Source organism: Nonomuraea sp. NPDC003804 (assembly GCF_040610675.1).
In the GTDB taxonomy this organism is placed as follows: domain Bacteria; phylum Actinomycetota; class Actinomycetes; order Streptosporangiales; family Streptosporangiaceae; genus Nonomuraea.
This window is the reverse complement of the sequence record NZ_JBEXMT010000017.1, coordinates 156,409-201,220: the sequence shown is the minus strand read 5'-3', so window position 1 is coordinate 201,220 and position 44,812 is coordinate 156,409. Positions and strand designations below refer to the sequence as shown.

Below are 44,812 nucleotides of genomic sequence, written 5' to 3'. Positions count from 1 at the left end.
GAGATGCGGGTCGCCTTCCCCGCGCTGGTCAACCGCTTCCCCACGCTGCGCCTGGCCGTACCGGCCGACGAGGTCGCCCTGCGCCCGGAGACCGCCGACATCTACGGGGTCAAGAGCCTCCCTGTCACCTGGGACGCGTGACCACGAACTGACGACAGGCGAGGGTTCGTACGGGCCGGACGCTTCACCGCCTCCATCGCTCGCGGCTGACCAGCCCCTCTCCCATGTCGTGCCGCGCTCGAACAGTCGGTTACGCGGACCGGCCCGGTCGATCAGAGCGCCCGTCTTCTCCAGCTCTCTGAGTTTCAGCTCTCCAGAAAGGAATCCGAGCATGGCAGACACAACAAGCGGGACACCCGAACAGGGACACGTCGGGCGTCGGACCGTGTTGCGGGGCGTGCTGGGCGCCGGCGCGCTCGCCGGCGCACATGCCGCCCTCCCCGGCCGCGCCTACGCCTCCGTGAGCGGTGGTGGTGGCGATGGCGAGCGCGGTGTCGAGCACGGCTGGGGAAAGGTCGCCGACGCGTTCCGCGCGAACTTCAGAAACCCTGGCGAGGTCGGTGCGGCGTGCAGCGTCTACGTGGGCGGCCGCCCCGTGGTCAACCTGTGGGGCGGCCTCGCCGATCGCGAGGCGAATCGGCCGTGGCGCAGGAACACCATCGTCCAGGTGGCCTCCACGACGAAAGGCGCCACCGCCATCTGCGCCCACATGCTCGTCCAGCGCGGTGAGCTGGATCTGGACGCCCCGGTGGCCCGGTACTGGCCGGAGTTCGGCGCCGCCGGCAAGGAGCAGATCCCGGTGCGCTGGTTACTGTCGCACCAGGCCGGCCTGCCGATCGTCGACGGGCCGCTGACGTTCGAGCAGGCGTGCGCCTGGCACCCGGTCATCCGCGCGCTCGAGGCGCAGAAGCCGCTGTGGCAGCCGGGCACCGAGCACGTGTATCACAGCGTCACGTACGGGTTCCTGGTCGGGGAGGTCGTACGCCGGATCACCGGCAAGTCGCTCGGCACGTTCTTCGCCGAGGAGGTGGCCGCACCTCTCGGGCTGAGCGCCTGGATCGGGCTGCCCGAGAAGGAAGAGAAGCGGGTGGCCCGGCTCCACGATGCCGCGCCGTTCAGCGTGGAGGAACTGCTGGCCGGGCTGATCGCGACGACCGGGCTCGATGCGGAGACGGTCACCGCCTGGGTGAACGCCGTGTGGGCTGCGGGTTCGGTCCAGGCCCGCGCCGGCGAGCTCGGCGGCGCCTTGACCAACCCCGAGGTCTACGGCACGCGTGCCTGGCGCGCGGCCGAGTTCCCAGCCGCGAACATGCTCGCGGATGCCCGATCGGTGGCGCGGATGTATGCCGCCACGGTCAGCGACGTCGATGGGGTGCGGCTGCTCGAACCGTCGACGGTCGAGAGGATGACCGTCGTCCAGACCGACAGGACGCCGATGCACGGACTGCCGCCGGGGCTGAACCTCCCGGCCGACCGCTCCTTCTACATGTCGCTCGGGTTCTGGCGGGCCTGCCCGCCGATGCCGCTGACCGGGCCGGGGGCGTTCGGTCACCCGGGCTCCGGCGGATCGATCGGCTTCGCCGACCCCGACGCCGGTGTCGGTTTCGCCTACGTGACGAACCTCTGGAACTATCGGCCCGACGACCCGCGGGCAGCGAACCTGGCCAAGGCCGTCCGCTCCTGCCTCGGATGACGACAGCCCTCGTAGGGGTGGGCATCGGCACCGCTGCCCGGTCCCGTGACCCGGGCGCGAACCGGCCGCCGCAGGCCATCCGGCTCACGCATCTCCAGGATTGTCAGCGGCTTGCGAGCGGTGGCGACGGAGCACGACCTCACAAGCGCTGCTGCGATGGGCGACCGGCGAGTCGGCCTGGACTGAGGTCGGCTCAGCCTGGCAGGCGGGTGTGTTCGGCTCGGCTGGCGGCGATGCGCTGGGCGGCGAGCCCGCGGGCCCGCTCGGTGTCGTGGTCGGTGAGCCGGCCGAGGATCGTCGCGAGCGGCCTGACCTGCCCGTACCCGCCCCAGTGGCCCTCAGGGATCTCGGTGGGGAACACCCAGATCCGGCCTGCATCGCGCGGCCAGGCACCGTTCTCGGCGTCCAGGATCGCCTCGGTGACGTCCGCGATGACGCCCGCCCGCGTCTTCTCGTCGAGCTGCCCCTCAGGGACAGACGGGACGACCTTGTAGTGCGGCGCGTCCGCGGGCGATCCGCCGACGTAGACGGCGACCGCATGGCGAGCAACCTGCTGGCCACCCGGCTCGACACCCTCGTGGCGGCAGGAGTGATGCGACGCGTCCCCTACCAGGAACCCGGCGACCGGCAGCGCTTCGAATACCACCTCACCGAGCAGGGCCAGGACCTGCGGCCCACGCTGGTTGCCCTCCTGGAGTGGGGCGACAAGTATCTCGCCGACCCGCAGGGGCCGTCGGTCATCGTCCGGCACCGACCCGCCGACGATGACACCGCCTGCGAGGAGCCGGTGAGGGTCGTTCTCGAATGCGCCGCGGGGCACACCCGTCTGGCACCGGAAGCCGTCTACCGCGCCCCCGGACCGGGCGCCCGCTTCCTGGACACCGGAAAGCCGAAACCGGCCACGCCAGGGGCAGGAACGTGATCGCCGTGAGGTCCTGACGCGGACCCGGGCACCCACATCCGGCCGCCGGGCCAATACGATGACGCACTCGCAGGTCAAGCGGCGGCTGACGGAGTGGGCATGGAACTGATCAGGGTGCTGGTGGCCGAGGACATGCGCATCCTGCGGGAGGCGCTGGCCGGGCTGCTCGCGATGGAGGCCGACATCGAGGTCGTGGCCGAGCTCGGTTCCGGCGACGGCATCGTCGGCGCGGCGCTCGAGCACCGGCCGCACGTGGCCGTCCTCGACATCGAACTCCCCGGGCTGGACGGGATCGCCGCGGCGGCCCAACTGCACGAGCGGCTGCCCGGCTGCCGGTCGCTGGTGCTGACCGGGGTGGGGCGGCCGGGCAACCTGCGCAGGGCGGTCAACGCCGGCGTGGCCGGGTTCATGCTGAAGGACTCCAGGCCGCAGGACCTCGTCGCCGCCGTGCGCACCGTCGCGGCGGGCGGGCGGGTCATCGACCCGCAGCTGGCGTACGCGGCACTGGACGTCCCGGCCGGCCCGCTGACCGACCGTGAGCTGGACGTGCTCAGGCTGACCGCGTCCGGCTCCGAGCCGCGCGACGTGGCCCGGCTGCTCAACCTGTCGTACGGCACGGTGCGCAACTACCTCGCCTCAGCGGTGACCAAGCTCAACGCGCGTAACCGGGTGGACGCCATCCGCATCGCCACCGAGGCCGGCTGGCTCTGAGCAGGGCACCTCGGCGGTCAGCGTGAACCGGCCTCCGTCCCGCTCCACCGACAGCCGCCCGCCCGCCTCCTCCAGGCGCCGGGTCAGGTTGGCCAGGCCCGTGCCCTCCCGCGGGGCGGAAGCGGTCGCGCCGTCGTTGGAGACGGTCAGGCGTACGGCGTCGCGCACGGTGATCGCGCACCGGGTGGCCTGCGCATGCCGTACCACGTTGGTCACCGCCTCGCGGAGGACGACGGCCAGGAGGGAGTCGGTCTCGGGCGGCAGCCGTACCGGTGGCAGATCCACCGTGACCTCGACCCCCGAGGCCGCGAGCATCGAGCGGGCCGTCGCCGCCTCCTCCCGCAGGGAGAGCGGCGCGGGGCCGCCGGTGATGGAGCGGACGTCCACCAGCGCCTGCTCGGCGAGTTCGCGCAGCTCGGAGGGGTCGGCCGAGTCCGGGCCCGCGATGAGCAGCTCGCCCTTGAGCACGATCGCGGAGAGCCGGAAACCGAGCAGGTCGTGCAGGTCGCGGGCGACCCGCAGGCGTTCCTGGAGCACGGCCATCCTGGCCAGGTCGCGGCGGGCCTCCTCCAGCTGGAAGGCGGCGAGGGGGAGCGTGCTCAGCCCGTAGGCCATGGCGGTGAAGCCGATCATGACCATGGCGTATTCGGCGCCCCACAGGGGAACGCCGGTCTGGGCTATCCAGAGGGCCACACCACCCAGGAGCGGACCGAAGCCCAGCGCCCAGGCCCAGGCGGAGCGGACCAGGAACAAGGTGGTGCCCGCGGTCAGGCCGACATAGGAACCGGCGCGCTGCCCGATGATCGCCATGGCCGTGACCATGAGCACGATCTGCGCGCCCAGCGTCCAGCGCCAGGCGCGCGGCCGGGCGCCACGGCGGGGCAGGCCGTTGTAGAGCTGCAGGCCGCTCACCACGGGCAGGAACACGGCCACCGTCACGACCTGGAACGCCGAGGACGACCCGAGCCTGATCATGTTGACCACGGTGCTGCCCAGGGTGTCCACCTCGAGGATCACCAGAGTGAACCAGGCCAGCCACGGCGCGCCCGCCAGCGGGCCGGACGCCGCGGCCTTGACCGGCGTCACGGGCAGGCGAACCTCCGTCCACCCGGCGCCGGAGGTGAGGCAGCCGCCCAGCTCGGCCGCTTCCTCGCCGAGCTCACCGAGTTCGTTGGGTTCATTGGGTTCGTTGGGTTCGTTGGGTTCGCTGGGTTCGCTGGGTTCGGCGAGCTCGGCGGCCCGCCCTCCCGTACGGCCGGCGCGCAGCACGACGAACCGTGTGTCGGCCTCGAGCTCCACCAGGACCCGCTCCGGCGGATCGGTGCTCAGCCAGGCGAGCATGGTCCTGCGCAGCACCCTGGCCAGCAGGCCGTCGACCGGCAGGGGCAGCCGTGGCCGGTGCGTGGTGACCTGCGCGTCCACCCCGGCCGCCGTGAGCACGGAGCGCGTCGCCTCCAGCTCGGCGGCCAGCGTCCGGTCCCGGTGGTCGTCGGCGATGGATCGCACGTCGGTCAGCGCCTGACGGGCGGCGCCCACGACCTCGACGAGGTCGGCGCGGTCGGAGCGGTGGACGAGCGCCGACAGCTTGTCGTCCAGCGCGTCGCACAGGTCGCGGGCCACGCGCAGCCGTTCGCGGGCCGCCTCCAACTGGCCGATCTCGGCGCGGGCCGCGTCCGTCTGCCTGATCAGGTCATGGAGCCAGCAGACGGCGTACAGCCCGACGCCGGGCCCGAGGGTCGCCAGCGCCGACCAGTAGCTGAGCGAGCCCAGCTCGGGATAGAAGGCGGCCCTGACCGAGATCTCGCCCGCGAGGATCAGGACCACCAGCGGCCAGGCCGTTCTCGCCTTGAAGGTGAGCAGGAGCGAGGCGACGAGCATGGCCATCACCGGCGTCCACGGTGACTGGACCAAGTAGAAGGAGGAGGCCAGCAGCGCCTGAGCCACCAGGTTCCAGCGGGCCGTGGCGGGCGACGCCCGGCGGAACGCGATCGGGACGAACAGCGCTTCCAGCGCGACGACGATGAGCAGGCCAGGGACCAGGGCGACCTGCTCCTTCAGGAGCGACGCCTGGACCAGCTGGCTGACCTTGACGGCCAACTGGACGGCCAGGCAGATCAGGATGAGCGTCCTGGCGAGCCTCAGCTGAGGGGTCACAGGCCGTCCTTCCGTCTCATCCAAATAAATGTGCATTTTGCACGATTCATCAGGGTGAGTTGTAGGTGGGCCGGTGCCCCCTTTCGCGATTCCCCCCGCGGCTTGGCCGGACGTGAACACGCGGCGGCCGTCCGCGCCAACGCCGCGCGTGACCCTGAGGAGTACGCCAACCTCGCCATCATGGCGGGCACCCGCATGGGGCACGAGCACAAGCGAAGTGCAGGCCGCTCGTTCGGGCCTGTGACCGCGTCGCTCGTCCGCACCGAGAACGCGATGGTCGCCGGCGACCCCGGCAAGGCCGTCGAGCTGTTCGGCACGCTACCGCGCGGTGTCGGCAAGATTGACAGCTCCACCTGGAATGGGGCGTTGCCGGACGCCCCGCGAGCGAATGCCCGCATCGGTGACATGGCACGGGCGACGGAGAGAGACGGCTGTCACCGGGGACTGATCATGGTGGTCGCGGGAACGCCCCATCAGCTGTGGCCGGCCAGGTCGAGGAAGGCCCGTACGGCAGGCCCGCAGTCGCTCGGTGACAGGACGGCCAGGGCCAGCGTCCGGGTGAGGCGTGGTTCGAGCGGCCTGGTCACGACTGCTGCGAGCTCGGCGGGCAGGCCGAGCGTGGGCACGATGCTGACGCCCAGGCCCGCGGCCACCATTTCGAGGATGGCCGACTGGCCGCCGGCCTCGTAGGCGACGTCGAGCTGGGCATCGGCCTGGCGTGCCGCTTCGGTGATGAGTGGGCGGCAGCCTGCCGTGGTGAGGATGAACGGCTGTCCGGTCAGGTCGGCGATGTGGATGGTCTCCTGCCCGGCCAGGCGATGGCCGGCCGGTACCACGGCAACCATCTCGTGGGTGCTGAGCGGGATCGTGTGCAGGCCGGGGGCCGGGAGCGTGACCACGCCGACCTCGGCCGCGCCCCCCTGCAGCCAGCCGCGGACGTCGTGGTCCGCTCCCTCGAACAGGCGCACCTGGACCTGGGGGTAGCGATCGGTGAAGGCCCGCAGCAGGTGGGCGATGAGGGTGCCGGTGGCGCTCGGCAGGCTGGCCAGGCGTAGCGGCCCGGTGACCTCGCCGGCGGCGGCCGCCACCTCCGCGCGGATCAGGTCGAAGTGGCGCAGCGCCTCGCGGGCGCGGAGGTGGGCCCGCCGTCCGGCTTCGGTGAGCGCGATGCCGTCCGCGTGGCGGACGAACAGCGGGGCGCCGAGCTCGCGTTCGAGGCTGGCGATCGCGCGGCTGACAGCGGGCTGGGACATGCCGATCAGGTCCGCCGCCGCGGTGAATCCGCCGTGCTCGGCCACCGCGATCAGCACGCGGAGCTGCGTCAATGTCATGAGGTTATACCCTAAGTGGTATTTGACCAGGGTTGGCCCATTCCCTGATGGTTATGGCCATGTCCACACGCATGATGATCGAAGTTGACGGCCGCATGGCCAGCTATCTGACGGCGGGCGAGCACGGACCGCAGGTGTTGCTGCTCCACGGCACGTATTGGAGCCGGGTCTGGCTGCCGGTGCTCGACGACCTGGCCGCGGCCGGGTTGCGGCCGGTCGCCGTCGACCTCCCCGGTCTGGGCCGCTCGGAAGGGGAGCTGACGCTGGAGACGGCCACCGTGCCCGCGCTGGCCGCCTGGGTGACGCGGTTCGCTGCGACGCTGGGCATGGGCGCGCCGGCGGGGGTGGCCGGGCATGACATCGGCGGTGCGATCGCCCAGCAGCTGCTGGCCGGCGGCGAGCTGGCCGTTCCCCGGCTGGCGTTGGTCAATTCGGTGAGCTACGACTCGTGGCCGGTGCCCGGGGTGGCGCGTTACCGCGATCCTGCCGTGGTCGCCGCCACCACCGTGGAGGAGTTGCTCGCCGCCCGGCGCGTGGCCGTTTCCACCGCCTTGGCGCGGCCTGTCTCCGAAGGGGAGATGGCCGACTATCTCGACCCGTGGCGTGATCGGCGAGTGGGTCGGTCCTGGATGGCGCTGGCCGGCGCCGCCGACAGCCGCTACACCTTCGACCTCATGCCCGCTCTGGTCGCCTCCGATGCGCCGAAGCTGCTGCTGTGGGGCGAGGACGACACCTTCCAGAAGGTCGGCTACGCGCAGCGGTTCGCCGATGAGGTGCCGAACACCACGCTGGTGCGGGTTCCCAAGGCCGGTCACATCCCGATGGAGAACGACCCCGCACTGGTCGCCCGCACGCTGGCCGCGTTCTTCCTCGCCTGACGGGTTGATCTGTCCGGCGCCCTCCCCCTATCTTGGAATGGTCGTTCCAAGATAGGGGGAGGGCGGATGCCGGACATCAAGCACTTCGACCCGGACACGGTGCTGGAGCACGTGGTGCACCTGTTCTGGGAGCGCGGTACCGAGGCCACCGGCATCGCCGAGGTCGTGGCCACCACCGGGGTGAGCCGCTCCAGCCTGTACGCGACCTTCGGCGGCAAGGAACGCCTGCACGCCGCCGCGCTGCGCCGCTATCTGGAACGGCAGTCACAGCCGGTGTTCGACGCGCTGGCCGCCGACGAACGTGGCCTGCCCGCCATCGCCGGCTTCTTCGAGCGGCTGGTCGCGGCACGCTGCACAGGTGAGCACGCTCGCTGGGGCTGCCTGGTCACCAACACCCACACCGGCGCCACCCGCGAGATCGCCGAGATCAGGCAGATCCTCGACGCTCACCACACCGCCCTGCGCGGTGCGATGAGCGCAGCGCTGCAGACGGCCCGCGAGCACGGCCAGCTGCGGCCCGGTCTGGCGGTGGAGACCGCCGCCGAGAGCCTGGCGCTGCTGGCCTACGGGGTCAACCTGCGCTCGCGGGCGGGCGCGCAGGCGGGCGAGCTGCTGGCCGGAGTGCGTGCCGTACTGGAGGGTTTCACCCGTACCCAGGAGAAATGATGATCGACTTTCAGGTGTACGACGAAAACGACGCCCCCGAGGCGGCCCGCCCGATGCTGGAGGCGGCCAGGAAGCGTATGGGGTTCGTGACCACCCTGAACGGGGTGATGGCCGAATCTCCTGAGCTGCTGGCCGGCTACAACGCCCTGGCCGAGCAGTTCGGCAAGTCCTCTCTGCCGTTGCATGCCAAGCAGGTCGTGCTCATCACCGCGAGCGTCGCCAACGGCTGCGCGTACTGCGTGGCTGCGCACTCCACGCTCGCGCTCAAGGCGCGGGTGCCCGCCGAGGTGGTCGAGGCGCTGCGCGCGGGCAAGCCGCTGCAGGAGTCCGGGCTGGAGGCGGTGCGTCGCCTGACCCAGGTGATGGTCACCGAGCGCGGCTGGGTGGACGACGCCGAGATGGAGGCGTTCCTGGCGGCCGGCTACACCCGTCGCCACGTGTTCGACGTCGTGCTCGGGGTGGGGATGAAGACCTTGTCGAACTACACCAACCACATCGCTCACACCCCGCTGGATCCGGCCTGGCAGCAGCAGGAATGGAGCCGGGATCAGGCAGGCGCCTGATCGGCCGTGCCGGGCCTTTCGGCTGCTCGGCGCGGCCGGTATGAGGCGAACCTATGACAGCTGGTCACCGATCATGATCATCCGCGTTCGGGGCTGGTGACACGTTCGTTGACGGCACCCCGTCTTGGCCGCCGACGCGGCCTGGCCTGCCGCGCTCCTTGGCGCGGGCACGGCGGGGGCGGCGACCTTCAGGACGGTGCCTCGGTTGCTCGGCAAAGACCGCCGCGAGGACGAATAGGCCCTCTACCTGTTTGACGTGCTCACTGCGGCCTTCAAGAGCGCCCTGTGTTGGCCGCGCCGGGCGCTTCCTGGCGGATCGGCCGGCCGGGCGTGCGGCTCTTCGACGGGTCCCGGCCGCCGCCCGCCGGGCAGCGCCCACGATCCCCGACGGTCGCCAGCCCCCCAGCAGTTCGCGGACTTCGCGGACAGGCCCACGCGCGCGCCCGCGAGGACCTGTCACACCCCGGCATGGCCGGATGAGGGCCGTTGTCGGCGGAACAGGGTCTAGACCCTGGCGACCTGGTCAGGGGTCGTACGGGGGCTGTTTCCGGATCTCCCGATGCATCCGCTCATTCATCCGCTGCATCCGCTTCCAGGACTTCCTGTCGACTCCAAACGGCGGGTTCTTGTCGTCGAAGCTCGGCTTCGGAATCCCCCGCCAGCCGGGATGCTCTTCGCTGTCCCCGTCCGAGTCGATCAGGTAGATGATCGCGATGACAACCGCTATGCCCAGCAGAATTTCCATGGGTGACCCCCTCGCAGCCCTGGCTGCGTCTGTTGTGGCCATCTTGGTTCTGACTTCAGTTCAGAGTGTCGTTGTGCGTCGCGCCTGGCAACCCACCGCTCACGCGACGTTGTGATCCTCCTCATTCGTGGTCGGATTTGTGGAGCCCTGCCTGAGCTGCGCTGGAGGGCCGTCCCGTTAGGCTTCCTCTTCCCGAAGATGTCCCCAGCCCCAAGGTAGGCAGGTCTGCGCAGATCACCGGGTTTCCGGGAAGCCCCTCTCGGAAGCGGATACGGCTGGAGCTGCCGAGAACATGGACGACGCAGGGGGTCACTCACCCTGCCGCACGCAGCCGCGGGATGAAATCCCAGCTCGACACTCGGCGCGCGCGCCTCGAAGCAGATACTCACTCACCTGCCAGGCGAGAACGCAGGAAAGCACGCCGCGAGGGATGTGGAGCGTGTACGGCCGGCCGTCGTGCGCCAGCATCGGAGTGGGGTGTAGCTTTTGCCGATCTACGGTTCTGCATCGCCGCCCTGACCGCTGGGCGGCGGTACCGCACGATCACGATGATCAGGTACAGCTCTGTCTTATGTGTCTGTCTTATGCGTCGGCGGGTTCGATGAGCTCGATCTCGAGGGCCGGCACATCGAGGGCTTCCTTCTCGGCATGGCGTCGAAGCTGTCACCAGGTGCACGCGAAGTGCGTTACCCCTGGTCAGCGTCGATTGCTGTGGTGAATGCGATGGTGGCCCGCACGGTGCGCGTGGCCATCGTGGTGGGGGACTAGTGAGTGAGCCCACCGGTGCACGCCGCGTGCCGGGGGACCTTCATCTCGTGAGGGTGCCCGGCACGCGGCGATGTGTCACAGCTGTGTGCCGTTGACGACCAGCGCCACTTCGATGTTGCCGCGGGTGGCATTGGAGTACGGGCACACCTGATGCGCCACCCGGACCAGGTCGACGGCCTGGGTGGGGTCGGCGATGGACGGCAGGCTGATCTCCAGTTCGACGCCCAGCTTGAAGCCGCCGTTGCCGGCGGGGATGAGCATGACCTTCGAGTCGATTGCCGCGTCGTCGGCGCGTAGGTGCTTGCGCTGGCCAACCAGGGCAAGTGAGGTGGCGAAACAGGCGGCGTAGCCGATGGCGAACAGGTGCTCGGGGTTCACCCCTTCGCCGTCCCCGCCCAGTTCCTTGGGCTGCCTGAGGTCAACCTCCAGCCTGCCGTCGGTAGTGCGTCCGTGACCGTCGGCCCGGCCTCCGACGACGTGGGCCTGTGCGGTGTAAAGGGCGTTCGTCATGATGATCTCCTTCACGGTCTGCTACTCGAAAAAGAATCATAAACTTCAAAAATAGGAAGTCAATGGTTATGATCCGGGAAGCTGTCATCGACGAGAGGGATCACATGAAGGTCGGCTGCCTGTTACCGACGCGCGATCAAGCCGTACGCGGCGATCACGACCCGGAGCAGTTGGTCGAACAGGCGCGGCGTGCCGAAGCGCTCGGTTTCGACTCCGTGTGGGCCGGCGACAGCCCCCTCGCCCGGCCCCGCGCCGACCCCTTGCTCCTGTTGTCGGCCGTAGCCGTCGCCACCCGGCGCATCACGCTCGGCACTGCCGTACTGCTGCCCGCGGTCATCCGATCCTGCTGGCGCACCAACTCGCCACCTTGGACAGGCTCGCCGACGGGCGCCTGATCGTCGGCATGGGCGGCGGATTTCCCAGCCCCGGCACCGAAGCTCAGTTCACCGCGATCGGCGTCGCCTTTGAGCGCCGCATCAGCCGGCTGGAGGAATCGATCGAGGCGATGCGTCTCCTGTGGAGCGGCCAGGAGGTCTCCTTCGCCGGCCGGCACTTCGACTCCCACGGTGTGACCCTGGCTCCCGCGCCCGCTCATCCAGCAGGCCCGCCGATCTGGCTGGCCGGAGGCGGCGAAGCGGCGCTGCGGCGCGTGGCCGGCCTCGCCGACGGCTGGCTGCCCTACCCGCCCCAGGCCGCCGACGACCACCACGCGGCCCTGGAGAACTTCGCCGGCCACGTCCTGCCCCTGCTTCACCCGAAAGGAACAGCATGACCACCTTCGTTCTCGTACACGGCGCCTGGCATGGTCCCTCCGCCTGGGAGCGCCTCACCCCGCACCTGCACCAGGCAGGGGCGCGCACCCTGGCCCCCTCCCTCACCCTGGAAGGCGACGTCGGCCTGGACGTCCACGTCGACGAGGTCCTCACCTGCCTGGACGACGCCACGACCGTCGGTGACGACGTAATGCTGGTCGGACACAGCTACGCGGGCCTGATCGTCCGACAGGCCGCCGACCTGCGACCCGACCTGGTGAAGCACGTCATCCTGATCGACGGCTGGGCCGGCGGCGACGGCGCCAGCATGTTCAGCCTGGCCTCCGACGCCTTCGTCAACGCGATCCGCGCCGCCGCCCGGACGAGCGCGGACGGCCGTCACATCCCCGCCCCGCCCCCGGCGAGCTACGGCATCACCGACCCCGACGACACCCGCTGGCTCGCCCCACGCCTGCGGCCACAACCTCTGCGCACCTTCACCGACGCCACCCGGCTGAGCGGAGCCGTCGACCAGATCCCCGGAACAGCCATCTACTGCCGGCCGCAGGCCTACCCCTTCGACCGGTTCGCCGCGGCGATCGGGTACCGGACCATCGCCATGGACGCCCCGCACAACGTGATGCTCACCCACCCACAGAAGCTGGCCCGGCTCCTCCTGGACGCTTACGCATATCAGTTCAATAATGAGAAGCTGTAACGTTACAATGAGGTAGTGGAACAGCGGAACTACAACCAGTACTGCGCGACCGCGCGCACCCTCGACCTCGTCGGTGAGCGCTGGACGCTGCTGCTGATCCGTGAGCTGCTGACCGGCCCCAAACGCTTCAGCGACCTGCAACACAGCCTGCGCGGCCTGGGCACCGGCCTGCTGGCCGCACGGATGAAACATCTGGAACGCGAAGGACTGGCCCGCAAGGTCACCCTCCCACCGCCGGCCCGGACCCCCGCCTACGCCCTCACCCCGGCCGGCGCGGACCTTGAACCGGTGGTGCTGGCCCTGGCCCGGTGGGGGCAGACCTGGGCGATGGACGAACCCCGCGACCAGGAGAACTTCCACCCCGGCTGGGCCGTCCTCGGCCTGAAGGCATGCTTCGACGCCGAGGCCGCCACCGGCCTGCGGGCGCTGTACGAGTTCCGCGTGGAGGAGGAAGTCTTCCACGCCCGCATCGACGACGGCACCATCGAAACCGTGCACGGCCCGGCCCAACATCCCGACGTGATCGTCACAACCAGCAGGGAGACTTTCCGCGACATCGCCGCCAGCAGGTCGACTCTCGATGAAGCGATCAGCAGCGGCGCCGCCTCCGCCTCCGGCGACCGGCAAGCCCTGCGCCGGCTCCACCACCTGTTCCACCTGCCGCTCCCACGTGCGCGATCCACGGCTCCAACCTCCACGTCATGAATCGAAGGGCGTCATCACGTCCATGCGTCGTTACGCTCCTCCAATCCGTCGAAATCGGCTGCTTCCCTCTCTTCGGGGTGGCTGCCGGTCTCGGCTGATTGTCGGTATGGCCTGCCAGCATGGCCGCGTGACGACAACTGATCCCTTGGCCCCGTTCCAGTGGCTCAACGGCTGGACGGTCACCAGCCACGAGGTGGTGACTGAGTTGTCGCGGGGCTGCGAGGTGCTGGCGGTCACCCGGCACGACTACGCCGCCGAGCACAGCTTCGAGTACGCGATCGACGGCGCGATCGTCACCGGCTACCGGCTGCGGCATCCGCACGAGCGTTACGGCTGCGACCCGGACCGGCTCAACGGCTTCATGCGGGAGCTCGGCATGGGACTGGACAAGCCGCAGGACGAGGCCGCGTGGGACGCCGCCTGGCAGGACAACTACCACACTGCCGTGCCAAGGGCCTTCGCCCTGGCGGCGAAGGTCACCGGGGTGCCGTTCACGCCGGACATGCTCGACCGCCCGATGCTCGTGGGGCCCATCGCCGAAGGTGATCGTCTTGCGGCCGGCCAGCAGCACCCGCTGCTCGGCGTGCCACCGGGCCTTGATCACTGAGCCGAGCCGGCCCGTCTGCCAGGTCCGACCCCGCTGACCGCGAGCCCGGCCAGCACGAGGCCACCGGAGAACGCCGACCCCACGCCGAGCAGCCCGGAGAACCCCAGTGCTGTCAGAGCCATGCCGAGTGCCAGACGTGACCGGGTGGCCAGCCGTACCCGCTTGGTCAGCAGGGCGGACACGAAGGACAACCCCGACCAGAGGCAGAGAAGCAGCGCCGTGTGCAGCGGCGTCAGACCATGCGCGGCCTGGAGGACGGTCGGCAGATAGCCCATCAAACCCACCACCGCCGCGCCCACGACCAGCGCACCACCCGTCGCCACCAGGAACGGTGGTCGCTTGAACAGGTCGAGATCGATGAGTGGATCCGCACGTCGCCGCTCCACCCGCACGAAGCAGGCAACCAGCGCGACCGCCGCCGCGATCGCCCCGAGCGCGGTCGGGCGCGACCAGCCGAGCCGTCCCTCGGTCACCCCGGCGAGCAGCGTGGCCACCCCCGAACCGAGCAGGATCACCCCGGGCACGTCGAAGCGACGCGGCTCGGCTGAGCGTGACTCCTCCAACACGCGCGCCGAGACCACAGTGAGCGCCAGGGCGCAGGCCGCCATCAGCCAGTAGGCAATCCGCCAGCTCGCCGCCACGGCCAACAGCCCCGACACCAGCGGCCCCACCGCGGTGCCGAGCCCGATCATCGCCCCGTAGCGTCCTGTCGCCCAGACCCGCTCGACCCCCGAAGGGTAGGCGTGGCCCACCAGGCCCAAACTGGCCGCCAGCATCGCCGCGCTCGCGCCGCCCTGCACCACCCTGGCCGCCACGAACATCGGCACCGCCGTACTCAGGGCGGCGAGCACGCTGGCCGCGGCGAGCACGGCCGTCCCCATCACCAGCACCCGCTTGCGTCCGTGGTCGTCGGCCAGTCCGCCGGAGACCAGCAGCAGCGCCGACAGCCCCAAGGCGATACCGCCCAGCATCCATACCGGTCCCGTGGCTCCCGCGCCCAGATCCCGTGCGGTCTGGGGGAGGGTGACCATCGGCACCGTGTAGTTCGTCAGCACGAGCAGGGGCGCCATGGACGCCACAGTGAGTGTCCCCCGCCGCGATGTCGGTTCGGTCATTGAACTCATGCGGTCGCACGCTAGCACGGTTCATTCAATGAACTAAAGTGAGCCCATGGCGCTCGGCAAGAACTATGAAGGCCAGGACTGCTCGCTGGCCAAGGCGTTGGAAGTGGTCGGCGAGCGTTGGACGTTGCTCGTGATCCGTGACGCGATGTACGGCGTGCGCCGCTACGGCGACTTCCTGGCTCACCTTGACATCCCCAGGGCGGTGCTGTCGCAGCGGCTGACCGCGCTGGTCGCGGCCGGCATCCTGGACAAACGCCGCTATCAGGAATCTCCGCCGCGCGAGGAGTACGTGCTGACCCCGATGGGCCGCGAACTCTGGGTCCCGCTGCTGGCCCTGGCTCAGTGGGGTGGGCGGCACCTGGCCGAGGCCGGCCCGTGCCGGCTCTTCTTCCACCAGACATGCGGCACCCTGCTGGATCAGGTCTCGTTCTGCTCCCATTGCGGTGTGCGCGTCCCAGTCGAGGACGCGGAAGTACGGCCAGGCCCTGGCCTGAAGGGCGTCAGGGGCGACCAGGTCAGCCGTGCCCTGGAGGAACCCCATCAGATGTTGGATCTGATCCCCTGACCGGATGGGGTCAACCCCGAAGGGAGATCACATGAGCTGCGTGGAGATCGAATCCGAGACGGATCTGCGCGACCTGCTGGCGCGGTCGCACCAGCGCGACCGGGAGTGGCTGGCGGCCTCCCCGTTCGTCCTGGTGGCCACCTCCGACGTGGACGGCACCTGCGACGTCTCACCCAAGGGCGATCCGGCCGGGTCGGGGGCTTCTCCCGAACAGGGCAGGCAGCCGCAACGGCGCACCCCGGCCCTGTCCGTGGCTTTCAGCCCCCGAACTCCGATGCGTGCTCCTCGGCCCAGGCGGCGAAGGTGTGAGCCGGACGACGGAGGATCTTCTCCACGTCGCCCGTGGGACGGGTCGGCCTGGCCAGGTCCCGGGCGTACCGTGCCATGAGCGCCGTGACGAAGGGCTCGGGCAGGCCGCGGGCGATCAGGCCCTGGGCTGCGGCCTCCGGCGGGATCTCCGTGTAGGTCAGCGGCCTGCCGATGGCCTCGCCGATGATCTCCACCATGTCCGTGTGGGTGAGCGCTTGCGGCCCGGTCAGGTACGTGCGCCGGTTCACCAGGTCGTCGGTCAGCAGGGCGTGGGCCGCCACCGCCGCGATGTCGTGCTCGTGGATCGGCGTCTCGGCGAAGCCGGCGTACGGGCCGCGGACCACGTCGCCCGCCGTGATCTGGCCGCCCCAACTGGTCAGGGCGTTGACCGCGAAGCTCGACGCGCGCAGGCTCGTCCACTCCAGGCCGCCGGCGACGGCCGCATCCTCCGCCTCCTTGTTGCGGTCGCCGCGGAAACGCGACGGCTGGTGGTCGAGAGGCTCGTCGATGTTGATGGCCGACAGTGCCACCACGCGCCGCACCCCGTGTTCCTTGGCCAGTGCGACGAGTTCCGCCGCCGCGTCGCCCGCGGCCCGCGGGTGGAGGAACAGCGCGGTGACCCCGTCGAGGTGGCGGGCGAGGGTGCCGGGTTGTGCCGGGTCGCCGGTCACCACCTCGGCCGTGGCAGGCAGGGAGGTGGGCCCGGTGGTGCGGGTGACGGCGCGGACCTTGGCGTTCGCGCCGGTGAGCAGGTCGACGAGGGGGCGGCCGATGGTGCCTGTGGCTCCGGTGACGAGGATCATGTCGAGAAGCCGAGCTGGACCTGCTGGTCGGCTTCCTGCGCCGCGCCACCGGCGCCGGCCGCGACGCCACCGCCGCGCTGGCCGACGACTGAGGTGTCCCGGTGGGCCGGGGTGGTGTCGGGCACGGGTGGGTCAGGCGGAGGGCGGCCGGCAGGCGGGGGCCGGGGCGGCGGCGTCTTGGACTGTGGGGCAAGGCTGGTCCCGCCGGCCGGCATCTGTGACATTTCGCAAGCTAGGGCCGGTTGCGAAAGGACTCGTAGTGTCTCAGGCGCGGGCAACTTGTCCCTCGCCGGTCGGCCGTCACCTATCCGGGGAAAGGAGGCTTTCCAGCGTCCGTGGGAGTGGATACACCCGCTCTGCGGGGAATAGCCGCTGGGCTTTGGTAGCGTGCCCGGTTTGTGTCAATACCGCGGCCTTGCGGACCTGGGGGGTGAGGTCGGTGAGGCTGACGATCCAGTCGTCGGTGAATGTGCGGATCAGATTGCGGCCGATGCCGACCTGGATGCTGTAGTGGTTCAGTGCCGCTCCGCGCAACGAGCGTTCCGGGTCCCACTGGACATGTACGGCTGCCTGGGTCACAGCTGCCGGATCCGCGGTCGTGAGCACGGCCTGGGACAGAGCTTCCTCCCAGCCCTGCCGGGTTATCCGCACCGCGAGAACGCGCTCTTGACCGGGTTTGCGGGCCCAGTTGCTGCGATGCATGAGCCACAGGAATGAGGGCTTGATCCATGTCATCCTGTGGAATGAGAACGGCGCGACGAAGCGGCCCGCTCGCAGCGCCGCGTCGGCTATGGCAGGCGCGTATGCCTGGTAGACCACGATCGTGTCAGCATCGTAGTCTGCGCGAATCTGGTACTGGGGTGCCATGCGTTGCACCCTGCCATCCGATGCACTCGCATCGCGAAGCTTTTTCCCCGCCCTCGGCCGAAGCGAATGTGCTGGTCGCAGCCACTCGTTGGTGGCCGCTACGAGGACGGTCGCCTCGTAGCGGACCGCGAGCTTGTCGTATCTGGTGGCCACGGCACGGTGTCTTTGAGGCGGTTGATGCCGCACTTCACCGCCTGCCGAGCCTTGTAATCCTCCGGGTCGAACTTCGGCGGACGACCGCCCCTGGATCCGCGTTTCCTGCGGTTGCGGGCCTGGTCGGCCTTGTCCGGGATCGTGCGGCGGCTGCCGCGTCGGCGCAGGTGAGCGCGGTTCTTACCGGGAAGCCTATGCCTTATCGGCACGCACCCGCCCGGGCCGGGTGCGCGGCCGGCCGGGCCCGAGGCGGGGACCCGGATACGGCCCAGAACGGCCTCGAACTGCGGGGCGTCGCCACGCTGCCCGGCCGTGATCACGATCGACATGGGCTTATGCCGTCGATCAACCCCTTTGTCAGCAGGAAGGGGCAGGACCAAGCGATTCGATCCAGGACGCGAAGTCCGCGGACACGACGTCGAAGTCCGCAGGCTCCAGATCGCCCAGACCGGAGGAGAACACGGCCGAGTCCGGGTCATCGGCACGCAGGAGGAATCCGCGGCCACCACTGTCATCGCCGACGAGGAGGAATCCTGGTGCATACTGCGCGACTTCGTAAGTGGCGTTGCGTTCACCGATGACCCCTGCCGAGTACACCGCGACGCCGGACTCTGTGTGAAGGCCGTCCCTCACGCTCCACAGTGCCACCAGCGGAGCTGGAAGGCTCATCGCCGTCTCGGCCCGCGCGCGCATCACATCGTCCGGCGTTGCCGCCGCCAGCCTCGAAACCGACCCCGTCACCCTGCACCCCTCCCAACAGGCTGCGGCCGCCCTGACAAGCGGCGGCACAGCCACTCCCACCAGGACCGCTCCCGAGCAAACCGCTACAGCCGGCCGCCGGCGGCCCCAACATGATCACGATCTACGGCTGAAGTACTACGGAGAACGCACGCTGGACACGTCCTCACCGTCACATGTGTCACCGCGGGCCTTGATGGCGGCGAGCCGGGCAGACCACTCGCGTTCGGCGATGACGAGGCCGCCCTCCAGCGTCTCGACGAGTGACGTCCGGCTCACCGACACCACCGTTGGCTCACGCCGGGCCTCGGTGCCCCACGCGGGACCGCCTCCCTTGCGTACCCGACAGGCGAGGTGCACCCGGTCCCCGTCAGGGAACGCGAACGCTGTCACCTCGTCGGTGCACTCCCCCCACTCCAGGAACACACACCGTGCGAGTGCCGCCTCGGCCCCAGGTGAGGCCCCGGTACTGGCGTCGTCGTACATCCAGCTCTCGGCAATGCGGAAGGACTCAGACGGCGAAGTGAACCCCACCGGCGGCGCAGTCGGCGTGCGAAAGCGGCTGAGCTCGTCCGTGAGCTTCTTGACCAGTAGGGGCGGATAGAACGCGTTGTCCCACGTGTTCACATGGAGCCCTCCGACGAAGACGTCGACGCACAGCAGCCCCGGGTCCTGTTCGACGTGGAACTCCAAACCGAATCCGGTCCGCGACCCGAACAACATGGCGACCTCCTCAGCCCTGGCGCGACACCCATCACGGCCCAACCCTATTGATCCACTTTCGATACACGGCCTTGTCTAGGCACGTGCTACCCGTGGGCTCAATGGGTCACTTCCTTGGGAATACGGACCTCGAAACGGTGACCAGACCCATCGGAAGACAGGGCTTGGTCGACCTGGTAATCGTGGATGCGCAATACCTCGGCCACGGCCCCCATCTGCGCGAAGCTCTCGGACCGGCCATGGCCCGGGTCGCCGGCGAACCGGCCGACGTGGCCATCACCTGGCTGGTCCCCGCCGCCCACCTCCGGGACCTGATCGTCCCCGCGCTTCGCGAGGGCGCCGAGGCGGCCGGACGTCCGATACCCCGCCTGGTGTCCCTCGTCCCGGTGGCCTCGACACAGACGGACGCGACCTGCCCGATCTGGTGATCGCCGGGCATTCCAGTCACCTCCGCCTGCCGCACTACGCCACGATGCTGCGAAGGTGCGGTATCGACACCGACACCGCCGACCCCCGCGCCGCGGCGACGGCGTTGATCAAGGGCGGCGCGTTCGTCGGCGGCAATCTCGCCGACGTCCGCGAGCAACTGCGCCGACATGCCGACGCCGGCGCCGCGAGATCGCTGTGAATCTCTCCGGCGTGCATGTGCGGTACGGCGGGACAACGGCGTTGCGGGAACTTTACATGATCTTGGAGGAGGTCGCGCGTGAGAGCATCGCCTGATCTTGCCCGGGCCCGCCTTCAGGCTCGCTTGGGCATCTGCTGGGTGGAGCAGTGGATGCCGCCGCCACCCTCGCCGAGGGTGTCGACCGGCATCTGGACGATCTCGCGTCGGGGATACAGCTCCCGGACGATGGCGGCGGCGTCCTTGTCGGCCTTCTTGTCGCCGAAGCGGGGCATGATGACGGCGTCGTTGATCACGTAGTAGTTCACGTAGGTGGCCAGGAAATCCTTACCGCGGCGGCCGATGTCGACCGGTTCGGGAAGCTCGACGAGTTCGAGCCGCTTGCCGCGCGCGTCGACGGCGCTGGTCAGGACTTTGCGCGCCTGGTCGTAGGCGGCGGTCCAGACGTCATGGGGAGCGTCCTCGGACGGCGTGCTGATCACAGCGACGCCGGGTTCGGAGAAGCGGGCGAGCGCGTCGATGTGGTAGTCGGTGATGTCCTTGCCCTTGACGCCCTTGACCCAGATGACGGTGGTCGCGCCGAGGGCCTCCTTCAGCGCGCGCTCGATCTCGTTACGCGTCCTGCCGGGGTTGCGGTTGTCGTTGACCAGCGAGCTCTCCGTGGCCATCAGCGTGCCCGCGCCGTCGACCTCGATGGAGCCGCCTTCGGCGACGATCGGCGCCTTGATCCTGGTGACGCGCTCCATGGTCAGGATCTCGCGGGCCACGTCGCGGTCGCGGGAGTGCTCTTGCTTGTCTCCCCAGCCGTTGAAGTTGAAGTCGACTCCGGCGATGCCCTGCGGGCCGGGCACGAAGGTGGGCCCGGTGTCGCGCGTCCACAGGTCGTCGACCGGGATCGGCACGACCTCGACCTGGGAGCCGCACGCACGCTGTGCGGCCTTGACGTCCCTGGAGTTGGCCAGCAGTACCACCGGCTCGTAGTCGGCGATCGCGCGGGCGATGCCCGCGATGTCCCGGCGCACGCCGGCGGTGTCCGCCTCCCAGATCACCTCGGTGGGCCAGGACATGAAGGTCAGCTCGTGCGGGTGCGCCTCGTCGGGCATCCGCCATCCGGCCGCCTCGCCGAAGGGTCCGCCTTGGCCGCCTCCGCCGTCGTGGCCCCGTTCCTCGTCAATGACGTGCCGCAGGCGCTCAGCGCGCCGCCGACGGCGGCCAAGATCGTGGCTTGTAGTGTCTGACGTCGAGATATTCGCACAGATGTTCCCTGACTGAAATTTTCGTTAGGACTAGGTTATCCCTGCCGGCCGCGGCACCGAGGCCAGCAGAAGCTGGGTGTAGGCGTGTCGTGGTTCGGTCAGCACGCGGGCCGTCGGGCCCCGTTCCACGATCTCCCCGTGTCGCATGACGACGAGATGGTCGGTCACCTGGCTCACGACGCCCAAGTCGTGGGTGATGAACAGGAACGCGGTGCCGGTCTGCTCGCGTAGGTCGGCGAGGAGGTTGAGGATCTGCGCCTGGACGCAGACGTCGAGGGCGGCGACCGCCTCGTCCAGCACGAGGACGGACGGCTCGACCGCGAGCGCACGGGCGATGGCGACCCGCTGGCGCTGGCCGCCGGACAGGTGGCGAGGCAGCGCGGCGGCTTCCCGTTCGCCCAGCCCGACCTGGCCGAGGAGCTGCGCGATCCGCCGGGCGTGGTCGATGTCAGGGAAGTGCAGCTTCAGGGTCTCGTGCAGCACGACGCCGGCACTGAGCCGCGGGTCCAGCGACAGGAACGGATCCTGGAAGACGATCTGAACCTCGCGGGCCCGCCGCAGCCGTTCGGCTCGTCCGCGCCGGCGGATCGAGCGGTCGTGACCGCGAACGGTGACGTGCCCGGTGTCGGCCTGCTCCAGGCCGAGGACGATGCGGGCGGTGGTGGTCTTGCCGGAGCCCGACTCGCCGACGACGCCCAGTGAGCCGCCCTCGGCCAGGGTGAAGGAGACGTCGCGGACGGCCTGCAGGCTCCCGTAGGCCTTGGACAGCGCGCTGACCTCGAGCAGCGGCTCAGCCATCGCTCTCGCCTCCGGTGATGCTGTGGTGGCAGGCGACGACCCCTTCGCCGCGGGTGATCGGCTCGGGGACGTCGCTGTGGCAGACCGGCGTCACGCGTGGGCACCGTACGGCGAAGGCGCAGCCCGCGAGCTCGGTCCGCAGATCGGGCGGCTGGCCGGGAATGGTGGCCAGCCTCGGCCTGGGCGTTTCCAGGACGCGGGGCGTGGCAGCCAGCAAGGCGGCGGTGTAGGGATGGCGCGGGCGGGAGAGGAGCATGCCCGCCGGTCCGGTCTCCGCGATACGCCCCGCGTACATGACGTACACCCGGTCGGCGATGGCGGCGGCCAGCTCCAGGTCGTGGGTGACGAACAGCAGCCCGGTGCCGTAGCGCTGCCGCAAGGAGGCGAGCAGGGCCACGATCTCGGCCTGGGTGGTGACGTCGAGAGCCGTGGTGGGCTCGTCGCACAGCAGCAGCGTCGGGCCGCCCATCAGCGCTGCGGCGATCATGACTCGCTGCAGCATGCCGCCGGACAGCTCGTGCGGATACTGCCGCAGCACCCGATGCTCCAGGCCCACCGCCGACACCAGCTCGCGAACGCGATCCTGCGAACCTGGCCGCCCCTCGGCCAGGAAGTCGCCGATCCCGCGCAGCGGGTTGATGGCCGCCCGCGGGTCCTGGAAGATCATGGCGACGGTACGGCGGCGTAGCTCGCGCAGCCGGGTCGCCGGCATGGCGAGGACGTCCTCGCCCTCGACGGCCACCGTTCCTTCGACGGCCGCTCCGGGCGGCAGCAGCCCGAGCACGGTCCGCGAGGTCAGGCTCTTGCCGGAGCCGGACTCGCCGACCAGCGCCACGGTCTCGCCCGCGCCGACGGTCAGGTCCACGCCGTCGAGGACGGGCCGCCGCGTGCCGGGCAGCCGCATCCGCAGCTCCGAGATCCGCAGGATGGTCATGCCCGCCTCCGTGAGACCCGGTCGGCCCAGTGCTCGGCGACGACGTTGAAGGCGACCACGGTGAGCACGATCGCCAGGCAGGGCAGGATGGCCGAGAGCGGGTGGCCTTGCAGCAGCGCGGTCTGGCCGTCGCTGATCATCGAACCCCAGCCCGGTGTCAGCGGGGGCACGCCCAGCCCCAGGTAGGACAGGGCCGACAGGTCGAGCAGGGCGTAGCCGAAGTTGACCGACGACTGCGCGAGCACTACCGGGGCGATGTTGGGGATCAGGTGGCGCAGGCAGATCGTCAGGTTCGAGAAGCCCTGCACCCGGTAGGCGGCCAGGTAGGGGCGCTGCCGTTCGGAGAGGGTGAGGTTGCGGGTCAGCCGGCTCACGTAGGGCAGGTAGGCCAGCGACAGGGCGATGACAGGGGCGAGCAGGCCTGTGCCGTACAGGGCGACGAACATGATCGCCACGAGCAGGGCGGGGAAGGCGAGCAGCAGCTCGCCGGCGCGTGACAGCACGGTGTCCGCCCAGCCGCCGAGCCATCCGGCGGCGACGCCGACCAGGACGCCGGCGACGGTGGAGAAGAGCACGACCGCGATCGGGCCCAGCAGCGAGGTGCGGGCGCCGGTGATGAGCCTGGACAGGGTGTCGCGGCCGGCCGCGTCCGCGCCGAGCGGATGGCTGGGGGACGGGCCGGTCAGGGCGGCGCCCAGGTCGCTCGCGTTGGGATCGGCGGGCGCGAGCCAGGGCGCGGCCAGCGCGACGACGACCATGGACACGGCGAAGGCGAGACAGGTCAGGTACAGCCAGCCCCGGCCGGTGCGCAGGGAGCCGAGGACCGGACGGCGGACGATCGGGCCGGCGCTCATCCGGCATCGCTCCGGACGCCGAGGCGGACCCGGGGGTCGACCAGCGGATAGCACAGGTCGACGATCAGATTGGTCAGCGTGAACAGGGCCACCACCAGCAGCGTGATGGCCTGGACGACGGGGAAGTCCTTGACCTGGACCGAGCTCTCCAGCAACGCGCCCAGACCGCCGAGGCCGAAGGCCGCCTCGACCAGCACGGTGCTGATGACCAGCCCGGAGATGGTCAGGCCGCTGACGGTGACGACGGGGCCGAGCGAGTTGCGCAGGACATGCCGGCGGATCACCAGATGTTCGGGGAGGCCGCGGCTGCGGGCCACGGTGACGTGTTCGAGGGCGAGTTGGTCCCGCATCGCGCCTCGGGTGACCCGGGCGAGCCAGCCGGTCCAGTAGAGGGCCAACGCCAGCGACGGCAGGGCCAAGTGGTAGATCATGTCGGCGAGCCCGTCGCCGCTGCCGATCGTGGGGAACCAGCCGAGTTGCACGGAGAAGACCCACAGCAGCCCGATGGCGGCGACGAACGACGGGGTGCCCAGCGCCACCGAGGTGCCGACCAGGACCGCCGAGTCGACCGCACCGCCGCGTACCGCGGCCAGCCGGCCCAGCCCGACGCCGAAGAGCACCACCAGCACCGCCGCCATCGTGATGAGCAGCAGCGTGCTGGGCAGCCGGGCCTCGATCAGCCCCAGCACCGGGCTGCGGTACTGCATCGACCTGCCCAGATCGCCGGTGAGCACGCCGCCCGCCCATTTGACGTACTGCAGCAGGAACGGATCGTCCAGGTGGTACTGGGCCCGGATCGCGGCCAGGGCCTGCGGGCCGGCGGCGCGGCCGCCGAGCAGGAAGGACTCCGGGCTGCCAGGAGCCAGGTGAACCGCGCCGAACACCAGGAAAGACGCGGCCGCCAGGGTCAGCGCCAGCTCCAGCAGCCGCCGGAGGAGGAACAGGGCGATCATCCGGCCGCACCCACGTCGGCCGCCCAGGGGTAGTACATGTAGGCGATCGAGGTCGGCGCGCCGGTGATCCGCTTGCCGAGGAACAGCGAGGTCGGCCATTCGGCGACCGGGATCCACAGCACCTGCTCGGTCACCTTCTCCTGCAGCCGCGCGGTCAGCGCCGCCCGCTTGGCCGGGTCGTACTCCGCGACGGCCTGGTCGACCAGCGCGTCGTAGGCGGGGCCGGAGTAGCCCATGTAGTTCTCGAAACCGTCGCTGCGGAAGATCGAGTAGTTGGCCAGCGGGTCGGTGATCGACAGGTAGTAGGTGCACGGGAACAGATCGACGGCCGCGCGCGCCTTCGGATCGGAGAACAGGGCGGTGTAGGCGTCCGGCGCGATGGTCTTGAGCTCGACGTCGAGCCCGATCCCGGTGCCGGCCGCCTGCGCGGCGGTGGCCAGCAGGGAAACGTCGGAGCCGATCGGGCTGGTGGCGATCGTGATCTTCTTGCCGGTGGCGCCCGCCTGGCGGATGAGCTCCTTGGCCGCGGCCAGGTCCCGCTTGACAGGAGGCAGGGAAGGCCCGTTCTGCCAGGCGTCCCGGGGCGCGGGGGCGGCGGCCGGCGAGCCGACCGCCTGCAGGCCGGTCTTGATGAACCCTTCCCGGTCCAGAGCCAGCGACAGGGCCCGCCGCACCCGGACGTCGCCCAGCGTCCCCTTGAGGTTGGTGAAGGCCAGGTTGACCGTGGTCAGGCTCTTGCCGAAGTAGAGCGTGCCCTTGCCGCTCCTCGTGAGTCCGGCGTAGCTGTCGGGGCCGATCAGGTAGCCGCCGTCGACCTCGCCGGTCAGCATGGCGTTGGTCCTGGCGGCCGGATCGGTGATGAACCTGAAGCCGACCTTCGCCGCCTTCGCCGGTTTTCCCCAGTAGCCGGCGAAGCGGTCGATCTCGATGGACTCGCCCTTGCGCCACGTGCCGAGCCGGTAGGGGCCGGTACAGTCCACGCCGCCGTCGGGGTTGCCGTAGTTCTCGCCCTTGGCTTCGACGGCACGCGGGTTGACGACCGTACCGGCGGAGGTGGCCATCCACTGGTTGAACTGGGAGTCGGGCCGCTTCAGCCGTACGGTCACCTCCATCGGTCCGCTCTTGTCGATCGAGGCGACCCGGTCGAAGGACTTGGCCCAGTACGAGCCCAGGCCGGCGTCCAGATGTCGGCGCAGGCTGTAGACGACGTCGTCGGCGCTGACCTCACCGCCGCTGTGGAACCTCACTCCTGGTCGGATCCGGTAGACGAACGTCCTGGGATCCGGCTGCTTCACCGCCGACGCCAGCCCGGGCTCAAGCCCGAGTTGTGGAGTCCAGCGCATGAGGCTCTCGCAGACATTGGACAGGATCATGTTCTGGGGGTAGTCGAAGGCGTAGATGTAGTCCAGCGTCGGCGGCTCGGCATAGGTGGACCACGAGAAGGAGTCGATGTCGCCCTTGGCCACCGGGGTCGATGCCGACAGCGTGTAGCCCGCGCTGCCGCCTGTGTCGCGGGTGGCGGGCTGACCGCAGGCGGTAGCCGCGAGGACGGTGACCGCCGCGGTCAGCGCGACGGACGGGCGGCCCTTGAACAAGGCGGACGGCGGTGTGGATTCCGGCATGAGGCATTCCCTGGTTCGCAGATCAGTGGGCGGAGGTCATGACGGCGCCTCTGCTTCGCGGGTGACCGGGCGGGTCAGCGCGCCGTACAGCTCGGGCCGCCGGGTGTGTATCAGCCCGAACTCCAGCCAGTCCTGCCGCTGGTCCAGGTCGAGGTCGGCGACGAGCACCGCGGGCCGGTCGCGCGGGGCGCGCAGCATCACCCTGCCGTAGGGGTCGGAGATGAACGACGAGCCGTAGAAGGTGATCAGCCCTTCCGGGCCGACCCGGTTGGGTACCACCATGAACAGGGCGTTGGCCAGCCCGTTGGCGGAGATGGCGTGCTCCCACATCGGCTGGGTGTCGAAATGCGGCAGCTCCGGCTCCGAGCCGATCGCGGTCGGGTGGACCAGCACCTGCGCGCCCTCCAACGCGTACGCCCGGGCCAGTTCGGGAAACCACTCGTCCCAGCAGGTGGGGAAGCCGAACCTGGCGCCGCGCACCTCCGTCACGGGGAACCCGGTGTCGCCCGGCCGGAAGCACAGATCCTCGTGATAGCCGGGGAACCGGGGGATGTGCAGCTTGCGGGTGCGCGCTAGCAGCGTTCCGTCCGGGCCCACGCAGATCGCGGTGTTGTAGCCGAGCCCGCCGTCGGTGGCCCGTTCGTACAGCGAGGCGTGCACCACGACGCCCAGTTCGGCGGCCAGTTCGGTGGCCAGACGGGTGGTCGGCCCGTCCGGGAGGTCTTCCAGATACCGGTCGGCACCCGCGGCCAGCTCCTTGTCGGCCGCGAAGTAGGGGCTGCGGGTGAGCTCGGGCAGGCACACCACCTCGGCGCCCCGTCCGGCGGCCAGCCGGACCCCGGCTCGCAGCGCCTCGTCATGCGCCCGCTCGTCGGCCTGCCATCGCATCTGCACCAGCCCCACCCGCAGCAGGGCCCCGGGGCCGGGCTCGGCGCGGCCGGGCGAGCCGAGCGGTGATCCGGACGAGGTCAACAGGGCGTAGTCCACGCCGCTCACAGCGCACCGCCCGCGGCCGGGATCTGCTGGGTGATGCAGTGCACCCCTCCACCGCCGTAGGCGACGGTCCTGGTCACCACCCCGATCACCTTCCGGTCGGGGAAGGCGGCGGCGATGACGGCCAGCGCGCCCTCGTCGGCCGGTATCCCGGCGACCGGGACGACCACGCCGCCGTTGGTCACGTAGAAGTTCAGGTAACCGACCTCGACCTGCTCGCCCGCTACCTCGACGAACGCGCTCTGCGGCAGCTCGATCAGCTCGAACGGCCTGCCGATGGCGTCGGTGGAGGCCTCCAGGACCGCCTTGTTGGCCCGCATTCGCGCGTAGTCCGGATGCCGGGGGTCGTCGGGGAGCTGAATCAGCACCTTCCCCGGGGCGGTGAAGGCGGCGACGCCGTCCACGTGGCCGTCGGTCTCCCGGTCCTCCAGCCCGCCGTACGGCAGCCAGATCACCTTGGTGACGCCCAACCTGGCCTTGAGCTCGGCCTCGATGTCCGCCCTGGTCAGGTCCGGGTTCCTGTTCGGGTGCAGGAGGCACTGCTCGGTGGTGATCAGGGTGCCCTCACCGTCGACGGTGATCGCGCCGCCCTCCAGGATCATGCGGGATTCGACGCGGTCGACACCGAGACGCTCCAGCAACAGCGCGCTGATCCGATCGTCCTGGTCCCACGGGTGGTGCTTGCCGCCCCAGGAGTTGAAGCGGAAGTCCACCGCGGCGCGGGCGCCGTCGCGGCCGAGCACGAAGATCGGCCCGGAGTCGCGCAGCCACGAGTCGTCGATGGGCAGCTCGACCACCTCGACCGCGTCGCCGCACAGGGCGCGCGCCTGCTCTCCCTGGCCGGGCAGCGCGACCATCGTCACGGGCTCGAACCGCGCGATGGCCCGAGCAACGGCGGCGTACTCCTCCCGCGCCTGTCCGAGCACGTCCTTCCACAGCTCCTCCCTGGTCGGCCAGGCCATGAGGCATCCCTCGTGCGCGGCCCATTCGGCAGGCATCCGCATGATCTCTCCTGTCTGAAATTTCAGTCAGTCTTGGGCGGTTGCTATAGTGCCTACCGACTGAAGTTTCAGTCAAGACGGAGGTGCAATGTCGTCCGATCGCCAGCGGCTGATCCTGGAAGCCGCCGTCCGCGTCATCGCCCACAGCGGCGTGCGTGGGCTACGCGTGGAGAAGCTGGCCGCGGAGGCCGGAGTGTCGACCGCGCTCATCTATTACCACTTCGGCGACCGGGCCGGGTTGATGCGCCGAACCCTGGAGTTCGTCAACGAGCGAGCTGGCCGGTACACCGACGAGGCGCGGGAGATCGGCGAGGATCCCCGCGCCCAGCTCGAACTGCTCCTGCTCCTGGAGCTGCAGGACACCCCCACGGTCCGGGAGAACAGCGCGGCGTGGGGTGAGCTGCGGGCGAGCGCGGTGTTCGACCCCGACCTGCGCGAGCCGCTGAGCTCCTCCACGCGCGGCTGGGTCGACGAGCTCGCCGACATGATACGGCAGGCGCAGTCCGCGGGTCTGGCCGCGGCCGACGCCGACCCGATCGACGTGGCCGAGCGCCTCACCGCCCTGGTCGAAGGGCTGAGCGAACGCTGGCTCAGCGGCTCGATGACCCTGGACCGTGCCCGGGCGCTGGTGGAAGGTGCCGTCACCGCGGAGCTGGGCAAGCGATGACGACCATCGCCGGCTCGACGAGCGTGTCCTGGTGGTGTGCGGGGAACGGACGACACCTCGCGCTGCAGAGGCGGGCACCGTGCGGACTTTCGCCCCTAACGGGAAGCCCATCCGCTGCCCCCGGCGTGGCGGGACCAGCTGTTGATCTTCTCGGCACCATCTCTTGATCTTGAACCTGGCCGGTGCGATGACGAGAGCCCTTCGGTGAAGATCGTGATTGATGGATCGTGTAAGGCACGACGGATGCGACGTGGTGGCCGTCGCCATGTGACCGCGATCCCTCAAGATCGCGAGGTATCGCTGGAGTACACCAGGAGAGCGAGGTGGCGTCGACCTTGAGCGGCTGCGCGAGAACCTGGCCCAGACGCACCGGCAGGTGGCCGAGGCAGGCCACCGCCGCCGCGGTGGCACAGGCGCGCGCCGAGACCGCTAGCCCGGCACGACCGGGACCAGGCCCGCGCCCAGCTGGCTACGAAACCGCCGTCGGGCTTGGCGCCCTCGATGAGAAGGGTGCGCCCCCGCAGGGGACACCGAGCGCCTTCAGCCCGCCCATCGCGGTCACGGATGCCAGACCGGCGCCGGCGGCCTCCTCGTCGGTCCCCCGGTCACCTCCGTTTCTTGGCGCAGTCCGCCGGTTCCTCGGGCCGCTCGTCGGTCCACCCGTCGCCGGGGGTGTGCGCCGTGTAGTGCAGCACCGTTCCCTTCGGCAGTCCTTCGCGAGCCTCCAGCAGGACCGTCACCTCCGCGAGGATCCGGCCGGTCTCCGGGTCGAGGATCTGCTGGAATTCGGTCGGCGCCTCCTCACCTCCCGGATAGGACATGCCCTTGCCGTCCCAGAAGGAGACCCTGATCCCGGGGCGTCCCAGCGGGTCGGTGGCCTGTCCCCGCACCCGGGTGGTCGGCAGATCGGCGAGGAGGTGAAGCAGCGCCGCCCTGGTGCCCGGCTTGAGCGGAAGGTTCAGCAGGGAGGCCGCCATGGGCAGCGCGTCCTCGAAGGACCTGCGGGTCCTGCGGTCGTAGAGCGTCCGCAGGCGATCACGCAGCCGTGCCGGGTCGGCCGGGAGGCGCTCCACCTCCGCGACGGTGAGCCCGGCGAACCGCCGGTCGGGCAGCAGGCCCTTCGCGTCGACCCCGCGGGTGTACTCGCAGGCGGACGGCTCGGAGCTGAGCTTCAGCCGGGCGCAGTCCTCGCCGGGGGTTCCGCCCATGCACGCCTGCTCGACCTCCGCCGGCGAACCGGCCGCCCGCCAGGCCTTCTCGTCGGCCGCGGTGGCCGGGCGCGTGAACAGCCGCCGTGACTCCGTCATGAGCGGCCCGGTGGGGTCACGCGGCTGCCACCAGTCGAACCTCGCCTCCTCCTTGAGCCTGTAGACAGCCCCCGGCGCGCCCACCCTGATCAACGATCCGTTGGTCAGCGTGCGCCGCCAGTAGGCGCCCGTCCGGGCAGGGAGCTTCTCCACCCGATCGGCGATGTCATGGAGCGGCCGCGCGGCCTGGACGTCGTACGCCGCCACCGACCAGGCCCCGGGACGGCTGCCCAGCTCGGCGGCCAGCCGGTCGGCCGTCTCCGGTCCGGACAGCTCGTACGCGCCGTCGCACGAGCCCTGGGGCGGGCAGGCCTTGCGCCCCCGCACGACGGGCGCGTCGGGCGGGAAGACCCAGAAGGTGATCTCGTGGTCGCGGCCGAGCCAGCCCGGCTCGTGCGCCTTGTCAGCCAGCATGCTGGGCGCGCCGTCCGGACCACACGTACCGCCGGCGCTGCTCCCACCCTCGTTGCTGAAGAAGATCGAGCCAGGCTTCTGGCAGAAGAGCACGATCGCGATCCTCTCGCTCGTGGGACGGAACCGGAGCGTCGTCTTCGTCGCCGACTGCGGCATCCTCGCCCCCGCGAGACGGTGCAGGCCCTGGTGGACGCGTGGTGCCTGCTGGAACGCCGGAGGGGCCGCGGGCTGCGGCTCCGGAACGCCGCCCAGGTGCGACACCAGCATGATCACCGCCGTGACGACCGCGATGGTGGCGACGCCGGCGCCCGCCGTCCAGGCCCAGCGCCGGAGCGGGCGGGGCCGCCGAACCGGGTCATCGAGAGCGGCCAGCCGCGCCCGAGCCCTGGCCACGGTCTCGGCCGAGGGCTGCGGCACGTCCGGGATCGCCTGGGCGAGCAGCGTGACCTCATCCATCGTGCGCCTCCTTCAGCGGGTTGACGTCGCCCAGTGCCTTGCGAAGCTGCTTGCGCGCCCGGTTGAGCCGGGACGCGACGGTGCCGTAGGGGATCTCCAGTGCGGCGGCCACCTCCAGATGGGTCAGCCCGCCCAACGCCACCAGCAGCACCACGTCCCTGTCTCCGCGGTTCAGGCCGGCAAGCGCCCCCGCGAGCCTGCCGGTGAGCTTTCCGGCCGCGACACGGGTCAGCGTCGCGTCCTCGTGGTCCTCCGCCTCGCGTTCGGCTGTCCGGCTGAGCGCCTTCCACCTGCGGATCTCGGTACGGCGGTGCCGGGCGACGAGGTTGGTGGCGATGCCGTACAGCCAGGGCCTGACCTCGCCGCGCGAGGAGTCGTACCCTCCTCGGACGGCGACGAGGAAGACCTCGGCCGCCAGGTCGTCGGCGGCGTCCACGGACAGCCTCCGGGCGATGTAGCGGTGGATCTCGGCGAAATGCGCGTCGAAGACGCGATCGAGGTCGGTCCGCAGATGGGTTGAAACGCTCATGCCGACTGTCCCGTCGGTATCGGTGTCTGGCTCACGCACTGGTCTCCATCCGGTCAGGAACAGCGGTCACCCCTGTTTGCCCGACGGCCCGGAATGCTTTCACGAAGCATGTGCCGTCGCGGCACGGTGCCGGCCCGCGCCCGCGAGGGCGGCCCGTCCGGTCCGCCCCCGGCTGGCCCGACTCGCTCTCGTCGGCCCGGTACGGCCCGCTCTTGCCGAGCCGGGACGGCGATGGGGGCTGGAGCCCGCCTCGGCGTGGGGCACTATGGAGGCGTGACGCAGGTGGTGCAGAACGGGTCGGCGCTCCGCTCCTTCGACAGACTGGTCGAACTGGTCGGCGACGGCGGCGTCGTGATCCTGAGCGGAGCGGGACTGTCCACGGAGTCGGGCATCCCCGACTACCGCGGCGAGACGGGACGGACGCGCAAGGCCGAGCCGATGACCTACCAGACGTTCGTCGGCAGTGCCGCCGCCCGCCGGCGCTACTGGGCCCGCAGCCACGTGGGCTGGCGGCACATCGCTCACGCGACCTCCAACGCGGGTCACCGCGCCGTCGCCGCGCTGCAGGCCCGCGGGCTGGTCACCGGCATCATCACGCAGAACGTCGACGGCCTGCACCAGGCCGCGGGCGCGAGCCAGGTGGTCGAGTTGCACGGCAGCCTCCACCGCGTGCGGTGCCTGGCGTGCGGCGAGCGCACCCCGCGCGAGCGGCTTCACCAACGGCTGAGCACGGCCAACCCCGGCTGGGACGACGGCGTGACGGGCACGATCAACCCGGACGGCGACGCGGTGCTCGCCGCCGACCGCATCGACTCGTTCACGATCGTCGACTGTGCCGCCTGCGGCGGCGTGCTCAAGCCGGACGTGATCTTCTTCGGCGAGAACGTGCCGCGACCGCGCGTCGCCGACTGCTTCGAGCTGACCGAGAGCGCGGGTCTGCTGCTGGTCCTCGGCTCCTCGCTGACCGTGATGTCCGGCTACCGGTTCGTCCGGCGGGCCGTCGAGCACGCCGTCCCCGTCGCGATCATCAACCAGGGCCCGACGAGGGGCGACGCGGACGCCCGGGTACGGCTCGACGCCCCGCTCGGGCCGACGCTCACCACGCTGCTGGACGCGCTCGCCCGGTGAGGCGCTGTCAGGTGGTGCCCTGCGTGAGGACGCTGGGCCGGTGAGCTGCTGTCCGGTGGCGCCCGCGGTCAGGACGCTCGGCCGGTAGCGCGCGATCAGCCCCGTGGCCGATCATCCGGTATCAGGAAATGTCCCTGAAGCCGATCTCTCCGGGGCTGCTGTGCCGTTACGATCCTCAGCAACAGAGGAAGGGCGAGGGCGTGGAGCGCGACGGACAGCCGCCGGCGGTGATCGATCCCAGCACGCCGAGCGTGGCTCGCATGTACGACTACTACCTGGGCGGCAAGGACAACTTCCCCGCCGACAGGGCAGCCGCCGAGAAGATCATCGAGCTCGTGCCGAGCATCACCCGGATCGCCCGCGACAACCGCGACTTCCTCATCAGGGTCGTGCGCGTGCTGGCCGCAGCGGGTGTGCGGCAGTTCATCGACATCGGCGCCGGGCTGCCGACCAGGCAGAACGTCCACGAGGTCGCGCTGGAGGCCGCGCCCGACTCCAGGATCGTCTACGTCGACAACGACCCGATCGTGCTGGTGCACGCCAGGGCGCTGCTCGCCGAGACCCCGCGGACGATCGTGGTGCGGGCGGACCTGCGCGATCCCGCCTCGATCCTCGAGGACCCCTGGGTCCGCGCCCACATCGACTTCAGCCGCCCGGTGGCCGTGCTGCTGTTCGCCATCCTCCACTTCGTTCCCGGCGACCAGGAGGCGGCCGAGATCGTCGCCCGGCTGCACGCCCCGCTGGTCTCCGGCAGCCATCTGGCGCTGTCGCACAGCTACGCGGGCGACCTGACGGGCGAGACCATCAGGAACGGCCGGTCGGTGTACCGCTCGGCCACCCCCGGATCCATCACGCCCCGCACGACCGAGCAGGTCGGCGCCCTCTTCACGGGCCTCGACGTGTTGGAGCCCGGTGTGGTGCCGATCGACGCCTGGCGTCCCTCGCGGCCCGGCGTCGCGGCCGACTTCGACAAGCCGGGCCTGCTCGGCGCCGTCGCCCGCCTCCCGTAGCGCCGCCGGCCCTCTTCACAGGCGTCACCCGCCCCACGGCGCCTCCAGCCGTCTCTTCGCAGGCGTCACCGGCCTCCCACGGTGCCTCCGGCCGCGTCTTCGGAGGCGTCGCCCTCCTTCGTCGGCCAGCGTCTTCGAAGACGTCGCCCGCCTTTCCGGGCGCGGTCAGCCGGTGGCCGGTTCCTCGGCGGCGGCCGGTGCGCCGAAGCCCGCCGCCACCCGGTGGCCCAGCGCGGGCGGCAGGGCCGGGAGCGCCTGCCTGACCTGCTCGGCGCCCAGCGGCCCGAACCGCCCGGCGTGCTTGAGCGCGAGCTGGGCGGCGCGGCCCTGCACCTCGTAGGAGCTGTGGTGGAAGGCAGTGCCGAGCGCTGCGGCGATCTCGTCCGGCTCGACGGCGCCCTGCCGTACGCTCTGGTCCAGCCAGGTCAGGCCGGTGCGGGCGAGACCGGCCTCGGCCCTGAACACCAGCCCCTCGACGGCCTCGGCCACGTGGCCGGGTTCGTGCCGGGGCAGCCGCCGCAGGTGACGCAGCGCGAGCTCGGCGACCGGCCCCGGCGCGGCGGGCAGCAGCCGCAGGTAGTCGCGGGCCCGCGCGGCCACCTCCGCCTCCTCGGGGGCGAGCAGCTCGTGCAGGCGGACGAAGAAGCGCAGGTCCTGGGCGGTGCCGCCGCGCAGGAAGCGGCGCACGCACCCGTCGAGCAGCACCTGCCTGTCGTCGGGTCTGCGCAGCCGGCGCAGCCACGGCGACAGCGGTTCGATCCGCTCGTGCCGCAGCACCCTGCCGACCCCTTCGGCCTCGAACATCCGGGGCAGCAGCGCCGGCCACAGCGGATCGGCCCGCGGCCGCACCCCTTCCGACACCCAGGCGACGACCAGCGGATCGTGCTCGGGCGGCGGCGCTCCCGTGCTCCGCAGCAGCGCCAGCGCGAGCGGGGCGGCGACGTCCTGCGGGCCGCTCAGCCCGGCCGCCAGCCGTACGGCGAGGTCGGCCTGCCACGTGGCGGGCCGCTCGCCGAGCAGGCGGAGCAGGGGAGCCGGGTCGGCCGACACCACACGGCCGGAGAACGGCCGCCGGCGCGTCAGGTCGCGCCTGGTCAGCCACGACGCCACCGCGGAGACGGCGCTGAGCGTGCCGGCCCCCGCCAGCCGCACCAGGTCGGGCCACCTCTCCCACGGCTCGACCGTGTCGTCCCAGACGTCGCTGGACCAGCGCGCCTCGTCCTTGGCCTCGCTGCGGGCGCGCATGACCGCGATGTGGCCGCGCAGCTCGCCGGCGACCCGCTTGCGCTCGCCGCCGTCGAGCGCGAGCAGGCGCCGGACGAGCGCGTCCGCGTTGCCCGCGTCGATGAGGTCGCGGATCTCGGCCCAGGCGGTGGAGCTGGTTCCCATGTCCTGCGTCATGGGTGGGAACCATAGAGATCGTCTCCGACAGAAACGGCGGGCGTGACACCCGTGTGAGGAGGGCCGGAACCGAGGGCCGCGCGACCCTTGCGGCAACCGGCCCGAGGAGGTAGACACCGTGACCCTGACCCTCTGCTCCGCCGCCAGGGCGGAACAGTGGTGAGAGCACCGGGACGGCCGCGCAGCCAGGAGGTCGACGCGGCCATCCTCGCCGCCGCGCTCGACCTGCTCATCGAGTGCGGCGCCAGCCTGACCAGCATCGAGCAGGTCGCCCAGCGGGCGGGGGTGACCAGGGCCACGGTCTACCGCAGGTTCGCCGACAAGACCGCGCTGCTGGTCCAGGCGATCGAGTCGGTGCACAGGGACCACGAGCCGGGCGCGATCGACTGGCCGAGCGTCGAGGCGATGCTCACCGACTGGGCGCGCTACCTCGGCGAGCCCCGCAACCGCAGGATGCTGCGCCGCCTGTACGGCGCCGCCGACGACTACCCCGAGCTGCTGCGGGCCTACCGCGATCAGAACGGCGCGCGGAGGGCGGCGGCCGAGCACGCCGTACTGGCCGCGGCGCTCGAGCGCGGAGAGCTGCCGCCCGGCACCGATCTCGGCGTCCTGCAGCAGGTGCTGAACGGCTCGATCCTGCAGCACCTCGGCTCCCGTCCCGACACCGAGAGCACGGCCGACATCAAGGCCTACTTCGAGGCGGTGCTCAGGCAGCTGGGCTACCGGCCCTCCTCCTGAAGGACGCGCTGGGCGACGGCGAAGGCGGCGTTGGCCGCGGGCACACCGCAGTAGACGGCGCTCTGCAGCAGCACCTCGCCGATCTCGTCCGGCGTGAGCCCGTTGCGCAGCGCGCCCCGCACGTGCAGCGCCAGCTCCTCGGTGTGGCCGCGGGCCACCAGCGCGGTGAGCGTGACGCAGCTGCGGGTGCGCAGGTCCAGCCCCGGCCTGGTCCAGATCTCGCCCCACGCGTACCGGGTGATGAGGTCCTGGAAGTCGCGGGTGAACGGGGTGGTGCGGGCGATGGCCCGCTCGACGTGCTCGTCGCCGAGTACGGCCCGCCGTACCTCCATGCCGCTCGCCCTGCCCAGGTGGGCCTCCAGGGCGGCGGTGACGGCCTCGGGACGGTCGAGGTTGGCCAGGTGAGCGGCGCGCGGCAGCTCGACCAGGGTGGCGTCGGGCAGTCCGTCGGCCAGTTCCCTGGCGTGCGCGGGCGGGGTCGCCGGATCGGCGCGCCCGGCGATGACCAGGACCGGCACGGCGATCCGCGCCAGCTCGGGCCGCAGGTCGTAGCCGGCCAGCGCGTCGCAGCAGGCGGCGTACGACTCGGGGTCGGTCGCGGCCAGGTCGTCGAGAAGCGCGCGGACGGGCGGGCCGGCGAACCAGCGGGCCGCCGCGCCCTCCAGCAGGGCAGCGGTGCCGTGCTCCCGCACCAGGGCCGCCCGCTCCCGCCAGCCGCCGGGCTCGCCGAACCTGGCCGACGAGCAGACCATGCTCAGCGTCGTCACCCTGCCGGGGTGGTGGAGGGCCAGGTGGGCGCCGATCGCGCCGCCGAGCGAGATGCCCGCGTAGTGGAAGCGGTCCCAGCCGTGGTGGTCGGCCAGCCGCAGGACGAGGTCGGCCAGCCCCGCGACGCCGTCCACCCTGGCGGGCTCGCCGGCGCCGTGACCGGGAAGGTCGAAGCGCAGGACGCGATGGCGGCGGGCGAGGGCGGCCACCTGGGGCTCCCAGACGCGCAGCGACGTGCCGAGCGAGGGACCGAGGATGATCGGATGTCCGGCCGCGGGGCCGTCGAGCCGGTGGGGCGGCAGTGTCACGAGGTCTCCGGTGCCGGTGGCATGGCGGTACGGCGCAGCGCCCTGTCGACGAGTTCGGGCGCCGAGCCCAGATAGGTCGCCGGATCGAGCAGGTCGGGGTCGGCCACCTGCCGCGGGTCCTGGCCCTCGGCCGGCTCCCTGCCGGCCATGCCGGCCATGGCGGCGACGCGCTCGGAGAGGATGCGGCCGCCGGTCGCCTCCAGATCGGCGCGCATGCGCTCGGGGTGGACGCGCAGGCCCTCGGCCAGCTCGGCGGCGTCGCGCGCGGCCCCGCCGACGACGCGCAGCAGCTCGCGCAGCGGCTGCCACTCGGCGTGCCAGGCGCCGGCCGGCCGTTCGTCCTCGGCGGCCAGCGAGCCGTACAGGACGGCCGCCAGCGGTGGCGCCTGGCGGGCGGCGGCGGCGATCCAGGTGGCGCGCACCGGGTTGTACTTGTGCGGCATGGCCGACGAGCCGCCGCCCGCCCCCTCCGACACTTCGCCGATCTCGGTGCGCGACAGGACCAGCACGTCCGCGGCGAGCTTGCCGAGCGCGCCGGCGGTGAAGGCCAGGGCGCCGCCCAGGTCGGCGACGGGCGTGCGCAGCACGTGCCACGGCAGCGCCGGCTCGGCCAGCCCGACCTCCTCGGCGAAGGCCGCGGCCAGCGCCATCCCGACGTCACCGGCGGGCGGCGCGGAGACGGACGCGGCGGGGGACGCGGAGGGGGACAGGGCCAGCGCGTGGGCGTGGAAGGCGGCCATGGTCCCGGCCGCGCCGCCGAGCTGGGCGGGCAGCCCGGCGCGGACGGCCCGCAGGCGGTCGGCGGCGTCCAGCGCGAGCGCGCGCCAGCCCGCCGCCTTCAGCCCGAACGTCGTCGGCACCGCGTGCTGGGTGAGCGTGCGGCCGGGCATCGGCGTGGCGCGGTGCTCGGCGGCCAGCGTGGCAAGCGCGGCAGCCGTACGGGACAGGTCGGCGAGCACGTGCTCCAGCGCCCGGTGGGCGACGAGCATGAGCGCGGTGTCCATGATGTCCTGGCTCGTCGCGCCGAGGTGCACGTACGGCGCGCCCTGCGAACCGGCCGCCGATCTCAGGTCGGCGACCAGCGGGATCACCGGGTTGCCGCCTTCGCGGGCCCGCAGGACGAGCGCGTCCAGGTCGAACCGGCCGGCGCGGGCCGCCTCGGTCACCGCGCGGGCCGCCTCGGCGGGGACGGCGGGCAGCACCGACGCCCACGCGCGGGCCAAGGCCGCCTCGGCGTCGAGCATCGCCCGCAGCACCGCCTCGTCCCCCGTCGCCGCCTCGGCGGGCGAGCCCGCGCGACCCGCCGACAGCAGCCCCCGATCAGCGGAAGTCAAGGAACACCGTCTCCCGCTCGCCCTGCAGCCGCACGTCGAACACGTAGACCCCCTGCCGCTCCTCCCGCGCCAGCAGCGTCTGCCGCCGCTGCGGTCCGAGCCCGGCCAGCAACCGGTCAGTCTCATCGAAGCGCAGGTAGGCGCGGGTGTACAGGTGGTGGCCGAGCCCGCGCGCGAAGACGCACACCGAGATGTACGGCAGGCCGGGAACCAGCGTGCGCAGCATCCAGTGGCCGTCGGCGTCGGTGGCGACCCGGCCGAAGCCGGTGAAGTCGAGCCCGTGCCTGCCGACGATCGCCCCGGTGACCGGATCGCGGCGCAGCGTGCCCGGCGCGCCGCGCAACCCGCCCGCGGGGTCGGCCTGCCAGAACTCCAGCAGCGCGTCGGGCACCGGCTCGCCCGCGCCGTCGTACACGTGCCCGTGGACGACGATGCCGCCGCTCGCCAGGTCGCCGCCGCCGGCGAACGGCAGCGCGTAGCCGTAGAAGGGGCCGACGGTCTGCGAGGGCGTGGGATGCGTCATGACTCCGTCCAGGTGGCAGAGGGACCGTCGAGCACGATGTCCCACCGGTAGCCGAGCGACCACTCCGGCACCGACAGGTCGTGGTCGTAGGCGGCGATCAGCCGCCGGCGCGCCCGCTCGTCGAGCACCGAGTTGAAGATCGGGTCGTAGGGGAACAGCGGGTCGCCGGGGAAGTACATCTGGGTGATCAGGCGCTGGGTGAAGGCCGTGCCGAACACCGAGAAGTGGATGTGCGCCGGCCGCCACGCGTTGACGTGGTTGCGCCACGGGTAGGCGCCCGGCTTGATCGTGGTGAACGCGTACCGGCCCTCGTCGTCGGTCAGGCAGCGGCCCACGCCGGTGAAGTTGGGGTCCAGCGGGGCCGGATGGTCGTCGCGCTGGTGCGCGTAGCGGCCCGAGGCGTTGGCCTGCCACACCTCGACGAGCTGGCCGCGCACGGGACGGCCGGCCCGGTCCAGCACCCGCCCGGTGATGGTGATGCGCTCGCCGAGCGGCTCGCCGCGGTGCTGGCGGGTCAGGTCGGCGTCCAGCGCGGTCACGTCGGTGGCGCCGAAGACCGGCCCGGCCAGCTCGGCGGCTTCGGGGTCGTCGACCACGACCAGCGGCTGCCGAGGATGGCGCAGGGCGCTGCTGCGGTAGGGGGCGAAGTCGCGGGCGGCGTGGTGCAGCTCGGCGCCCTCCTTGAGATACGCCTCGTGCAGTTCGGCGATCTCCGCGGAGATCTGCTCTTGCGTCATGGGGGCTCCTCAGCGTTCCAGGACGACGGCCAGGCCCTGGCCGACGCCGATGCACAGGGCGGCGAGGCCGATGCCCGATCCCGCGGCGGCCAGCTGGTGCGCGACCGCGCCGGTGACCCTCGCGCCTGAGGCGCCCAGCGGGTGGCCGACGGCGATGGCGCCGCCGCGCGGATTGACGACCTCGGGGTCCAGCTCGGGCAGCTCGGCCAGGCAGCCGAGCACCTGGGCGGCGAACGCCTCGTTCAGTTCGACGACGGACGGCTCGCGGCCGCGCAGCGCCTTCCGCATCGCCTCGACCGGCGCCAGGCCGAAGTACTGGGGTTCGATCGCGCTGACCGCGCTCCCGGTGATCCTGGCCAGCGGTTCCCGGCCGACACGGGCCAGCCCCTGCCGATCGCACAGCAGCAGGGCGGCCGCGCCGTCGTTGAGCGGCGAGGAGTTGCCCGCCGTGACCGTGCCGTCGTGCCGGAAGGCGGGCTTCAGCCTGGCCAGCGCCTCCATCGAGGTGTCGTCGCGGATCGACTCGTCGCGTGTCACGTCGCCGACGGGCACGAGCTCCCGCGTGAAGTCGGCCCGCGCCGCCTTCCGGTGGCTGGCCAGCGCGTAGGCGTCCTGGGCCGCCCTGGTGATCCCGTGCTTGTCGGCGATCAGCTCGGCGCCCTCCCCGAGCGGCACGGTCCATTCGGGCGCCATGCGCGGGTTGACCAGGCGCCAGCCGAGCGTGGTGGAGACCAGCTCCTGGTTGCCCGCGGGAAAGGCCCGCGACGGCTTGGGCAGCACCCAGGGGGCGCGGCTCATCGACTCCACACCGCCCGCCACCACCACCGACGCCTCACCGAGCGCGATGGCGCGGTAGGCCTGGATCACCGCCTCCATGCCCGAGCCGCACAGCCGGTTCACCGTCGCGCCCGGCACCCCGACCGGCAGGCCCGCCAGCAGGACGGCCATGCGGGCCACGTTGCGGTTGTCCTCTCCCGCGCCGTTGGCGTTGCCGAACACGACGTCGGCGATCGCGGCCGGGTCGAGGGCGGGGGAGCGGGCCAGCAGCTCCCTGACGACGTGCGCCGCCAGGTCGTCGGGGCGGACGCCGGACAGCGCGCCGCCGTACTTGCCGATGGGCGTGCGGACCGCGTCGACGACGTAGACCTCGTTCACAGCCACGACGCTAGGGCGCCGGCCGCCTGACCGCACGCACCCGCTTCCGGTGAGCGGAAGCTGCCGCGCGCCCTCAACCGACATCGATCCGCAGGCGGAGCCGGCCGTCCTCCATCCGCACCCGGGCATCGAGGACCGTGGGCCGGCGTACGCGCCGACGGGGGTCACGGCGGCGCGGCAGAAGCCATGGGCGTGCCCTTCCCCCGACGGCCTCGGGGTCAGGTCTTGACCGCCCCGGCGGTGAGGCCGCCGGTGATGAAGCGCTGCAGGAACTGGAAGAGGACCAGCACCGGCAGTGCCCCGATCAGCGCGCCGGCCGAGAAGACGCCCCAGCTCTGCCCCAGCTGGTAGGAGACGAGCTGGTAGAGGCCGACGGCGAGCGTCTGCTGGTCGGGGTCGGTCAGCACCAGGCCGGCGATCACGAAGTCGTTCATGGTCGCCACGAACGAGAACAGCGCCACGACGACCAGGATGGGCCGCACCAGCGGCAGCAGGACCAGGAAGAAGACCTGGGCGTGGGAGGCGCCGTCGATCTGCGCCGAGTCGTCCAGGTCCTTGGGCACCGAGTCGAAGAAGCCCTTCATCAGGTACGTGTTCACGCCGAGCGCGCCTCCGAGGTAGACCATGACCAGGCCGAGCCTGCTCCCGAGGCCGAGCGGCGGGAACACCTCCTTGACGGCCGACAGCAGCAGGAAGATCGCGACATAGGCCAGGACCTGGGGGAACAGCTGGATGAACACCAGCCCGAGGAGCCCCGCCCTGCGCCCCCTGAACCGGAAGCGCGAGAACGCGTAGGCGGCGCACGCCCCGAGGAACACCGACCCCGCCGCCGTGATCAGCCCGATCGCCATGGAGTTGGCGAACCAGCGGGGGAAGGGATGCAGCTCGTCGGTGAACAGCGTGGCGTAGTGATCCCACGTCACCGCCGCGAACAGGTCGTTCGACCCGGTCAGCGTGCCGCTGGGGTTGAGCGAGGCCGCGACCACGAACACCAGCGGGAACAGCGCGACCGCCACGGCCGGCAGCCCGGCCAGATGCCTCCACGCTCTCATGCCGCCTCCAGCCGCCGTGCCCTGCGGAACCCGGCCAGCGAGACGGCGGCGATCACCATGAAGATCACGATGGAGACCGCGCACGCCAGGCCGTAGTTCCTGGAGGCGCCGCCGAAGGCCAGCTTGTACACCAGCGAGATCAGCAGGTCGGTCGATCCCACGTCGACCGGCGCGTTCGCGTCCCTCGGCCCGCCGCCGGTGAGCATGTAGATCACGTTGAAGTTGTTGAAGTTGAAGGCGAACGTCGCCACCAGCACGGGAGCGGTCGATGCCAGCAGCAACGGCAGCTTGATCGTCCGCAGCACCCGCCACGGCCCCGCCCCGTCCATCTGCGCGGCCTCCGACAGCGTGGGCGGGATCGCCTGCAGGGCGCCGGTGCAGATGAGGAACATGTAGGGGAAGGCGATCCATACGTTCACCAGCAGCACGCTCAGCTTGGCCAGCCACGGGTCGGACAGCCAGGGGACGCGGGCGCCGCCGAGCAGCACGTCGTTGACGAAGCCGTGGTCGGTGTTGAGGAGCCCCTGCCAGAGCAGCGCCGCCATGAACGCGGGGAAGGCGTAGGGGAAGATCAGCAGCGAGCGGTAGATCCGGTGCCCGTCCAGGAGCAGCGCGAGCGCGAGCCCGAGGCCGAAACTGAGCGCCACCGACAGGATCGCGAAGACGAACGTCCAGGCGAGCACCTCCAGGAACGGCCCCCTGATCCCGGAGTCGGTCAGCACGCGGGTGAAGTTCTCATGGCCGACGAAGACCTTCCAGCCGGGGCTCAGGGCGCGCCCGTCGGCGGCGGTGAACGCGCCGCGCCCCGTGTCGCGGTACACGGTGGTCCCGTCGGTGATGCTCCCGGTGGCCGCGTCGTAGGTGAGCGTGGCCCGGTACAGCGTGGCCGTCATGCCGTCGGCGGTCTTGAGCGTGCCGCCGTCCGCCGGCTCGCGCAGCGCCGTGATCTCCGCCTGCCTGGCGACGATCTCGCCGTACGTCAGCGGCCGCCATCCGGCCGCCGGCCGGCCCTGCACCAGGAGCCCGAGGCGCCCGTCCCGCTCCATCACCCTGATCGGGTACGGCACGGCCCCTGCCACCTTCACCTCGCTGCCGGCCAGGATCGCCGCGACCGCGTCCGCCTTGCTCCCGTTGTGGCCGTCGCCGTAGTTCGTGAACGCCGCGTAGCCGGTGTAGAGGACCACGTACACCTGGTACACGAGAAGCAGCACGACGCCGGGCGCCAGGTACTTGGCGGGCACGGCCCGCCTGCTCAGGTAGATCCGGTTGATCGCCGCCGTCCCCGCCAGCAGGCCCGCGAACATCCACCACGACCGTTGCGAGCCGAGCGCCACCAGCCCGTACAGGGCCAGCGCGTCAGCGACCGCGAGCGGCAGCAGCCTCAGCGCGCGCTTCACGAGTAGCCGATCTTGGCGCGGATCTTGTCCCCGGCCTTCCTGGTCAGCTCCGCTGGGTCGCCCTCGCCAGCGATGATCGCCAGCTGGGACAGCCCCCAGTCGGCCCACACCGCGTCCATCTGGGGGACGTTGGGCGTGGGCACGCCTTCGGCGGCGGCCTTGGCGAACCCCGTCATGACCAGGTCGCCCGCGAGCTCGTCGCGCACCGACGTCATCGCGGGCGGGCGCCCTCCCGCCGCGTGCAGCGCCTTCTGCGCCTCCGGCGTGGCCAGGTAGTTGAGGAGCAGGTCGTTGGCCAGGATCGGGTTGGCGCTCTTGGCGCTGATGTAGAACCCCTGCACGCCCACGAACGGCCTGGCCGGCTCGTCTCCCGCCGGAGGCAGGGCATCCACCGAGAACGGCACGCCCGCCTTGACGACGGCCGGCGCGTCCCACGGCCCCGTGACCAGGAAGGGCGTCTCACCCTTGAGGAAGGCGCTGGTCGCGATGTCCCCGGTCAGCGAGGTGGACACCGCCTTCCGCTGGGCCAGCTTCCGCAGGTACGCGGCGAACCGCAGCCCGCCCGCGTTGTCGATCTCCAGGTCGCCGCCCTCACCGAAGACGCGCGAGCCGAAGGAGGTCTGCAGGGCGTAGAGGTGGAACGGCGAGCCCGCCTTCGGATCGACGGGCAGGCCGACGGGGTGGACGGCCCTCCCCGCGGCCACCAGCGCCTCCCCCTTGGCCACCAGCTCGTCGAAGGTCCGGGGGGCGACGGGGACCAGCGTGTTGTTGCGCAGGACCGCCACGCTCTCGACCGCGTACGGCAGGCCGTAGGTCTGCCCCTGGTAGGTCATGCCGTCCAGCGCCACCTTCGAGAAGAGCGAGGCCTTGGCTGAGAGGTCGAGCGGGCTGACGACGCCGTTCTGGACGAGCTTGCCCAGCCAGTCGTGCGGGCCGACGATCACGTCAGGCCCCTGGCCCGAGGGCGCCTGCGAGACGAAGTCGTCACGCAGGTTCCCCATCGCCTTCTGCACGATCTTGACCTTGACGCCGCGGTCCTGCTCGAACCGGGCGGCGATCCGCGTCAGCGGGGCGGCCCTGTCGTCGTCGGCCCACACGGTCAGTGTCGGTGTGGCCGCGGGCTTGTGCTCGGCCGCGCGTTCGTCCTGCGCGCAGCCGGCCAGAGCGCATCCGGACAGCAGGAGGGCGGTGAGGATGGGAAGGGTACGCATCGGGGTTCTCCTCAGGATCCGGCGTGCGGATCGACCTGGGCGGGATCGCTCCAGCCCGCGACGCGCACCCACACGCGCCGGTCACCGTCGTGCCGTAGGGGGGTTCGGATGGGCAGGCCGTCGGCGCCCAACCCGTCGCGGCGCCAGCCGCGGCCGACGGTGCCGTTGAGGCCGACGCCGCGGGGCAGCCGCCACGCGCCGTGGTGGACGCCGGGCGCGACCTGGGTGGTGACCAGGCCGGAGAAGTAGACGGGTGAGTCGGCAGGGGTGTCCACCGGGACGACGACGGTGACGTCGAGCAGCGCGTCGGGCGCGCCGTCGACGACCGTGACCCGCTCGGTCACCTGCAGTTCGCCTGTCCTGACGACGACCTCGGCGGTGCCGGCCCCGGCGCCGGTCAGCAGGCCGTGGCCCGCGGGCTCCAGCACGTGAGGCGGCCGCCACGTCACCTCGGCGCTCAACACCGAGTAGACGCAGCCGTCCGCCCGCACGCCGACGGGCGCGACGTCGACCGCCTGGCCCACGGCGACCGTGCCGTCCGTGCCGTCCGTGCCGTCCGTGCCGTCCGTGCCGTCCGTGCCGTCCGTGCCGTCCGTGCCGTCCGTGCCGTCCGTGCCGTCCGTGCCGTCCGTGCGT

At 71.4% G+C, this 44,812-nt stretch carries 46 protein-coding genes and 5 pseudogenes; 19 read left to right on the top strand and 32 right to left on the bottom strand.

What is annotated here, in order from left to right:
* Both ABZX22_RS24180 and ABZX22_RS24175 read left to right on the top strand, forming a co-directional pair.
* Positions 1–141: pseudogene (locus ABZX22_RS24180) on the top strand (cytochrome P450); the annotation flags it as partial.
* A 190-nt stretch (positions 142–331) separates the two neighbouring features.
* Entirely contained in the window at positions 332–1,693 is a 1,362-nt protein-coding gene (locus ABZX22_RS24175) for a serine hydrolase domain-containing protein (RefSeq protein WP_354912868.1), read from the top strand.
* Positions 1,694–1,886: 193 nt separating this feature from the next.
* On the opposite strand, the gene ABZX22_RS24170 is transcribed toward ABZX22_RS24175, so the two are convergent.
* Complete coding sequence (locus tag ABZX22_RS24170; protein WP_354912866.1) at positions 1,887–2,054, bottom strand: hypothetical protein; 168 nt, start codon at positions 2,052–2,054, stop codon at positions 1,887–1,889.
* 177 nt (positions 2,055–2,231) lie between these two features.
* On the opposite strand from ABZX22_RS24170, the gene ABZX22_RS24165 reads away from it, so the two are divergent.
* Together ABZX22_RS24165 and ABZX22_RS24160 are read left to right on the top strand one after the other, a co-directional pair.
* On the top strand, positions 2,232–2,615 hold the full coding sequence (locus ABZX22_RS24165; RefSeq protein ID WP_354912864.1) for a helix-turn-helix domain-containing protein: 384 nt from the start codon (positions 2,232–2,234) through the stop codon (positions 2,613–2,615).
* A 105-nt stretch (positions 2,616–2,720) separates the two neighbouring features.
* Positions 2,721–3,326, top strand: a complete 606-nt coding sequence (locus ABZX22_RS24160; RefSeq protein WP_354912876.1) for a response regulator transcription factor — start codon at positions 2,721–2,723, stop codon at positions 3,324–3,326.
* Here ABZX22_RS24160 and ABZX22_RS24155 read toward each other — a convergent pair.
* Both ABZX22_RS24155 and ABZX22_RS24150 read right to left on the bottom strand, forming a co-directional pair.
* Positions 3,252–5,480 carry a histidine kinase gene (locus ABZX22_RS24155; RefSeq protein ID WP_354912862.1) on the bottom strand — a complete coding sequence of 743 codons (2,229 nt, stop codon included), beginning with the start codon at positions 5,478–5,480 and terminating at the stop codon, positions 3,252–3,254. The two genes, ABZX22_RS24160 and ABZX22_RS24155, sit on opposite strands and share 75 nt — an antisense overlap.
* Before the next feature lie 473 nt (positions 5,481–5,953).
* The gene (locus ABZX22_RS24150; protein ID WP_354912860.1) at positions 5,954–6,811 is read right to left on the bottom strand and encodes a LysR family transcriptional regulator; all 858 of its coding nucleotides are present in this window, start codon (positions 6,809–6,811) and stop codon (positions 5,954–5,956) included.
* Between the two features lie 71 nt (positions 6,812–6,882).
* On the opposite strand from ABZX22_RS24150, the gene ABZX22_RS24145 reads away from it, so the two are divergent.
* From ABZX22_RS24145 to ABZX22_RS24135, 3 genes are all read left to right on the top strand, one after another.
* Positions 6,883–7,689 carry an alpha/beta fold hydrolase gene (locus tag ABZX22_RS24145; RefSeq protein WP_354912858.1) on the top strand — a complete coding sequence of 269 codons (807 nt, stop codon included), beginning with the start codon at positions 6,883–6,885 and terminating at the stop codon, positions 7,687–7,689.
* Between the two features lie 66 nt (positions 7,690–7,755).
* A complete protein-coding gene (locus tag ABZX22_RS24140; RefSeq protein WP_354912856.1) occupies positions 7,756–8,355 on the top strand; it encodes a TetR/AcrR family transcriptional regulator in 600 nt (199 codons plus the stop codon).
* The gene (locus tag ABZX22_RS24135; RefSeq protein WP_354912854.1) at positions 8,352–8,918 is read left to right on the top strand and encodes a carboxymuconolactone decarboxylase family protein; all 567 of its coding nucleotides are present in this window, start codon (positions 8,352–8,354) and stop codon (positions 8,916–8,918) included. The genes ABZX22_RS24140 and ABZX22_RS24135 overlap by 4 nt, the downstream gene beginning before the upstream one ends.
* 523 nt (positions 8,919–9,441) lie before the next feature.
* On the opposite strand, the gene ABZX22_RS24130 is transcribed toward ABZX22_RS24135, so the two are convergent.
* Complete coding sequence (locus tag ABZX22_RS24130) at positions 9,442–9,663, bottom strand: hypothetical protein (protein WP_354912852.1); 222 nt, start codon at positions 9,661–9,663, stop codon at positions 9,442–9,444.
* 843 nt (positions 9,664–10,506) lie between these two features.
* A complete protein-coding gene (locus ABZX22_RS24125; protein WP_354912851.1) occupies positions 10,507–10,941 on the bottom strand; it encodes an organic hydroperoxide resistance protein in 435 nt (144 codons plus the stop codon).
* Positions 10,942–11,003: 62 nt separating this feature from the next.
* Between ABZX22_RS24125 and ABZX22_RS24120 the strand changes: the two are divergent.
* From ABZX22_RS24120 to ABZX22_RS24105, 4 genes and pseudogenes are all read left to right on the top strand, one after another.
* Positions 11,004–11,713 (top strand): annotated as a pseudogene (locus tag ABZX22_RS24120) (LLM class flavin-dependent oxidoreductase).
* The gene (locus ABZX22_RS24115; RefSeq protein WP_354912849.1) at positions 11,710–12,411 is read left to right on the top strand and encodes an alpha/beta hydrolase family protein; all 702 of its coding nucleotides are present in this window, start codon (positions 11,710–11,712) and stop codon (positions 12,409–12,411) included. The pseudogene ABZX22_RS24120 and the gene ABZX22_RS24115 overlap by 4 nt, the downstream one beginning before the upstream one ends.
* Positions 12,412–12,426: 15 nt before the next feature.
* Positions 12,427–13,116 carry a helix-turn-helix domain-containing protein gene (locus tag ABZX22_RS24110; protein ID WP_354912847.1) on the top strand — a complete coding sequence of 230 codons (690 nt, stop codon included), beginning with the start codon at positions 12,427–12,429 and terminating at the stop codon, positions 13,114–13,116.
* Positions 13,117–13,243: 127 nt separating this feature from the next.
* A complete protein-coding gene (locus tag ABZX22_RS24105; protein WP_354912845.1) occupies positions 13,244–13,723 on the top strand; it encodes a DUF6461 domain-containing protein in 480 nt (159 codons plus the stop codon).
* Here the strand turns inward: ABZX22_RS24105 and ABZX22_RS24100 are convergent.
* Positions 13,717–14,793, bottom strand: coding sequence for an MFS transporter (locus ABZX22_RS24100; RefSeq protein ID WP_354912844.1), 1,077 nt, complete (start codon positions 14,791–14,793; stop codon positions 13,717–13,719). The genes ABZX22_RS24105 and ABZX22_RS24100 overlap by 7 nt on opposite strands.
* Positions 14,794–14,893: 100 nt before the next feature.
* Here ABZX22_RS24100 and ABZX22_RS24095 point away from each other — a divergent pair, with 100 nt between their 5' ends.
* A complete protein-coding gene (locus tag ABZX22_RS24095; RefSeq protein ID WP_354912842.1) occupies positions 14,894–15,412 on the top strand; it encodes a helix-turn-helix domain-containing protein in 519 nt (172 codons plus the stop codon).
* A 31-nt stretch (positions 15,413–15,443) separates the two neighbouring features.
* A pseudogene (locus tag ABZX22_RS24090) lies at positions 15,444–15,605 on the top strand (pyridoxamine 5'-phosphate oxidase family protein); the annotation flags it as partial.
* A gap of 64 nt (positions 15,606–15,669) precedes the next feature.
* Here ABZX22_RS24090 and ABZX22_RS24085 read toward each other — a convergent pair.
* The 5 genes from ABZX22_RS24085 to ABZX22_RS24065 all read right to left on the bottom strand — a co-directional run bounded on the left by ABZX22_RS24085 (position 15,670) and on the right by ABZX22_RS24065 (position 19,005).
* The gene (locus tag ABZX22_RS24085; RefSeq protein ID WP_354912840.1) at positions 15,670–16,524 is read right to left on the bottom strand and encodes an NAD(P)H-binding protein; all 855 of its coding nucleotides are present in this window, start codon (positions 16,522–16,524) and stop codon (positions 15,670–15,672) included.
* The gene (locus ABZX22_RS24080; protein WP_354912838.1) at positions 16,521–16,649 is read right to left on the bottom strand and encodes a hypothetical protein; all 129 of its coding nucleotides are present in this window, start codon (positions 16,647–16,649) and stop codon (positions 16,521–16,523) included. Before ABZX22_RS24080 ends, ABZX22_RS24085 begins: the two co-directional genes overlap by 4 nt.
* A gap of 175 nt (positions 16,650–16,824) precedes the next feature.
* Positions 16,825–17,391, bottom strand: coding sequence for a DUF4291 domain-containing protein (locus ABZX22_RS24075; protein ID WP_354912836.1), 567 nt, complete (start codon positions 17,389–17,391; stop codon positions 16,825–16,827).
* Between the two features lie 510 nt (positions 17,392–17,901).
* On the bottom strand, positions 17,902–18,285 hold the full coding sequence (locus tag ABZX22_RS24070; RefSeq protein ID WP_354912834.1) for a hypothetical protein: 384 nt from the start codon (positions 18,283–18,285) through the stop codon (positions 17,902–17,904).
* A gap of 135 nt (positions 18,286–18,420) precedes the next feature.
* A complete protein-coding gene (locus ABZX22_RS24065; protein WP_354912832.1) occupies positions 18,421–19,005 on the bottom strand; it encodes a hypothetical protein in 585 nt (194 codons plus the stop codon).
* A 164-nt stretch (positions 19,006–19,169) separates the two neighbouring features.
* Here ABZX22_RS24065 and ABZX22_RS24060 point away from each other — a divergent pair, with 164 nt between their 5' ends.
* Complete coding sequence (locus ABZX22_RS24060; protein WP_354912830.1) at positions 19,170–19,433, top strand: LLM class flavin-dependent oxidoreductase; 264 nt, start codon at positions 19,170–19,172, stop codon at positions 19,431–19,433.
* Positions 19,434–19,477: 44 nt separating this feature from the next.
* Entirely contained in the window at positions 19,478–19,633 is a 156-nt protein-coding gene (locus tag ABZX22_RS24055; RefSeq protein WP_354912829.1) for a hypothetical protein, read from the top strand.
* A 113-nt stretch (positions 19,634–19,746) separates the two neighbouring features.
* Here ABZX22_RS24055 and ABZX22_RS24050 read toward each other — a convergent pair whose 3' ends face one another.
* The 8 genes from ABZX22_RS24050 to ABZX22_RS24015 all read right to left on the bottom strand — a co-directional run bounded on the left by ABZX22_RS24050 (position 19,747) and on the right by ABZX22_RS24015 (position 28,044).
* Positions 19,747–20,733, bottom strand: a complete 987-nt coding sequence (locus ABZX22_RS24050) for an agmatine deiminase family protein (RefSeq protein ID WP_354912827.1) — start codon at positions 20,731–20,733, stop codon at positions 19,747–19,749.
* Between the two features lie 183 nt (positions 20,734–20,916).
* Positions 20,917–21,684, bottom strand: a complete 768-nt coding sequence (locus ABZX22_RS24045) for an ATP-binding cassette domain-containing protein (RefSeq protein WP_354912825.1) — start codon at positions 21,682–21,684, stop codon at positions 20,917–20,919.
* Positions 21,677–22,618: an ABC transporter ATP-binding protein gene (locus ABZX22_RS24040; protein ID WP_354912823.1), complete on the bottom strand. Its 942-nt coding sequence runs from the start codon at positions 22,616–22,618 to the stop codon at positions 21,677–21,679. Before ABZX22_RS24040 ends, ABZX22_RS24045 begins: the two co-directional genes overlap by 8 nt.
* A complete protein-coding gene (locus tag ABZX22_RS24035; RefSeq protein ID WP_354912822.1) occupies positions 22,615–23,472 on the bottom strand; it encodes an ABC transporter permease in 858 nt (285 codons plus the stop codon). The genes ABZX22_RS24040 and ABZX22_RS24035 overlap by 4 nt, the downstream gene beginning before the upstream one ends.
* On the bottom strand, positions 23,469–24,425 hold the full coding sequence (locus ABZX22_RS24030) for an ABC transporter permease (RefSeq protein WP_354912820.1): 957 nt from the start codon (positions 24,423–24,425) through the stop codon (positions 23,469–23,471). The genes ABZX22_RS24035 and ABZX22_RS24030 overlap by 4 nt, the downstream gene beginning before the upstream one ends.
* Positions 24,422–26,047, bottom strand: a complete 1,626-nt coding sequence (locus ABZX22_RS24025) for an ABC transporter substrate-binding protein (RefSeq protein ID WP_354912818.1) — start codon at positions 26,045–26,047, stop codon at positions 24,422–24,424. Before ABZX22_RS24025 ends, ABZX22_RS24030 begins: the two co-directional genes overlap by 4 nt.
* A 36-nt stretch (positions 26,048–26,083) precedes the next feature.
* Positions 26,084–27,043, bottom strand: a complete 960-nt coding sequence (locus tag ABZX22_RS24020; RefSeq protein WP_354912817.1) for a nitrilase-related carbon-nitrogen hydrolase — start codon at positions 27,041–27,043, stop codon at positions 26,084–26,086.
* Positions 27,040–28,044, bottom strand: coding sequence for an agmatine deiminase family protein (locus ABZX22_RS24015; protein ID WP_354912815.1), 1,005 nt, complete (start codon positions 28,042–28,044; stop codon positions 27,040–27,042). Before ABZX22_RS24015 ends, ABZX22_RS24020 begins: the two co-directional genes overlap by 4 nt.
* Positions 28,045–28,129: 85 nt before the next feature.
* Here ABZX22_RS24015 and ABZX22_RS24010 point away from each other — a divergent pair, with 85 nt between their 5' ends.
* Complete coding sequence (locus ABZX22_RS24010) at positions 28,130–28,708, top strand: TetR family transcriptional regulator C-terminal domain-containing protein (RefSeq protein ID WP_354912813.1); 579 nt, start codon at positions 28,130–28,132, stop codon at positions 28,706–28,708.
* A 491-nt stretch (positions 28,709–29,199) separates the two neighbouring features.
* Here ABZX22_RS24010 and ABZX22_RS24005 read toward each other — a convergent pair.
* The 3 genes and pseudogenes from ABZX22_RS24005 to ABZX22_RS23995 all read right to left on the bottom strand — a co-directional run.
* Positions 29,200–29,306 (bottom strand): annotated as a pseudogene (locus ABZX22_RS24005) (NADP-dependent oxidoreductase); the annotation flags it as partial.
* Positions 29,307–29,313: 7 nt separating this feature from the next.
* Complete coding sequence (locus ABZX22_RS24000; RefSeq protein ID WP_354912811.1) at positions 29,314–30,885, bottom strand: hypothetical protein; 1,572 nt, start codon at positions 30,883–30,885, stop codon at positions 29,314–29,316.
* Positions 30,878–31,414: an RNA polymerase sigma factor gene (locus ABZX22_RS23995; RefSeq protein ID WP_354912809.1), complete on the bottom strand. Its 537-nt coding sequence runs from the start codon at positions 31,412–31,414 to the stop codon at positions 30,878–30,880. The genes ABZX22_RS24000 and ABZX22_RS23995 overlap by 8 nt, the downstream gene beginning before the upstream one ends.
* 273 nt (positions 31,415–31,687) lie before the next feature.
* On the opposite strand from ABZX22_RS23995, the gene ABZX22_RS23990 reads away from it, so the two are divergent.
* Entirely contained in the window at positions 31,688–32,542 is an 855-nt protein-coding gene (locus ABZX22_RS23990; protein ID WP_354912807.1) for an NAD-dependent protein deacetylase, read from the top strand.
* A 200-nt stretch (positions 32,543–32,742) separates the two neighbouring features.
* Positions 32,743–33,552, top strand: coding sequence for an SAM-dependent methyltransferase (locus ABZX22_RS23985; protein ID WP_354912805.1), 810 nt, complete (start codon positions 32,743–32,745; stop codon positions 33,550–33,552).
* A gap of 165 nt (positions 33,553–33,717) precedes the next feature.
* Here ABZX22_RS23985 and ABZX22_RS23980 read toward each other — a convergent pair whose 3' ends face one another.
* Complete coding sequence (locus ABZX22_RS23980) at positions 33,718–34,953, bottom strand: hypothetical protein (RefSeq protein ID WP_354912803.1); 1,236 nt, start codon at positions 34,951–34,953, stop codon at positions 33,718–33,720.
* A 159-nt stretch (positions 34,954–35,112) separates the two neighbouring features.
* On the opposite strand from ABZX22_RS23980, the gene ABZX22_RS23975 reads away from it, so the two are divergent.
* A complete protein-coding gene (locus ABZX22_RS23975) occupies positions 35,113–35,691 on the top strand; it encodes a TetR/AcrR family transcriptional regulator (RefSeq protein WP_354912801.1) in 579 nt (192 codons plus the stop codon).
* On the opposite strand, the gene pcaC is transcribed toward ABZX22_RS23975, so the two are convergent.
* From pcaC to ABZX22_RS23930, 9 genes and pseudogenes are all read right to left on the bottom strand, one after another.
* Entirely contained in the window at positions 35,673–36,767 is a 1,095-nt protein-coding gene (pcaC, locus tag ABZX22_RS23970; RefSeq protein WP_354912800.1) for a 4-carboxymuconolactone decarboxylase, read from the bottom strand. The genes ABZX22_RS23975 and pcaC overlap by 19 nt on opposite strands.
* On the bottom strand, positions 36,764–38,101 hold the full coding sequence (gene pcaB / locus ABZX22_RS23965) for a 3-carboxy-cis,cis-muconate cycloisomerase (RefSeq protein ID WP_354912798.1): 1,338 nt from the start codon (positions 38,099–38,101) through the stop codon (positions 36,764–36,766). The genes pcaC and pcaB overlap by 4 nt, the downstream gene beginning before the upstream one ends.
* Positions 38,088–38,624 (bottom strand): protocatechuate 3,4-dioxygenase subunit alpha, encoded by a 537-nt coding sequence (pcaG, locus tag ABZX22_RS23960; protein ID WP_354912796.1) that lies wholly within the window; start codon positions 38,622–38,624, stop codon positions 38,088–38,090. The genes pcaB and pcaG overlap by 14 nt, the downstream gene beginning before the upstream one ends.
* Positions 38,621–39,361: a protocatechuate 3,4-dioxygenase subunit beta gene (gene pcaH / locus ABZX22_RS23955; protein ID WP_354912795.1), complete on the bottom strand. Its 741-nt coding sequence runs from the start codon at positions 39,359–39,361 to the stop codon at positions 38,621–38,623. The genes pcaG and pcaH overlap by 4 nt, the downstream gene beginning before the upstream one ends.
* 9 nt (positions 39,362–39,370) lie before the next feature.
* On the bottom strand, positions 39,371–40,516 hold the full coding sequence (locus tag ABZX22_RS23950; RefSeq protein WP_354912793.1) for a thiolase family protein: 1,146 nt from the start codon (positions 40,514–40,516) through the stop codon (positions 39,371–39,373).
* Positions 40,517–40,734: 218 nt separating this feature from the next.
* Entirely contained in the window at positions 40,735–41,568 is an 834-nt protein-coding gene (locus ABZX22_RS23945; RefSeq protein ID WP_354912791.1) for an ABC transporter permease subunit, read from the bottom strand.
* On the bottom strand, positions 41,565–42,965 hold the full coding sequence (locus ABZX22_RS23940) for an ABC transporter permease subunit (RefSeq protein WP_354912789.1): 1,401 nt from the start codon (positions 42,963–42,965) through the stop codon (positions 41,565–41,567). Before ABZX22_RS23940 ends, ABZX22_RS23945 begins: the two co-directional genes overlap by 4 nt.
* Positions 42,962–44,176: a maltose ABC transporter substrate-binding protein gene (locus tag ABZX22_RS23935; protein ID WP_354912787.1), complete on the bottom strand. Its 1,215-nt coding sequence runs from the start codon at positions 44,174–44,176 to the stop codon at positions 42,962–42,964. Before ABZX22_RS23935 ends, ABZX22_RS23940 begins: the two co-directional genes overlap by 4 nt.
* An 11-nt stretch (positions 44,177–44,187) precedes the next feature.
* A pseudogene (locus ABZX22_RS23930) lies at positions 44,188–44,812 on the bottom strand (hypothetical protein); the annotation flags it as partial.

Bases quoted from the DNA above. Each gene is read 5' to 3' on its own strand.
- ABZX22_RS24175 (WP_354912868.1), top strand. From the start codon at position 332: ATGGCAGACACAACAAGCGGGACACCCGAACAGGGACACGTCGGGCGT.
- ABZX22_RS24165 (WP_354912864.1), top strand. From the start codon at position 2,232: ATGGCGAGCAACCTGCTGGCCACCCGGCTCGACACCCTCGTGGCGGCA.
- ABZX22_RS24150 (WP_354912860.1), bottom strand. From the start codon at position 6,811: ATGACATTGACGCAGCTCCGCGTGCTGATCGCGGTGGCCGAGCACGGC.
- ABZX22_RS24145 (WP_354912858.1), top strand. From the start codon at position 6,883: ATGATGATCGAAGTTGACGGCCGCATGGCCAGCTATCTGACGGCGGGC.
- ABZX22_RS24140 (WP_354912856.1), top strand. From the start codon at position 7,756: ATGCCGGACATCAAGCACTTCGACCCGGACACGGTGCTGGAGCACGTG.
- ABZX22_RS24135 (WP_354912854.1), top strand. From the start codon at position 8,352: ATGATGATCGACTTTCAGGTGTACGACGAAAACGACGCCCCCGAGGCG.
- ABZX22_RS24130 (WP_354912852.1), bottom strand. From the start codon at position 9,663: ATGGAAATTCTGCTGGGCATAGCGGTTGTCATCGCGATCATCTACCTG.
- ABZX22_RS24125 (WP_354912851.1), bottom strand. From the start codon at position 10,941: ATGACGAACGCCCTTTACACCGCACAGGCCCACGTCGTCGGAGGCCGG.
- ABZX22_RS24115 (WP_354912849.1), top strand. From the start codon at position 11,710: ATGACCACCTTCGTTCTCGTACACGGCGCCTGGCATGGTCCCTCCGCC.
- ABZX22_RS24100 (WP_354912844.1), bottom strand. From the start codon at position 14,793: ATGGCGCCCCTGCTCGTGCTGACGAACTACACGGTGCCGATGGTCACC.
- ABZX22_RS24095 (WP_354912842.1), top strand. From the start codon at position 14,894: ATGGCGCTCGGCAAGAACTATGAAGGCCAGGACTGCTCGCTGGCCAAG.
- ABZX22_RS24085 (WP_354912840.1), bottom strand. From the start codon at position 16,524: ATGATCCTCGTCACCGGAGCCACAGGCACCATCGGCCGCCCCCTCGTC.
- ABZX22_RS24075 (WP_354912836.1), bottom strand. From the start codon at position 17,391: ATGGCACCCCAGTACCAGATTCGCGCAGACTACGATGCTGACACGATC.
- ABZX22_RS24065 (WP_354912832.1), bottom strand. From the start codon at position 19,005: ATGTTGTTCGGGTCGCGGACCGGATTCGGTTTGGAGTTCCACGTCGAA.
- ABZX22_RS24055 (WP_354912829.1), top strand. From the start codon at position 19,478: ATGCTGCGAAGGTGCGGTATCGACACCGACACCGCCGACCCCCGCGCC.
- ABZX22_RS24050 (WP_354912827.1), bottom strand. From the start codon at position 20,733: ATGCCCGACGAGGCGCACCCGCACGAGCTGACCTTCATGTCCTGGCCC.
- ABZX22_RS24045 (WP_354912825.1), bottom strand. From the start codon at position 21,684: ATGGCTGAGCCGCTGCTCGAGGTCAGCGCGCTGTCCAAGGCCTACGGG.
- ABZX22_RS24040 (WP_354912823.1), bottom strand. From the start codon at position 22,618: ATGACCATCCTGCGGATCTCGGAGCTGCGGATGCGGCTGCCCGGCACG.
- ABZX22_RS24035 (WP_354912822.1), bottom strand. From the start codon at position 23,472: ATGAGCGCCGGCCCGATCGTCCGCCGTCCGGTCCTCGGCTCCCTGCGC.
- ABZX22_RS24030 (WP_354912820.1), bottom strand. From the start codon at position 24,425: ATGATCGCCCTGTTCCTCCTCCGGCGGCTGCTGGAGCTGGCGCTGACC.
- ABZX22_RS24025 (WP_354912818.1), bottom strand. From the start codon at position 26,047: ATGCCGGAATCCACACCGCCGTCCGCCTTGTTCAAGGGCCGCCCGTCC.
- ABZX22_RS24015 (WP_354912815.1), bottom strand. From the start codon at position 28,044: ATGCGGATGCCTGCCGAATGGGCCGCGCACGAGGGATGCCTCATGGCC.
- ABZX22_RS24010 (WP_354912813.1), top strand. From the start codon at position 28,130: ATGTCGTCCGATCGCCAGCGGCTGATCCTGGAAGCCGCCGTCCGCGTC.
- ABZX22_RS24000 (WP_354912811.1), bottom strand. From the start codon at position 30,885: ATGGATGAGGTCACGCTGCTCGCCCAGGCGATCCCGGACGTGCCGCAG.
- ABZX22_RS23995 (WP_354912809.1), bottom strand. From the start codon at position 31,414: ATGAGCGTTTCAACCCATCTGCGGACCGACCTCGATCGCGTCTTCGAC.
- ABZX22_RS23980 (WP_354912803.1), bottom strand. From the start codon at position 34,953: ATGACGCAGGACATGGGAACCAGCTCCACCGCCTGGGCCGAGATCCGC.
- pcaG (WP_354912796.1), bottom strand. From the start codon at position 38,624: ATGACGCATCCCACGCCCTCGCAGACCGTCGGCCCCTTCTACGGCTAC.
- pcaH (WP_354912795.1), bottom strand. From the start codon at position 39,361: ATGACGCAAGAGCAGATCTCCGCGGAGATCGCCGAACTGCACGAGGCG.
- ABZX22_RS23945 (WP_354912791.1), bottom strand. From the start codon at position 41,568: ATGAGAGCGTGGAGGCATCTGGCCGGGCTGCCGGCCGTGGCGGTCGCG.
- ABZX22_RS23935 (WP_354912787.1), bottom strand. From the start codon at position 44,176: ATGCGTACCCTTCCCATCCTCACCGCCCTCCTGCTGTCCGGATGCGCT.